The organism is Micromonospora sp. A202, assembly GCF_006715105.1.
GTDB lineage: Bacteria > Actinomycetota > Actinomycetes > Mycobacteriales > Micromonosporaceae > Micromonospora > Micromonospora zamorensis.
Genome location: NZ_VFMP01000001.1, coordinates 6,817,269 through 6,873,431 on the forward strand (window position 1 = coordinate 6,817,269; position 56,163 = coordinate 6,873,431).

At 71.3% G+C, this 56,163-nt stretch carries 56 protein-coding genes (2 of these 56 running past the window's edge); 32 read left to right on the forward strand and 24 right to left on the reverse strand.

Annotated elements, in window-relative coordinates; genetic code table 11:
• Positions 1–1,191, reverse strand: the 5' portion of a protein-coding gene (locus FBZ33_RS31675) for a GTPase (RefSeq protein WP_141912083.1). Its footprint begins 495 nt before the window's first position; 1,191 of the gene's 1,686 nt are visible here — the first part of the coding sequence; it begins with the start codon at positions 1,189–1,191; the stop codon falls past the left edge of the window.
• Complete coding sequence (locus tag FBZ33_RS31680; protein WP_141912085.1) at positions 1,188–3,029, reverse strand: GTPase domain-containing protein; 1,842 nt, start codon at positions 3,027–3,029, stop codon at positions 1,188–1,190. The genes FBZ33_RS31675 and FBZ33_RS31680 overlap by 4 nt, the downstream gene beginning before the upstream one ends.
• A gap of 220 nt (positions 3,030–3,249) precedes the next feature.
• On the opposite strand from FBZ33_RS31680, the gene dnaK reads away from it, so the two are divergent.
• The 5 genes from dnaK (at position 3,250) to FBZ33_RS31705 (ending at position 8,003) form a co-directional block, all read left to right on the forward strand.
• Positions 3,250–5,127, forward strand: coding sequence for a molecular chaperone DnaK (gene dnaK / locus FBZ33_RS31685; protein ID WP_141912087.1), 1,878 nt, complete (start codon positions 3,250–3,252; stop codon positions 5,125–5,127).
• A 49-nt stretch (positions 5,128–5,176) separates the two neighbouring features.
• A complete protein-coding gene (gene grpE / locus FBZ33_RS31690; RefSeq protein ID WP_141912088.1) occupies positions 5,177–5,935 on the forward strand; it encodes a nucleotide exchange factor GrpE in 759 nt (252 codons plus the stop codon).
• Between the two features lie 85 nt (positions 5,936–6,020).
• Positions 6,021–7,202 (forward strand): molecular chaperone DnaJ, encoded by a 1,182-nt coding sequence (gene dnaJ / locus FBZ33_RS31695; protein ID WP_141912090.1) that lies wholly within the window; start codon positions 6,021–6,023, stop codon positions 7,200–7,202.
• Positions 7,203–7,232: 30 nt separating this feature from the next.
• A complete protein-coding gene (locus tag FBZ33_RS31700; RefSeq protein ID WP_088952117.1) occupies positions 7,233–7,673 on the forward strand; it encodes a heat shock protein transcriptional repressor HspR in 441 nt (146 codons plus the stop codon).
• Positions 7,674–7,808: 135 nt separating this feature from the next.
• Positions 7,809–8,003, forward strand: a complete 195-nt coding sequence (locus tag FBZ33_RS31705; RefSeq protein WP_088950903.1) for a hypothetical protein — start codon at positions 7,809–7,811, stop codon at positions 8,001–8,003.
• 297 nt (positions 8,004–8,300) lie between these two features.
• Here FBZ33_RS31705 and FBZ33_RS31710 read toward each other — a convergent pair whose 3' ends face one another.
• The 4 genes from FBZ33_RS31710 to FBZ33_RS31725 form a co-directional block, all read right to left on the reverse strand.
• Positions 8,301–8,732, reverse strand: coding sequence for a hypothetical protein (locus FBZ33_RS31710; protein WP_088950904.1), 432 nt, complete (start codon positions 8,730–8,732; stop codon positions 8,301–8,303).
• 143 nt (positions 8,733–8,875) lie between these two features.
• Entirely contained in the window at positions 8,876–10,081 is a 1,206-nt protein-coding gene (locus FBZ33_RS31715) for a cation:proton antiporter (protein ID WP_099849638.1), read from the reverse strand.
• A gap of 5 nt (positions 10,082–10,086) precedes the next feature.
• The gene (locus FBZ33_RS31720; RefSeq protein WP_030332098.1) at positions 10,087–10,587 is read right to left on the reverse strand and encodes a cation:proton antiporter regulatory subunit; all 501 of its coding nucleotides are present in this window, start codon (positions 10,585–10,587) and stop codon (positions 10,087–10,089) included.
• A 154-nt stretch (positions 10,588–10,741) separates the two neighbouring features.
• Entirely contained in the window at positions 10,742–11,878 is a 1,137-nt protein-coding gene (locus FBZ33_RS31725; protein ID WP_141912091.1) for an epoxide hydrolase family protein, read from the reverse strand.
• A gap of 84 nt (positions 11,879–11,962) precedes the next feature.
• Here FBZ33_RS31725 and FBZ33_RS31730 point away from each other — a divergent pair, with 84 nt between their 5' ends.
• The 14 genes from FBZ33_RS31730 (at position 11,963) to FBZ33_RS31795 (ending at position 23,946) form a co-directional block, all read left to right on the forward strand.
• Positions 11,963–12,607, forward strand: a complete 645-nt coding sequence (locus FBZ33_RS31730; RefSeq protein WP_141912093.1) for a TetR/AcrR family transcriptional regulator — start codon at positions 11,963–11,965, stop codon at positions 12,605–12,607.
• Positions 12,608–12,692: 85 nt separating this feature from the next.
• Positions 12,693–15,284 (forward strand): ATP-dependent chaperone ClpB, encoded by a 2,592-nt coding sequence (gene clpB / locus FBZ33_RS31735; RefSeq protein ID WP_141912094.1) that lies wholly within the window; start codon positions 12,693–12,695, stop codon positions 15,282–15,284.
• A gap of 178 nt (positions 15,285–15,462) precedes the next feature.
• Positions 15,463–16,089, forward strand: coding sequence for a DUF4178 domain-containing protein (locus tag FBZ33_RS31740; RefSeq protein WP_141912096.1), 627 nt, complete (start codon positions 15,463–15,465; stop codon positions 16,087–16,089).
• A 1-nt stretch (position 16,090) separates the two neighbouring features.
• Positions 16,091–16,603: a DUF2617 family protein gene (locus tag FBZ33_RS31745; protein ID WP_141912098.1), complete on the forward strand. Its 513-nt coding sequence runs from the start codon at positions 16,091–16,093 to the stop codon at positions 16,601–16,603.
• On the forward strand, positions 16,600–17,025 hold the full coding sequence (locus FBZ33_RS31750; protein ID WP_088950910.1) for a DUF4247 domain-containing protein: 426 nt from the start codon (positions 16,600–16,602) through the stop codon (positions 17,023–17,025). The genes FBZ33_RS31745 and FBZ33_RS31750 overlap by 4 nt, the downstream gene beginning before the upstream one ends.
• 35 nt (positions 17,026–17,060) lie before the next feature.
• Positions 17,061–17,483 (forward strand): DUF350 domain-containing protein, encoded by a 423-nt coding sequence (locus FBZ33_RS31755; RefSeq protein WP_112586119.1) that lies wholly within the window; start codon positions 17,061–17,063, stop codon positions 17,481–17,483.
• Positions 17,484–17,535: 52 nt separating this feature from the next.
• Positions 17,536–19,128 carry a polyamine aminopropyltransferase gene (locus tag FBZ33_RS31760; RefSeq protein ID WP_141912099.1) on the forward strand — a complete coding sequence of 531 codons (1,593 nt, stop codon included), beginning with the start codon at positions 17,536–17,538 and terminating at the stop codon, positions 19,126–19,128.
• Between the two features lie 121 nt (positions 19,129–19,249).
• The gene (locus FBZ33_RS31765) at positions 19,250–19,621 is read left to right on the forward strand and encodes a hypothetical protein (protein WP_255509085.1); all 372 of its coding nucleotides are present in this window, start codon (positions 19,250–19,252) and stop codon (positions 19,619–19,621) included.
• A gap of 142 nt (positions 19,622–19,763) precedes the next feature.
• Positions 19,764–20,369: a DUF4178 domain-containing protein gene (locus FBZ33_RS31770; protein WP_141912102.1), complete on the forward strand. Its 606-nt coding sequence runs from the start codon at positions 19,764–19,766 to the stop codon at positions 20,367–20,369.
• Between the two features lie 92 nt (positions 20,370–20,461).
• On the forward strand, positions 20,462–21,253 hold the full coding sequence (locus tag FBZ33_RS31775) for a hypothetical protein (RefSeq protein WP_099849656.1): 792 nt from the start codon (positions 20,462–20,464) through the stop codon (positions 21,251–21,253).
• Between the two features lie 72 nt (positions 21,254–21,325).
• Positions 21,326–21,982, forward strand: coding sequence for a hypothetical protein (locus FBZ33_RS31780; protein WP_141912104.1), 657 nt, complete (start codon positions 21,326–21,328; stop codon positions 21,980–21,982).
• 10 nt (positions 21,983–21,992) lie between these two features.
• Positions 21,993–22,802: an SDR family oxidoreductase gene (locus tag FBZ33_RS31785; protein ID WP_141912106.1), complete on the forward strand. Its 810-nt coding sequence runs from the start codon at positions 21,993–21,995 to the stop codon at positions 22,800–22,802.
• A gap of 169 nt (positions 22,803–22,971) precedes the next feature.
• Entirely contained in the window at positions 22,972–23,511 is a 540-nt protein-coding gene (gene pyrE / locus FBZ33_RS31790) for an orotate phosphoribosyltransferase (protein WP_088950918.1), read from the forward strand.
• 57 nt (positions 23,512–23,568) lie between these two features.
• Entirely contained in the window at positions 23,569–23,946 is a 378-nt protein-coding gene (locus FBZ33_RS31795) for a helix-turn-helix transcriptional regulator (protein WP_030332125.1), read from the forward strand.
• Between the two features lie 173 nt (positions 23,947–24,119).
• On the opposite strand, the gene FBZ33_RS31800 is transcribed toward FBZ33_RS31795, so the two are convergent.
• Both FBZ33_RS31800 and FBZ33_RS31805 read right to left on the reverse strand, forming a co-directional pair.
• Complete coding sequence (locus tag FBZ33_RS31800) at positions 24,120–24,941, reverse strand: DedA family protein (RefSeq protein WP_088950919.1); 822 nt, start codon at positions 24,939–24,941, stop codon at positions 24,120–24,122.
• A gap of 130 nt (positions 24,942–25,071) precedes the next feature.
• Complete coding sequence (locus FBZ33_RS31805) at positions 25,072–26,784, reverse strand: LPXTG cell wall anchor domain-containing protein (protein ID WP_255509086.1); 1,713 nt, start codon at positions 26,782–26,784, stop codon at positions 25,072–25,074.
• 26 nt (positions 26,785–26,810) lie between these two features.
• On the opposite strand from FBZ33_RS31805, the gene FBZ33_RS31810 reads away from it, so the two are divergent.
• Both FBZ33_RS31810 and FBZ33_RS31815 read left to right on the forward strand, forming a co-directional pair.
• Positions 26,811–27,290 carry a SigE family RNA polymerase sigma factor gene (locus tag FBZ33_RS31810; RefSeq protein WP_141912108.1) on the forward strand — a complete coding sequence of 160 codons (480 nt, stop codon included), beginning with the start codon at positions 26,811–26,813 and terminating at the stop codon, positions 27,288–27,290.
• A 2-nt stretch (positions 27,291–27,292) separates the two neighbouring features.
• Positions 27,293–28,354: an LCP family protein gene (locus tag FBZ33_RS31815; RefSeq protein WP_141912109.1), complete on the forward strand. Its 1,062-nt coding sequence runs from the start codon at positions 27,293–27,295 to the stop codon at positions 28,352–28,354.
• An 18-nt stretch (positions 28,355–28,372) separates the two neighbouring features.
• Here FBZ33_RS31815 and FBZ33_RS31820 read toward each other — a convergent pair whose 3' ends face one another.
• A complete protein-coding gene (locus tag FBZ33_RS31820; RefSeq protein WP_088950922.1) occupies positions 28,373–28,585 on the reverse strand; it encodes a hypothetical protein in 213 nt (70 codons plus the stop codon).
• A 123-nt stretch (positions 28,586–28,708) separates the two neighbouring features.
• Between FBZ33_RS31820 and FBZ33_RS31825 the strand changes: the two genes are divergently transcribed.
• A complete protein-coding gene (locus tag FBZ33_RS31825; protein WP_088950923.1) occupies positions 28,709–29,092 on the forward strand; it encodes a phage holin family protein in 384 nt (127 codons plus the stop codon).
• A gap of 135 nt (positions 29,093–29,227) precedes the next feature.
• On the forward strand, positions 29,228–30,253 hold the full coding sequence (fbaA, locus tag FBZ33_RS31830; RefSeq protein WP_088950924.1) for a class II fructose-bisphosphate aldolase: 1,026 nt from the start codon (positions 29,228–29,230) through the stop codon (positions 30,251–30,253).
• Positions 30,254–30,305: 52 nt separating this feature from the next.
• Here fbaA and FBZ33_RS31835 read toward each other — a convergent pair whose 3' ends face one another.
• Positions 30,306–31,499 (reverse strand): LOG family protein, encoded by a 1,194-nt coding sequence (locus FBZ33_RS31835; protein WP_185755451.1) that lies wholly within the window; start codon positions 31,497–31,499, stop codon positions 30,306–30,308.
• A gap of 248 nt (positions 31,500–31,747) precedes the next feature.
• Here FBZ33_RS31835 and FBZ33_RS31840 point away from each other — a divergent pair, with 248 nt between their 5' ends.
• Positions 31,748–32,176, forward strand: coding sequence for a DUF3151 domain-containing protein (locus FBZ33_RS31840; protein WP_088950926.1), 429 nt, complete (start codon positions 31,748–31,750; stop codon positions 32,174–32,176).
• Between the two features lie 45 nt (positions 32,177–32,221).
• On the opposite strand, the gene FBZ33_RS31845 is transcribed toward FBZ33_RS31840, so the two are convergent.
• Both FBZ33_RS31845 and FBZ33_RS31850 read right to left on the reverse strand, forming a co-directional pair.
• Entirely contained in the window at positions 32,222–34,492 is a 2,271-nt protein-coding gene (locus tag FBZ33_RS31845) for a chromosome partitioning protein (RefSeq protein WP_141912111.1), read from the reverse strand.
• Between the two features lie 93 nt (positions 34,493–34,585).
• Positions 34,586–35,704, reverse strand: coding sequence for a hypothetical protein (locus tag FBZ33_RS31850; RefSeq protein ID WP_141912113.1), 1,119 nt, complete (start codon positions 35,702–35,704; stop codon positions 34,586–34,588).
• Positions 35,705–35,828: 124 nt separating this feature from the next.
• Between FBZ33_RS31850 and FBZ33_RS31855 the strand changes: the two genes are divergently transcribed.
• The 3 genes from FBZ33_RS31855 to purD all read left to right on the forward strand — a co-directional run bounded on the left by FBZ33_RS31855 (position 35,829) and on the right by purD (position 39,566).
• Positions 35,829–37,118, forward strand: a complete 1,290-nt coding sequence (locus FBZ33_RS31855) for an adenylosuccinate synthase (protein WP_088950929.1) — start codon at positions 35,829–35,831, stop codon at positions 37,116–37,118.
• A gap of 179 nt (positions 37,119–37,297) precedes the next feature.
• Positions 37,298–38,305, forward strand: a complete 1,008-nt coding sequence (locus FBZ33_RS31860; protein ID WP_255509087.1) for a type IV toxin-antitoxin system AbiEi family antitoxin domain-containing protein — start codon at positions 37,298–37,300, stop codon at positions 38,303–38,305.
• A 10-nt stretch (positions 38,306–38,315) separates the two neighbouring features.
• Entirely contained in the window at positions 38,316–39,566 is a 1,251-nt protein-coding gene (gene purD, locus FBZ33_RS31865; protein ID WP_141912115.1) for a phosphoribosylamine--glycine ligase, read from the forward strand.
• Positions 39,567–39,597: 31 nt separating this feature from the next.
• On the opposite strand, the gene FBZ33_RS31870 is transcribed toward purD, so the two are convergent.
• The 3 genes from FBZ33_RS31870 to FBZ33_RS31880 form a co-directional block, all read right to left on the reverse strand.
• Complete coding sequence (locus FBZ33_RS31870; protein WP_141912117.1) at positions 39,598–41,160, reverse strand: AMP-binding protein; 1,563 nt, start codon at positions 41,158–41,160, stop codon at positions 39,598–39,600.
• A gap of 196 nt (positions 41,161–41,356) precedes the next feature.
• A complete protein-coding gene (locus tag FBZ33_RS31875) occupies positions 41,357–42,571 on the reverse strand; it encodes an acyl-CoA dehydrogenase family protein (protein ID WP_088950932.1) in 1,215 nt (404 codons plus the stop codon).
• A 1-nt stretch (position 42,572) separates the two neighbouring features.
• Entirely contained in the window at positions 42,573–43,025 is a 453-nt protein-coding gene (locus tag FBZ33_RS31880; RefSeq protein WP_088950933.1) for an SCP2 sterol-binding domain-containing protein, read from the reverse strand.
• Between the two features lie 70 nt (positions 43,026–43,095).
• Here FBZ33_RS31880 and FBZ33_RS31885 point away from each other — a divergent pair, with 70 nt between their 5' ends.
• Positions 43,096–43,734, forward strand: a complete 639-nt coding sequence (locus FBZ33_RS31885; protein ID WP_088950934.1) for a TetR/AcrR family transcriptional regulator — start codon at positions 43,096–43,098, stop codon at positions 43,732–43,734.
• 4 nt (positions 43,735–43,738) lie between these two features.
• On the opposite strand, the gene FBZ33_RS31890 is transcribed toward FBZ33_RS31885, so the two are convergent.
• Positions 43,739–44,383 (reverse strand): DedA family protein, encoded by a 645-nt coding sequence (locus FBZ33_RS31890; protein ID WP_221629519.1) that lies wholly within the window; start codon positions 44,381–44,383, stop codon positions 43,739–43,741.
• A gap of 170 nt (positions 44,384–44,553) precedes the next feature.
• On the opposite strand from FBZ33_RS31890, the gene FBZ33_RS31895 reads away from it, so the two are divergent.
• Positions 44,554–45,705, forward strand: coding sequence for a sensor histidine kinase (locus tag FBZ33_RS31895; RefSeq protein WP_141912120.1), 1,152 nt, complete (start codon positions 44,554–44,556; stop codon positions 45,703–45,705).
• Complete coding sequence (locus FBZ33_RS31900) at positions 45,702–46,343, forward strand: response regulator transcription factor (protein ID WP_141912122.1); 642 nt, start codon at positions 45,702–45,704, stop codon at positions 46,341–46,343. The genes FBZ33_RS31895 and FBZ33_RS31900 overlap by 4 nt, the downstream gene beginning before the upstream one ends.
• A 12-nt stretch (positions 46,344–46,355) precedes the next feature.
• On the opposite strand, the gene FBZ33_RS31905 is transcribed toward FBZ33_RS31900, so the two are convergent.
• Together FBZ33_RS31905 and FBZ33_RS31910 are read right to left on the reverse strand one after the other, a co-directional pair.
• Positions 46,356–46,976, reverse strand: coding sequence for a DedA family protein (locus FBZ33_RS31905; protein ID WP_141912123.1), 621 nt, complete (start codon positions 46,974–46,976; stop codon positions 46,356–46,358).
• A 185-nt stretch (positions 46,977–47,161) separates the two neighbouring features.
• Positions 47,162–48,091 (reverse strand): SMP-30/gluconolactonase/LRE family protein, encoded by a 930-nt coding sequence (locus FBZ33_RS31910; RefSeq protein ID WP_141912125.1) that lies wholly within the window; start codon positions 48,089–48,091, stop codon positions 47,162–47,164.
• 102 nt (positions 48,092–48,193) lie between these two features.
• Between FBZ33_RS31910 and FBZ33_RS31915 the strand changes: the two genes are divergently transcribed.
• Positions 48,194–48,688, forward strand: a complete 495-nt coding sequence (locus tag FBZ33_RS31915; protein ID WP_141912126.1) for an Lrp/AsnC family transcriptional regulator — start codon at positions 48,194–48,196, stop codon at positions 48,686–48,688.
• An 11-nt stretch (positions 48,689–48,699) separates the two neighbouring features.
• On the opposite strand, the gene FBZ33_RS31920 is transcribed toward FBZ33_RS31915, so the two are convergent.
• The 6 genes from FBZ33_RS31920 to FBZ33_RS31945 form a co-directional block, all read right to left on the reverse strand.
• Positions 48,700–49,959: an adenylosuccinate synthetase gene (locus tag FBZ33_RS31920; RefSeq protein ID WP_141912128.1), complete on the reverse strand. Its 1,260-nt coding sequence runs from the start codon at positions 49,957–49,959 to the stop codon at positions 48,700–48,702.
• Complete coding sequence (locus FBZ33_RS31925; RefSeq protein WP_141912130.1) at positions 49,956–50,915, reverse strand: hypothetical protein; 960 nt, start codon at positions 50,913–50,915, stop codon at positions 49,956–49,958. Before FBZ33_RS31925 ends, FBZ33_RS31920 begins: the two co-directional genes overlap by 4 nt.
• 9 nt (positions 50,916–50,924) lie before the next feature.
• The gene (locus FBZ33_RS31930) at positions 50,925–51,896 is read right to left on the reverse strand and encodes a serine/threonine protein kinase (protein ID WP_141912131.1); all 972 of its coding nucleotides are present in this window, start codon (positions 51,894–51,896) and stop codon (positions 50,925–50,927) included.
• The gene (locus tag FBZ33_RS31935; protein ID WP_141912133.1) at positions 51,893–52,645 is read right to left on the reverse strand and encodes an NUDIX domain-containing protein; all 753 of its coding nucleotides are present in this window, start codon (positions 52,643–52,645) and stop codon (positions 51,893–51,895) included. The genes FBZ33_RS31930 and FBZ33_RS31935 overlap by 4 nt, the downstream gene beginning before the upstream one ends.
• Before the next feature lie 80 nt (positions 52,646–52,725).
• Positions 52,726–53,601, reverse strand: coding sequence for a MaoC/PaaZ C-terminal domain-containing protein (locus tag FBZ33_RS31940; RefSeq protein ID WP_141913060.1), 876 nt, complete (start codon positions 53,599–53,601; stop codon positions 52,726–52,728).
• Between the two features lie 80 nt (positions 53,602–53,681).
• Positions 53,682–55,046, reverse strand: a complete 1,365-nt coding sequence (locus FBZ33_RS31945) for a 3-oxoacyl-ACP reductase (RefSeq protein WP_141912135.1) — start codon at positions 55,044–55,046, stop codon at positions 53,682–53,684.
• A gap of 55 nt (positions 55,047–55,101) precedes the next feature.
• Here FBZ33_RS31945 and FBZ33_RS31950 point away from each other — a divergent pair, with 55 nt between their 5' ends.
• Positions 55,102–56,163, forward strand: partial view of an acetyl-CoA C-acetyltransferase gene (locus tag FBZ33_RS31950; RefSeq protein WP_141912136.1) — the 5' portion only. 231 nt of this gene lie beyond the right edge of the window; the window shows 1,062 of its 1,293 coding nt (coding positions 1–1,062); its start codon is at positions 55,102–55,104; its stop codon lies off the right edge, out of view.

Below are 56,163 nucleotides of genomic sequence, written 5' to 3' on the forward strand. Positions count from 1 at the left end.
GGCCCGGTCGGCCACCGCGCGGATCGCCAGACCCAGGGCGGAGCGTTGGGCGGCCGTCGGATCCGGCACGGAGGTGGCCGCGACCAGGCTCTCCGCCGCGTCGGCCCCCGCGTCGGCCGGGCCGGGCAGGTGCAGCCGGCGCAGCGGGTCGGGTCGCAACCGGCGCCAGCCCCGGACCAGGGGCCAGCCGGTGGCCGCGACGGCCCGGTGCCGGTACGCCTGCTGCACCGCCTCGGTCACCGCGGGCACGCCGGCAGCTCCGGCCAGCGCCCGGTTCAAGCCGTAGACTGTCGAGTCGTCCGGCCCACCCGCTGGTCTGGCCGAGCCGACCAGCTCGTCCAGCCCGGCGACGACCGTGTCGACGTCACCGGCGAGCCGACGCAGCGCGGCCTGCCGCTCGGCGACGGTCCGCTCCAGGGCACCGCGCAGCCCGACCATCCCGGCCGGGTCGATGGCGGTGGTGGACAGCAGGGGCACACCGGTCAGCCCGTCCGTGTCGAGCAGTCGGCGCAGGTCGTCCAGGACCCGGGGCACCTCCGCCGGGGGCAGCCGGTCGGCCTGGTTGAGCACGACCAGTGTGACGTCGCGGTGCCGGTGGAACTCGCGCAGGTAGCTGTCGTGGATGACCCGGTCGGCGTACTTCTGTGGGTCGACCACCCAGACCACCTGGTCGACCAGGCCGAGCAGTCGGTCCACCTCAAGCCGGTGGGACCGCTGGACCGAGTCGAAGTCGGGCAGGTCGAGCAGGATCAGCCCGTGCAGCGCCGTCTCGTCGTCCGCGTCCAGGGCGCTCTCCCGGACGAAACGGTGTCGGGGCAGCACGCCGATCCAGTCGAGCAGCCGGTTGGCGCCCTCCAGTGGGCCCCACACGCAGGCGTGGGTGACGCCGGTGGTCGGCCGACGGACGCCGACCGGCGACAGCTCCAGCTGGGCCAGCGCGTTGAAGAGGCTGGACTTGCCGCTGCCCGTAGCGCCGGCCAGGGCGACCACTGTGTGGTCCCGGGAGAGCGCGAGTCGGGTGCCGGCCCGCTCGACCAGGGTGTGCGCGGGCACCAGCTCCGCGTCCGGCAGCAGGCCGTCGACCGCGGTCAGGAACCGGCGTACCGCGTCCAGTCGGGCGATCAGCACGTCGGCGTCGACCCGCTGGTCTCCGCGGAACGCCTCGCGTACCCGGCCGGTGATGTTCGTCACCGGAAACCCTCCTCGTCGGCGGCCGGCTGAGTGTTGCCGGCGGCGGACAGACCGCTGCGGTGCCGGGCCAGCTCGACCCGGCCCGCAGCCCGGCGCAGGCCGTCGCCGGCGTCCGCGGCGGGGCGGGCGTCCGCGGTGCGGCTCAGGAACCGGTCGGCCTCCGCGTCGAGCAGCGTCCGCACCCGCTTCAGCAGGTCGGTGCGGGCCTTGGCGGCGAGGGTACGCACCGCCTGGTCGCCGAAGATCGCCTGGAGTACGGCCTGCGCGGCGACGGTGGTGCCGGCCCCGGTGGCCAGCTCCAGCCCGGTCGGGATGAACGCGGTGGAGGCGAACACGGCGATCATCACGGCCAGCCCGGTGGCGTTGACGGCGTACGCGGCGGTGCGGGCCACGAACCGCTTGTCCCCGCCCTCGACCCGGACCAGCTCCAGCACCCCGCGCTGCCAGTCCCGGACCATCCGTTCGGCGCGTTCGGGCAGGTCGGCGCTTGGGTGGGCGAGCGCCGGTTCGAGCAGGTCGGCGCCCGCAGGGTGTGCCTTCCACCCGGTGTACGCGGATTCTGCGGCCTCCGAGGCCACCCCGCGCAGCAGCGTCACCAGCTGCGACTCGATGGCGTTGCGGAGTTCGACGGAGGGCGCCGGCCGGCCGGTGACGGCGGCCACCACCCGGTCCCGCAGGCGGCCGATCCGTGCCTCCAGGGTGCGGAACAGCTCGCCGGTGCCGACGAACTCCTGCCAGCGGGCGAGCACCTCGCCCCGGAGCAACCGACCGTCCTGGAGCCCCTGCTCGACGGTGCGCTCGGCGCCCCGGTACGCGGCCCGGACCCGTTCGTCCAGCCCGTCGGCGGCGGCGAGCTGCTCGTCGGCGGCGTCGGCCAGCTCCTCGACGGCGGGGTGCAGGGCGGCCAGCGCCCCGTCCAGCGTCTGACGGACCACCGCCGCCCGGGCGTCCGCGTCGCCGGCCAGCCGGGCGAACCAGTCGGCCAGCGATGCGGTGACCCCCTCGGGCAGCAACCCCTGCCCGTCGACCCAGGTCTCCGGGAGCACGAACAGCGGCGCCCGGCCGAGGTCCTGTTCGGCGAGCATCTCGCTCAGGTGCGCGGCGATCTCCTCGGTGGCCTCGGCGGGCACCCGGTCCAGCACCATGGCGATCACCGCGCCTCGCGACCGAGCGCTGCGCAGCAGCTCCCAGGGCACCGCGTCGGCGTACCGAGCGGCGGTGGTGACGAAGAGCCAGAGATCGGCGGCGGCGAGCAGTTGGGTGGCGAGCGCCCGGTTGGCGTCGACCACCGAGTCGATGTCGGGCGCGTCGAGGAAGGCCAGCCCGGCGGGCAGGGCCGGCGCGGTGACGAGGTGCAGTGCGCGCGGATCTTCGCTCGGCTCGGTGGTGCGGGTCAGCCCAGGCAGCAGGTCCCCCTGCCGGAACCAGGCCGCGTCGGACGGGTTGCAGACCAGCACCGGCGAGCGGGTGGTCGGCCGGAGCACGCCGGCGGCGCTGACCCGGGCCTTGACCAGGCTGTTGACCAGGGTCGACTTGCCTGCGCCCGTGGAGCCGCCGACCACCACGAGCAGTGGGGCGTCCAGCCGGGCGAGCCGGGGCAGCAGATAGTCGTCGAGCTGGTCGGTGAGGGCGGTGGCGTTGTGCCGGGCGGACCCGGCGGTGGGCAGCGCGAGGGGATACCGGGTCGCACCGATCGCCTCCCGGAGGCCCGACAGTGCGCCGGGGAAGCTGTCGTCCCCGGTGGTGGCGGGCGGCTCCTCCGCGGCGTCCGGCGGGCCGGTGCGGGATGCGACGGCGGGCGCGCCGGAACGGGTGGCGGAATCGCCGTGCGTCGTCACCGCTAAAGCGTGCCCGACCGATGCAAGAGAAGACAACCGGACGGTAATAACGGGTGGGTTGCGTCGGGTTGACTCAACTCAACTTGACGATTCGCCAACGCGTGGCACTATTGAGTCAAGTTCACTCAACTTGTGGTGGGGCCCGCTGCGGGCGGTGCTCGCCAGGCAGCCGCGGGCAGTGCCCGTCACCTGCACAACCTTACGAAGCGAGGAAGCGAACATGGCACGTGCGGTCGGTATCGACCTCGGCACGACGAACTCCTGCGTCAGCGTTCTCGAGGGCGGTGAGCCCACCGTCATCGCCAACGCTGAGGGATCGCGGACGACTCCGTCGATCGTCGCGTTCGCCCGCAACGGCGAGGTGCTCGTCGGCGAGGTCGCCAAGCGTCAGGCAGTGACCAACCCGGATCGGACGATCCGGTCGGTCAAGCGCGAGGTCGGCACGAACTGGTCCGTCGACATCGACGGCAAGAAGTACACCCCGCAGGAGATCTCGGCCCGGACGCTGATGAAGCTCAAGCGGGACGCCGAGGCGTACCTGGGTGAGCAGATCACCGACGCGGTGATCACCGTTCCGGCCTACTTCAACGACAGCCAGCGCCAGGCCACCAAGGAGGCCGGTGAGATCGCCGGCTTCAACGTGCTGCGGATCGTCAACGAGCCGACCGCGGCCGCCCTGGCGTACGGGCTGGACAAGGGTTCCAAGGAGCAGACCGTCCTGGTCTTCGACCTCGGCGGCGGCACGTTCGACGTGTCGCTGCTGGAACTGGCCGAGGGTGTCGTGGAGGTCAAGTCGACCAGCGGTGACAACCAGCTCGGCGGCGACGACTGGGACCAGCGGATCATCGACCACCTGGTCAAGACGTTCCGTGGTGAGCACGGCATCGACCTCGGTCAGGACAAGATGGCCCTCCAGCGCCTCCGTGAGGCTGCCGAGAAGGCCAAGATCGAGCTGTCCGCCGCCACCACCACCAACATCAACCTGCCGTACATCACCGCCGGCGCGGCCGGCCCGCTGCACCTCGACGTGACGCTGAGCCGCGCCGAGTTCCAGCGGATGACGCAGGACCTGCTGGACCGTTGCAAGGGCCCGTTCGAGCAGGCCGTGAAGGACGCCGGGATCAAGATCTCCGACGTCGAGCACGTCATCCTGGTCGGCGGTTCGACCCGGATGCCCGCCGTGACCGACCTGGTCAAGCAGCTCACCGGTCGCGACCCCAACAAGGGTGTCAACCCGGACGAGGTCGTCGCCGTCGGCGCCGCCCTCCAGGCCGGTGTGCTCAAGGGTGAGGTCAAGGACGTCCTGCTGCTCGACGTGACCCCGCTGAGCCTGGGCATCGAGACCAAGGGCGGCATCTTCACCAAGCTGATCGAGCGCAACACCACCATCCCGACCAAGCGCTCCGAGGTCTTCACCACGGCGGACGACAACCAGCCGTCGGTGCTGATCCAGGTCTTCCAGGGTGAGCGTGAGATCGCGGCCTACAACAAGAAGCTCGGCACCTTCGAGCTGACCGGCCTCCCGCCGGCGCCGCGCGGCGTGCCGCAGATCGAGGTCGCCTTCGACATCGACGCCAACGGCATCGTCAACGTGCACGCCAAGGACCTGGGCACCGGCAAGGAACAGAAGATGACGATCACCGGCGGCTCCTCGCTGCCGAAGGACGACATCGAGCGGATGCGCCGGGACGCCGAGGAGCACGCGGAGGAGGACAAGCGCCGCCGCGACGACGCCGAGACCCGCAACGTGGCCGAGGCGCTCCAGTGGCAGACCGAGAAGTTCCTCGCCGAGAGCGGCGACAAGCTGCCCACCGAAAACCGGGAGCAGCTCAACGAGGCGCTCGGCGAGCTGCGTGGCGCCCTCGGCGGCCAGGACATCGAGAAGATCAAGTCCGCGCACGAGCGGCTGGCGCAGGTCTCCCAGCAGGCCGGTTCGCTGCTTTACTCGCAGCAGGCCGAGCAGGGCCAGCAGCCGGGTGGCGAGCCCGGCCCGGGTGCGACCGGCGCGGCCGGTGCGACCGGTGCGACCGGCCCGCAGGCCGGTGGGGCCGACGACGTGGTTGACGCGGAGATCGTGGACGAGGACGGCAAGAAGTGACCACCGGCCTCGGACGCGTATCCACGGCGAAGGGGGATGAGGTAGCCGCATGACGCAGAAGCCACGAGCCGCCGACCCGGCCGACGCCGGGTCGACGCCGGGTGGCTCCGCGCCCACGGAGCCGACCACCGGCGACAAGGAGCGGGTCGTCATCCGCAACAACCGCAAGCTCATCGACACATCGGAGCCTGAGGGCACCGCCGCCGACGCCGAGACCGGCGTACCGGCCGAGGGCCTGGTCGAGGACGCCGAGGTGGTGGTCGACGAGATCGAGGTCGAGGTCAACGCCACCGACGGTCCGGAACCATCCGGCCCGGCGGTGGTGGACGCCCCGGCGCAGCCGGTCGACGGCGGCGGCACGGGCACCTCGCTCGGCGCCGAGCTGGAGGCGCTCCGGGCCGAGCTGGACGAGCGCACCAGGGATCTGCAGCGGGTGTCGGCGGAGTACGCCAACTACCGCAAGCGAGTCGACCGGGACCGCAGCCTGGTGCAGGAGCAGGCGACCGGCTCGGTTCTGGCTGCGCTGTTGCCGATCCTGGATGACCTGGACCGGGCCCGGGAACACGGCGACCTGGTCGGGCCGTTCGGCACGGTGGCGGAACAGCTCACCACCGCGTTGGGCAAGTTCGGCCTGAACGCCTTCGGCGAGCAGGGCGACCCGTTCGACCCGACCCGGCACGAGGCGGTCGCGCACCAGACCTCGGCCGACGTCAGCGAGCCGACCTGCGTCCAGGTCATGCGGCGCGGCTACCAGCTCGGTGAGCGGCTGCTGCGCCCCGCGCTGGTCGCGGTCGCGGATCCGGAATAGTGCGAGACAGTGACCGAGCCGTCCCGCCCACCGCACAGCGGTGGGCGGGACGGCCGGGCCGCGAGGGTCGAGAGGGGGTGGACCGGTGAGTTCGAAGGACTGGATCGAGAAGGACTTCTACGCCGTGCTCGGCGTGGACAAGGCCGCCTCCGCGGATGACATCAAGAAGGCGTACCGCAAGGTGGCCCGGGAGTCGCACCCGGACCACAACCCGGGCGACCCGAAGGCCGAGGAGCGGTTCAAGGCCGCGTCCGAGGCCTACAACGTCCTGTCGGACACGGGTCGCCGTCGCGAGTACGACGAGATGCGCTCGCTGTTCGGCTCGGGGGCGTTCCGGCGCAGCGCCCGGGGCGGAGGCCAGCCGGGCGGCATGCCGTTCGACGTCTCCGACATGTTCGGCGGCGGTGGAGGCGGCGACCGTCGCTTCGGCGGCGCAGGCTTCCAGGACCTGTTCAGTTCGATCTTCACCGGTGGCCAGGCCGGTGGGCAGGCCGCGCCGCGCGGTCCGGCCCGTGGTCGGGACGTCGAGACCGAGGTGGCACTGGACTTCGGTGACGCCGTACGCGGGGTGACGCTGCCCCTGACGCTGCGCGCCCCCGGAGTTTGCGAGACCTGCCACGGCAACGGGGCCAAGCCCGGCACCCAGCCGCGTACCTGCACGGTCTGCCACGGCGCTGGGGTGACCACCCGCGACCAGGGTGCGTTCAGCTTCTCCGAGCCGTGCCGCAACTGCCAGGGCGTCGGCACCGTGGTCGAGGAGAAGTGCCCGGAGTGCCAGGGCAGCGGCGGGGTCACCAAGACCCGCACCATGAACGTGCGGTTCCCGGCCGGGGTGGCCGACGGTCAGCGCATCCGGCTGGCCGGGCGCGGTGAGCCAGGCGAGCGCGGGGGCCCCGCTGGTGACCTCTTCGTGCAGGTCAAGGTTCGACCGGACGAGCTGTTCGGGCGTACCGGCGACGACCTGACGCTGTCCGTGCCGGTCACCTTCGCGGAGGCCGTGCTCGGCACGGACCTGCGGGTGCCCACGCTCGACGGCGCGGTGACCCTGCGGGTTCCGCCGGGGACGCCGAGCGGACGGGTGCTGCGGGCCCGCGGCAAGGGTGTGGTCCGCCGCGACGGGCAGGCCGGTGACCTGCTGGTCACGTTGGACGTGGTGGTCCCGGCCCGACTGTCGGACGAGGCGCGCACTGCACTGGAGGCGTTCGCCGAGCAGAGCCCGCCGGCGGCCCGGGAACATCTCGACGCTCGGGTGCGTCGGGTCAGTTAGTCCGATGGAGTGGACGCGGAGGTGAGCGGCATGTCGGGCGAGTTCCTCGGTTCGGGTGACCCTGCCTACGAGGCCAAGGTTCTGATGATCTCGGTTGCAGCCCGGATGGCGGGGATGCACCCACAGACCCTGCGCCAGTACGACCGGCTGGGGCTGGTGCAGCCCGGCCGGGCCGCTGGTGGCGGACGTCGGTACAGCGTGCGCGACGTGGTGCTGCTGCGCGAGGTCCAGCGGCTCAGTCAGGACGACGGGATCAACCTGGCCGGCGTCAAGCGGATCATCGGACTGGAGCGGCTGCTGGAGCAGGCGCAGCAGCGGGTGGCCCGGCTGGAGGCGGAGCTGGACGCCGCGTACCGCCGGGTGGCCGAGCTGGAGTCGCTGGCACGCTTCCCGGGTCGGGACCTGGTGCCGACCAACCGCACGTCCACCGCGCTGGTCGTCTGGCGACCCCGCCGCATGCCCGATCGCTGACCAACCGCTCACCCGGCGCTGTCTTTCGGCCCGGACCGTACCGGATTTCCCGGCGCGGTCCGGGCCGCTTCGGTTAGCCTGTCGATACGGTCCAATCGGCTTAATACGGACCTACCGGCATGGCGAGGGGGAGCGATGGCGGAGCCGGCGAAGAAGGTTGCCCAGCAGGCGGAAGACCGGTTGGAAGAACTGGCCGAGACCGTCCGCAAGAAGTTCGACAAGGTGACCGAGGGAACCTACCGGGACCGGGTCGTCGGAGGGCGGTTCGCCGGCCGGGACGACCACGGCGGCGAGAAGGACCGAGCCGAGACGGAACGGCAGCAGGACTGACCGGTGACCGACGTGCGGGCCGGGACCCACGGGGGGTCCCGGCCCGTTCGTCGTCGCTGAGTGCGGGCCGGGACGCGGTGACGCCAGGGCGGGGGGTCCCGGCCCGTTCGTCGTCGCTGAGTGCGGGCCGGGACGCGGTGACGCCAGGGCGGGGGTCCCGGCCCGTTCGCGTCGTCGAGTGCGGGCCGGGACGCAGGCGATGCCAGGGCGGGGGTCCCGGCCCGTTCGTCGTCGCTGAGTGCGGGCCGGGACGCGGTGACGCCAGGGCGGGGGTCCCGGCCTGTTCGCGTCGCTACCTCAGCCGAGGCGGCGGTTCTCGCGGACCAGGCCGCCCTCGCACCAGTCCCGGTAGACGAAGAGATCCGGTCGGGCCAGCAGCACCCGGCCGTTGTGCGCCCAGATCTTCATCAGCTCGTCGCCCTCACGCTCGGCCTGTTCGACGAGCTTGCGGAAGCGACGCTTCGGGTGGGCGCGGAAGTTCGTCCGGATGCCGTCGGCCGCGTAGATGTAGAGGCAGTGCAACGCGAACCGCCGCGCCGGGCAGGACGGGTCCATCGCCAGCTCGAAGAGCGTCAAAACCAGTCGATCGCCGGAGACCAGCAGGTCCCAGTCGGGTGGCATCGAAGCCAACGGCACAGAATCAGGCTGGTACGCCCAAGCTCGCAACTCCGCCGGACTCGGGTCGACGGGGTTGGCGAAGCCGTGGAACGTCGATTCCTGCACGCTCACCGGCCAACCTTCCGCTCTCGCCCGCGTTTGGCTGCGCTGCCTGCGGACCCTGGCTGCTGGGGCGAAACGGTAACCTGCCGTCGAGTGCTGCGGTAGTCCCCGTGGGGAGCAATTCAGCAACCGTTGGGGTCGGGGCTGCGCGGTCAGTCGTGGATCGGGACCGGCGCCGCCCGCTGGGCCGCCGCGCGGGTGCGCAGCCACCGCTTGAACCACGGGAAGTCCGGCAGCCGGGCGAGGATCGGCCCGGTCACCACGGTGATCAGGACGTACGTCGCGGCCAGCGCCGCCAACTGCGGCTCGACGCTCCCGGCGGCCACCGCGAGCCCGGCGATGACGATGGAGAACTCACCTCGGGGTACGAGTGCGAGGCCGGCCCGCCATCGGCCGGGTTCCGCGATGCCCACCCGACGCGCCGCGAGGTAGCCGGTGAGCGTCTTCGTCGCCATGGTGACCACGGCCAACGCGAGCGCCGGCAACAGCACCGGCGGGATGTCCCGTGGGTCGGTGACCAGGCCGAAGAAGACGAAGAACACAGCGGCGAACAGGTCCCGCAGGGGGGAGAGCAACTCGGTCGCGTGGTGCGCCACCGGGCCGGAGAGCGCGATGCCGACGAGGAACGCGCCGACCGCCGCCGACACCTGCAGCTTCGCCGCGAGCCCGGCGATCAGCAGGGTCAGACCGAGTACGCCGAGCAGCAGCGCCTCCGGGTCCTTCGCGGACAGGGCGGACGAGATGAGGTGGCCGTACCGGATGGCGACCACCAGCACCAGCAGCACCGTGCCCACCGCGACGGCGAGTGCGATGCCGCCGCCGAGCAGACCGGTGCCCGCCAGTACGGCGGTGACAAGCGGCAGGTAGAGCGCCATCGCCAGGTCCTCGATCACCAGGACCGAGAGGATCACCGGGGTTTCCCGGTTACCGAGTCGTCCCAGGTCGGCGAGGACCTTGGCGATCACGCCGGAGGAGGAGACCCAGGTGATGCCGCCGAGCACCAGGGCGGCCACCCAGTCCCAGCCGAGCAGCAGGGCGAACGCCGCGCCGGGCAGCGCGTTGAAGACGCCGTCTATCAGCCCGGCGGGGGCCGCCGATCGGAGGTTGCCGACCAGCTCGTTGGCCGAATATTCCAGGCCGAGCATCACCAGCAGCAGGATGACGCCGATCTCGGCGCCGACCGCGAAGAACTCCTCGCTGGCGGCGAGTGGAAGCAGCCCGCCGTGCCCGAACGCCAGCCCGGCGAACAGGTAGAGAGGGATGGGGGACAGGCCTACCCGGCGGCTGAGCCGACCGAGGACGCCAAGCAGCAGCAGCAGCGCGCCGACTTCGACGAGCAGAGTGGTGGAATCGTGCATCCGCCTCAGCCGTCCGGGTCACTGTCGGCGAGGATGGCGGACACGCCGTCGAGACCCCGTCGGGTCCCGACAACGACCACCACGTCGCCGGCCGCGAAGCGGAAGGAGGGAAGTGGCGAGACGATGACTTCGCCTTCGCGAAGCACCGCCACGATGGAGGCGCTCGTGCGGGTACGCGCCTTGGTGTCGCCGAGCTTCCGGTTGACGTACGGCGACCCGGCCGTGATGGCGATCTGCTCGGTGAGCAGACCGGCCGCCTGCTCACGCAGCCCGGAGAGTTGACCGAGCATCAGCGACGCGCCGAGGATGTCGGCCAGGGCCTCAGCCTCGTCGTCGGTCAGCGGAATGTCCGACTGGCAGGCGTCGGGATCGTCGGGGTCGTAGAGAACGAGATCACGGCGGCCATTGCGGTGGGAGACGACGCCCAAGCGGCGTCCTGACTCCGTCACCAGATCGTGGCGTACCCCGATCCCGGGTAAGGCGGTCTGCTCGACACGTACTCGCACCCACCAAGGCTACCGCTTCGTGAACAGAACGCAGATCTTGGAAGCCCTCGGCCCTCCGACCAGCCCCGACGCGTCCAACAGGGCCGAGGGCGGGGCGGGACGTGGCGGTGCCCGCCCCCGGTGGAGCGGGCGCGGGCACCGGAGTTCGTCGTCGTCAGCGGAGGCTGGCGAAGAACTCGCGGATGTCGGCGACCAGAACCTCGGTGGCCTGGTGGGCGGCGTAGTGACCGCCGACGTCACCGCGGCCGTCGACGTCGTTGTCGTACGCGGTCCACCGGGCGATGTTCGCGTGGTCCCGATCGGCGAAGCGGCGGATGGACTGGAAGTCGCCGGGGAACATGGCCAGCGCGGTCGGAGCGGTGGTCGGTCCGGTCGGTGACTCCTCGGCGTGCGCGTCCTCCCAGTAGAACCGGATCGCCGACGCGGCCGTGCCGGTGAACCAGTAGAGCGCCACGTTGGCCAGGATGAAGTCCGCCTCCAGGCTCTCGTCGAAGAGCTGCGCGTTCCAGGCGAGCAGCCCGACCGGGGAGTCGGCCAGCGCGAACGCCAGGGTCTGTGGCTGCTGGCTGTGCACCTGGTTGAAGGAGAATTTGTTCTCGTAGAACCACTGGAGGTGCTGGAGCGCCGCCTGATCTGCCTCGGACAGCCCGGCGAACTCGGCCGGGTCGCCGGAGGGGAACGAGAAGAGCTGGGTGACGTGGACGCCGAGCACGTGGTCCCGGTCGATCCGGCCCAACTCCGGCGCGACCATCGAGCCGGCGTCGTTGCCGACCGCGCCGTAGCTGGCGTACCCCAGGCGGTTCATCAGCTCGGCCCAGGCGCGGGCCGTGCGGTGCCGGTTCCACCCGGCGCTGCGGGTCGGGCCGGAGAGGCCGAAGCCGGGCAGCGATGGGATGACCACGTGGAAGGCCGGCGCGTCCGGGTCGGTCGGCTCGGTGAGCGGGGCGATCACGTCGAGGTATTCCAGCACCGAGCCTGGCCAGCCGTGGGTGAGCACCAGCGGGGTGGCGTCCGGCCGGGTCGACCGGACGTGCAGGAAGTGGATCTGCTCGCCGTCGATCTCGGTGACGAACTGCGGGTGGGCGTTCAGGTGGGCCTCGACGGCGCGCCAGTCGAAGCCGTCCCGCCACCGCTCGGCGAGGGCGCGGACCCGGTCGCTGCTCATCCCGTACGAGTCGCCGGTGCCGGGCAGGTCGGCGGGCCAGATGGTGCGGCCCAGCCGGTCGGCCAGGTCGTCGAGGGCGGTCTGCGGGATCTCGACGCGGAACGGGCGGATCGCGGTGCCGGTCATCTGAAGCTCCTTCGGAACGGAATGTTTCGTTCTGCAATCAGAGTAGCAGACCGGAATGATCCGTTCCACTGGTAGTCTGGGGTCATGCCGAATCCCCCCGGAAAGACGCTGGCCGGCCGCCGCGCCCAGGCCGCCCGCAACGACGAGGTCATCCTCGAAGCCGCCCGCGCGGTCTTCCTGGACGACCCGAAGGCGCCGATCGCCGCCGTCGCCGAACGTGCGGGGGTCGGCATCAGTGCCCTCTACCGGAGGTACGCGGGCAAGGAGGACCTGCTGCGCCAGCTCTGCCACGACGGGTTGCGCCGGTACGTCGCCGCGGCCGAGGCCGCCCTCGCCGAGCCGGACGACTGGACCGCGTTCAGCGCCTTCCTGACCCAGGTGGTCGACGCCGACGTGCACTCGCTCACCGTCCACCTGGCAGGCATGTTCACTCCGACCGAGGAGATGGGTCGGGACGCGACGCGCGCCAACGAGTTGGCCACCGCCCTGTTCGAGCGGGCCCGCGCCAGCGGGCGGCTGCGGCCGGACGCGGTCGTGCAGGATCTGGGGTTGCTGCTGGAGGCGTGCGCCGCGGTGCGCGTACCCGATTCGGAACGCACCGGGCAGTTGCGCCGACGCCAGCTCGCGGTGCTGCTGGCGGGTCTGTCCATCGGGCCAGCTACAGACCCGCTCCCCGGACCGGCACCCGCGGCAGGAGAGTTCGACTGGCGGTGGCGTCGCCGGGAGTGATGGGCATCACGCGCTAAGGTTGAGCGGAATACGCTCAACTCTGGTTGTGTCCAACTCAGTGGACAACGCCGATCCGGGGGAGCCCATGAACACCGAAAAACTCACCACCAAGAGCCGCGAGACCATCACGGGCGCCGTCGCGCTGGCCAACCAGCGTGGCCACGCCACAGTGGAGCCCTGGCACCTGCTGCTGGCACTGCTGGACACCGACGGCTCGACCGCCACCGGTCTGCTGCGCGCCGTCGGGGCCGACCCGACCGAGCTGCGCCGGGCCGCCCAGCGCGCGGTCGACGGCCTTCCCGCCGCTCGCGGCTCCAGCATCGCCGAGCCGACCCTGGCTCGGGAGTTCGTCAACGCCATCGGCGCCGCCGAGCAGATCGCCCGACCGTTGGGCGACGAATACACCTCCACCGAGCACCTGCTCGCCGGCCTGGCCCGGGTGGGCGGCGCGGTGTCCGGTGCGCTGAAGACGGCCGGTGCCACCGAGGACGCCCTGGTCGCGGCCTTCCCGACCGTGCGGGGTGGCGACCGACGGGTCACCACCGCCGACCCGGAGCAGACCTATCAGGCCCTGACCAAGTACGGCGTCGACCTCACCGCCAGCGCCCGGGACGGCAAGATCGACCCGGTCATCGGCCGTGACTCCGAGATCCGCCGGGTCATCCAGGTGCTCTCCCGGCGTACGAAGAACAACCCGGTGCTGATCGGTGAGCCCGGCGTCGGCAAGACCGCGATCGTCGAGGGGCTGGCCCAGCGGATCGTCACCGGTGACGTGCCCGAGTCGCTGCGCGACAAGAAGCTGATCTCGCTCGACCTTGGCGCGATGGTCGCCGGTGCGCAGTACCGGGGGCAGTTCGAGGAGCGGCTCAAGTCCGTCCTGGAGGAGATCAAGAACTCCAACGGGCAGGTCATCACCTTCCTCGACGAGCTGCACACCGTCGTCGGCGCCGGCAAGGGCGAGGGCTCGATGGACGCCGGCAACATGCTCAAGCCGATGCTGGCCCGTGGTGAGCTGCGGATGGTGGGCGCCACCACGCTGGACGAGTACCGCGAGCACGTCGAGAAGGACCCGGCTCTGGAGCGCCGTTTCCAGCCGGTGCTGGTCGGCGAGCCGACGATCGAGGACACCATCGGCATCCTGCGGGGGCTCAAGGAGCGCTACGAGGTGCACCACGGCGTACGGATCACCGACGCCGCGCTGGTCGCCGCCGCGACACTGTCGGACCGCTACATCACCGACCGGTTCCTGCCGGACAAGGCGATCGACCTGGTCGACGAGTCCGCGTCCCGGCTCCGGATGGAGATCGACTCCCGGCCGGTCGAGGTGGACGAGATCGAGCGGGCGGTCCGCCGGTTGGAGATCGAGGAGATGGCGCTGGCCAAGGAGCCGGACGCCGCCTCCGCCGAGCGGCTGGAGCGGCTGCGCAAGGAGCTGGCCGACAAGCGCGAGCAGCTCACGGTGCTCTCCGAGCGCTGGCAGACGGAGAAGAGCCACATCACCAAGCTCTCCACCGCGAAGGAGGAGCTGGAGCGCCTCGGCGGTGAGGCCGAGCGGGCCGAGCGCGACGGCGAGCTGGAGCGCGCCGCCGAGCTGCGCTACGGCCGCATCCCCGCCCTCAAGGTCGAGCTGAAGCAGGCCGCGGAGGAGCTGGCCCAGCTCCAGGCCGACGGCGCCATGCTCAAGGAGGAGGTCGGCGCGGACGACATCGCCGCGGTGGTCGCCTCCTGGACCGGCATCCCCGCCGGCCGCCTGCTCGAAGGCGAGACGGCCAAGCTGCTGCGGATGGAGGAGTCTCTGGGCGGCCGGGTGGTCGGCCAGGCCGAGGCGGTCGGCGCGGTCTCCGACGCGGTACGCCGTGCACGGGCCGGAATCGCCGACCCGGATCGCCCGACCGGCAGCTTCCTCTTCCTCGGCCCCACGGGTGTCGGCAAGACGGAGCTGGCCAAGGCCCTCGCCGAGTTCCTCTTCGACGACGAGCGGGCGATGGTCCGCATCGACATGAGCGAGTACGGCGAGAAGCACTCGGTCGCCCGCCTGGTGGGCGCCCCGCCCGGCTACGTCGGCTACACCGAGGGCGGCCAGCTCACCGAGGCGGTGCGCCGCCGGCCGTACTCGGTGATCCTGCTGGACGAGGTGGAGAAGGCCCACCCGGACGTCTTCGACGTGCTGCTCCAGGTGCTCGACGACGGTCGGCTCACCGACGGCCAGGGCCGCACTGTGGACTTCCGCAACGCCATCCTGGTCCTCACGTCCAACCTCGGGTCGTCGGTGATCAGCGACCTGACCCTGGCCGAGGAACAGCGCCGGGAGGGTGTCCTCGCCGTGGTGCGGTCGCACTTCAAGCCGGAGTTCCTCAACCGGCTGGACGACATCGTGGTCTTCGCCTCGCTGCTGGGTGACGATCTGCGTTCGATCGTCGACATCCAGTTGGACCGGATGCGGCGGCGGTTGGCCGACCGCAGGCTTGGCCTGGAGATCACCGATGCCGCTCGGGACTGGCTCGCCGAGCACGGCTACGACCCGATCTACGGCGCTCGCCCGCTGCGCCGCCTGATCCAGACGGCAATCGGCGACCAGCTTGCCAAGGCGCTCCTGTCCGGCCAGATCCGCGACGGCGAAACGGTGAAGGTGGACCGCGCCACCGAAACCAACACCCTCTCCGTAACCGCCGCCTGATCCGTCGCACCCGGGCCGATCCCGCCTCCGCAGGCGGGGTCGGCCCGACACGTTCTCCGCCCCCACCGACACTTCACCGGGACGCTGCGTAGCTACCGCATCACCAGAGAATGATTTGTTTCCCCAGGTGCGCGGGGTTGTTACCGTTCCCGCCGACGCACTTGGGGAGGTGGTCGGCATGAATGGTCCTGTGGCGTACCTGGTAACGACGCTGGGGTGTCTGATCGGAGTCGCCGGGGTCGTGGTGGCGGTGGTGGCGGTACGCAAGGGCCGTAAGGCCGCCCGGCCGGCGGCACCCGCCGACCCGTTCCGGGACACCGACAGCGACGCGCTCCGCGGCGACCCGCGCAGGCTCAAGCCCGGCGACATCGTCGAGATCCGCCGGGTGTCGTACGCGGTCCGGGGCTCGGTGCATCTGAATGAGGGTGGCTGGAGCTGGGCCGAGCACCTGCTGGACACCGTCGAGGGCGACAAGCGCTGGCTCTCCGTGGAGGAGGACCCGGACCTGGAGCTGGTGCTCTGGACCGCCGAGCCGGCCGCCACGATCACCCCGGGTGCATCCACCCTCGACTTTGCCGGCCGCCGCTACGCCTTGGAGGAGTCCGGTCAGGCCCGCTTCACGGCCACCGGCAGCACCGGCCTCGACCCCAGTGGCACCCTTCGATACCACGACTACCGGGCCCAGGGTGGCGAACGGCTTTCCTTCGAGGCGTACGGCCAGGCCGGCTGGGAGGTCGCCCGGGGCGAGCAGTTGCACCGCACCGACGTGATGGTGTACCCGCAGGCCGGACCGGAGGCCAGCTGACGTGTTGGTGAGCCTCCACACCCCGTACGTCGACACCTGCGCCGCCGACTTGAGCCTGGCACTCGGTGGGCCGGAGCGGCCCGCGTTGCACGTCCACGACCTCACGCTGCCCGGGGAGGTCCGGCTGCGGCTGCGCCTGCTCGGCGCGTCCCACCAGGTCGTACTGGCGGAACCCGGTAATGCGGCCGGACTCACCGAGACGGTCGCCTGCCTGCCTGGTCGGCCGCCGCACCTGCCCGGCGCCCTGCATGACGAGGCGGGCGGCTACCGCTTCACCGCCAGCGTGCTGCGCCCCGCCGACGGCGAGTTGCACACACGGATCGCCGGGCTCCGCGCCGACCTGGCCGACGACCCGTACGCCCTGGTCGGAGTCTTTCCCGGTGACCCGGACGCGGTCACCGCGCTGGCCGTACGCACCGACCTGCCGGACGGGTCGGTCGGCTGGCGTACCTGGCACGCGTACCCCCAGACCAATGAGCTGGTCCTGACCGAGACGGTGGTGGCACTGCGATGACGTACCGACGCTGGTTCGTGGTGGGCGCGGCGGTGGCCGTGGTCGGCGTGCTGGTCGCGGCCTTCGCGCTCGTCAACGGCACCTTCTCCCCGCGCGCCTACGTGCAGGACAGGTACTCGCGAGCGGCCAGCCGGGACATCGGCCGGCAAGCAACCGCGTACACCTCGTCCAAGTCACCGACCACTGTCGCCAAGGAACTGACCGACGCGTGGAAGCCGTCCGACCGGTACGCCGACAGCAGCGGCGTCTACCTGCGCTACGACGACGACTCGGTGGTGATCCTGCCGATCGCCGCCGGCTCGGTGATCCTGCTCGAGGACATGGACACCGCTCACCCCCGCTACCACTCGACCGTCGGGTCGTACTGGGGCTGGGGACGCGGCAGCAGCGTTCGGGGCGGCGGCCCCGGCACCGGCAAGTAACCCGACACCCGACCCCTTTCACCTGGAGCCCCTCCGTGCAGAACCTCGTCACCGATCTGCTGGCCACCCTCGCCTTCGGCGCGGTCGGCGTCGTCCTCATGGGCGTCGGCTACGCGCTGGTCGACCTGACCACCCCCGGCAAGCTCCACGAACTGATCTGGACCGAGCGCAACCGCAACGCGGCGCTGCTGCTCGCGTCCAACCTGCTCGGCGTCGGCACCATCGTGGTCGCGGCGATCGTCGCCAGCGACGACGACTTCGCCCTGGGGCTGGTCGGCGCGGCGGCGTACGGGATCGTCGGCCTGGTCATCATGGCCGCCGCGTTCCTGCTGCTCGACGCGGTGACCCCCGGCCGGCTCGGCGAGCTGCTGGTCGACCCGGAGCCGCACCCCGCCGTGTGGGTGTCGGCCGTGGTGCACGTGGCCACCGGCGCGATCATCGCCGCCGCGATCCTCTGATGGCCGGGGGTCCGCGACCGGGCGGTGCCGGCCGGCCGTACCCGGGGCGGTCATGAGCACCGGAGCACCGCCGGTGGTCGACAGCGGCACCGAGGCCCGACCGCACTGGCGGCTGGCCCGCGCGGCGGTGCTGCTCGCGGTCTTCGTCTGCGCCGCCTGCGGGCTGGTCTACGAGCTGGCCCTGGTCGCGCTCGGCAGCTACCTGATCGGCGACACCGTCGGGCAGGCGTCGATCGTGCTCGGCGTGATGGTCTTCGCGATGGGGGTCGGCGCGCTGGTCGCGAAGCCGTTGCAGCCCCGGGCCGCCGCCGCGTTCGCGGTGATCGAACTGACCCTGGCCCTGCTCGGTGGTCTGTCCGTGCTCGGCCTCTACGCCGCCTTCGCCTGGCTCGACCTGTACGGCCCGGCGCTGGTCGGCACCGCCTTCGTGCTGGGCCTGCTGATCGGCGCGGAGATTCCACTGCTGATGGTGATGCTGCAGCGCATCCGCGAGCAGGCCGCCGGCAGTGCGGTGGCCGACCTGTTCGCCGCCGACTACGTCGGCGCGCTGCTCGGCGGGCTCGCCTTCCCGTTCCTGTTGATCCCCGTCTTCGGCCAGCTCAAGGGTGCCCTGGTGGTCGGCGCGGTGAACGCGGTGGCCGGTCTCGCCCTGGTCTGCACGGTGTTCCGGCGGGAGCTGAGCCGCCGGGCCCGGCTCGTCCTCGGCGCCGGCTCTGTCGTGGTCGCGCTCTGCCTGGGGTACGCCTGGGTGACCGCCGCCGACTTCGAGGTGACCGCCCGGCAGCAGCTCTACCGGGACCCCGTGGTGTACGCCGAACGCTCCCGTTACCAGGAGATCGTGCTGACCCGGTCGGTGCGGGAGGTTGGCCACGCCGACACCGACCTGCGGTTGTTCCTCAACGGTGATCTCCAGTTCAGCTCGGTCGACGAGTACCGCTACCACGAGGCGCTGGTGCATCCGGCGATGCGCGGCCCGCGCGGTGACGTCCTGGTTCTCGGTGCTGGCGACGGCCTCGCCGTCCGGGAGATCCTGCGGTACCCGGACGTCCGCCGGGTGACAGTGGTCGACCTCGACCCGGCGGTGGTGGCCCTGGCCAGCACCGTGCCGCAGCTGCGGGCGCTCAACGGCGGCTCGCTCGACGACCCCCGCGTACGGGTGCTGAACACTGACGCGTTCGGCTGGCTGCGTACCGCCGCCGAGCGCTTCGACGTGGTGGTCGCCGACCTGCCCGACCCGGACGAGACGGCCACCGCCAAGCTCTACACCGTCGAGTTCTACGCGTTGATCAGGTCGGTGCTCGCCGAGCAGGGACGGCTGGTGGTGCAGTCCGGCTCGCCATACTTCGCGCCCCGCTCATACTGGTCGATCGACGCATCGGTGCGGGAAGCCGGCTTCGCCACCGTGCCGTACCACGTCGACGTGCCGTCCTTCGGCGACTGGGGGTTCCTGCTGGCCACGGCGGGAACCGTCCCGCCGGTGCTGGAACTGCCGGCCGACGCGCTCCGGCTGCGTTTCCTCGACCCGGGCGTGCTGCGGGCGGCGGCGGTCTTTCCCGCCGACCGCGCTCGCCTGAACGTGCCCCCCAGCACCCTCCTCCAACCGAGGGTCCTCGACTACGCCCGCACGGAGTGGCGCGGCTACTGACCCCATCATCTGGCGCCTGAACACGGTGGCTGTGTCAGGAGAGAGTCCGCTCATGGCGCAAACCTCTTGACTAACGGGATGGAGTGGGTGCGAACGGGGAAAGGGTGGAGGCATGTTTGGGATGCGCAAGGCTTGGGAGCGCGAATTGGGCGCGGCCGTCGACGAGTTGGTGGCGGCTGACACGCTCGCCTTCGGTGGGGTGGGAATCGCGGGCAAGCTGTTGCCGGTGACCGAGGCGTACCACCGGGTCGAGGCCGCCATCGACGACCACCCCGAGGAGGTACGCCGGCAGCTCGACCGCGTGCTCGCCGACGGCACACCCGCCGGCCGGGCGTACGCGGCGACGCTGCTGGAGCGGATCGACCCGGCGGCGGCCCGAGCGGCCTGGACGTCGCTGCGCGACGACCCGAGCGAGTTCACCACCTTCGTCGGCTGCGTGATGGACCGCGAAACCATCGGGAACTACGCCACCCAGCGCCTCGCTGCGGCGTGAGTCATCCGCCATCCACAGCGCGAGGTGCACACCCGGCGACACCACGGGTGCCGTCGGTAGCTGAGCTGTCCGTCACGGTACGGGTCCGGATCGTGCCTGCGGTTGTTACCGTCTGCGCCGACGTACCTGGGGAGGTGGTCGGGTGAGCGGGTCAGCGGTGTACCTGGTGGTGGCCCTTGCCGTACTCGTGGCGGTCGTGGTTGTGATCATCGTGCGGGCCCGGCTGCGAGCCGCGGCCCCGCCCGACGGCACGCTGCCACCCGGCCGTGCGGCGGGGACGCCGGACGACGGACCGCTCCGCCTGACCCTGGGCGACCGGGTGCGGATCCAGGACCGGGAGTACGTGGTGAGTGGCACGGTCCGCCTGGTCGAGGGGGACTGGAGCTGGGTGCAGCACCTGCTCGACGACGACTCCGGCACCCGTCACCGGCTCTCCGTGGAGGACGGCCCGGAACTGGAGCTGGTGCTCTGGACGGCCGAGCCGGGCGCGACAGTCACCCCGGGGGCCCCGACCATCGACCTCGGCGGCCGACGGTACACGTGGGCCGAGACAGGGCAGGCCCGCTACACCGCCACCGCTGAGACCGGGCTGCCGTCGGCCGGGACGATGCGCTATCACGACTACCAGTCGGGTGGCGCCGCGCGGCTCTCCTTCGAGGCGTACGGCGAAGAGGGTTGGCGGGTCGCCCGAGGTGACCTGCTCGACCCCGCCGACCTGACGATCCGTCCCACGTCCGAGGAGCACTGAGCCGAACCGGGCGGGACGCGCGGGGTCGACACGGCATGCCGAACTGGCTTGTTGTCGATACGGTGTGGGCGCGATCTTAGGGAAGGAGAATCGTGGTCGATTCCCAGAGCACGCCGGCCCGTCAGCGGCCATCCATTGTGTCAATTTCCAGCTACCTGCTCTTCCTGTTCCTGGCGTGCCAGGTGATCAGTCTGATCATCACGCTCAGCACCATCGGTAAGACGCGCGACGCCCTTCGTGACGCGTACGCGGGCAGCAACGTCGAGAACGCCGATCAGGTGGGTGACGTCTTCTACGCCATCGGCCTCGGCAGCGCCATTCTGGTGCTGTTGCTCGCGGTCGTGCTGGGCGTTCTGGCCCTCTTCAACAACCAGGGCCGCAACGGTGCCCGGATCACCACCTGGATCGTCGGCGGCATCATGGTCTGCTGCGTGGGTGGTGGCCTGCTCAGCAACGCGGCCGGTGGTTTCACCGCCGGTGGAGAGACCGGCGCCAACGGGCCGAGCAGCGAAGAGGTCCAGCGCCGGTTGGAGGAGGCCCTGCCCTCCTGGGCCACCGCGGTGAGCCTGCTGCTCGGCGTGATCAGCCTGATCTCGCTGCTCGCGGCGCTGATCCTGCTGGCGATGCCGAAGGCGAACGCGTTCTTCCGCAAGCCGACCGCGGCGTGGGAGCCGCCGACCCCGGGCGCCAGTTACCCGCAGGCCCCGGGTCAGCCCGGTTACCCGCAGGCCCCGGGTCAGCCCGGTTACCCGCAGTCGTCCGGTGAGCCGGGCTACCCGCAGTCGAGTGGGGAGCCGAGCTACCCGCCGCCGCCGGGCACGAACCGGCCGGACGACACGCCGCCCGCGGATCGTCCGGGGTCAACCCCGCCGTCGACGAGTTGATCGACAGATAAGCACGACGCCGACGATCCCTCCGAGTAGGTTGCAACCCGACGCCTACCGGAGGGATTCGTCGTGTCGTACCCGGAATCGGCACCGGCCCGCCGGCCCGCCGTCGTCCTGATGGCTGCGGGCGTGCTGCTGGTGATGGCGGTCGCCGCGCTCGCGTACGCCGTGGTCGACCTGGTGGTGCTGGGCGGGACGGTCGACGCGTTCCGCACCGCCGCCCGGGACACCTCGGCCAGCCCGGAGCAGATCGACGACGTGGTGACCCTGCTCCGCGCGTCCGCGGTGCTGTCTGCGGTGGTGGCCGCCCTCTCCGCGCCGGTGCTCGCCGGCCTGGCCCTGGGGCTGCTGGCCGGTCGCAACGGCGTGCGGGTTGCCACCTGGGTGGTCAGTGGGCTTGGCCTGCTCGCCGGCTGTTGCAGCGTGGCGGTGCTGATCGGCGAACGAGCCGCACCACTGCAACTCGGCACCGGTGAGCAGGCTGTCGCCGAGTTGCTGGGGCTGATCGGCGACGCGTACCCGTCGTGGTGGATTCCGCTCAACGCCGGGCTTTCCGTCGCGCAGGGCCTCGGTTACCTTGTAGTAGCTACGCTGCTGGCCCTGCCGGCGGCGAACGCCTGGTTCGGTCGCCACCGCTCGACCGCGCCGACCGTCCCATCCGCACCACCGGCGTTTCCGCACGCCCCGCACCAGCCGCCGCCCGCACCCCCGTACCCGCCCAGGTGAGGACCACCCCGTGACGCTCGACCCCACGACTGCCGAGCGCCGGGCCCTGATCACCGGGGCCACCGCAGGCATCGGCGCGGCGTTCACCCGGCGGCTGGCCGCCGACGGCTGGCATCTGGTGCTGGTCGCCCGTGACGCGGCCCGGCTGACCGAGCTGGCCACCGAGTTGGATTCCACCTACGGCCGCCCCGTGGAGACGATCCCGGCGGATCTGTCCACCGACGACGGCTGCGCGGTCGTGGAGCGGCGAATCGCCGACGGCAGCCCCGTGCACCTGCTCGTCAACAACGCCGGCATCAGCCTCAACAAACCGTTCCTGCGCTCCACGGCAGAGGACGAGGCGCGGCTGTTGCGGCTCAACGTGCACGCGGTCATGCGGCTGACCCTGGCGGCGTTGCGACCGATGACCGAACGGCGGAATGGGGCAGTGATAAATGTCTCTTCGGTCGCCGGTTTCGGCACGGCGATGCCCGGCTCGACCTACTCGGCCAGCAAGGCGTGGGTCACCAACTTCAGCGAGTCCGTAGGCCTTTCGGCGCGCCCGTTCGGCGTCCGAGTGATGGCCCTCTGCCCCGGCTACACCCGCACCGAGTTCCACGAACGGGCCGGCATCAACATGTCCAAGACGCCCGAGTGGCTGTGGCTCCGCGCCGAGGATGTGGTCGACGAAGCCCTGCGTGACCTGCGCAAAGGCAAGATGGTCAGCGTCCCGGCATGGAAGTACAAGATGGTCGTCGCCGGTATGCGGCACGCCCCCCGCCGACTACTCCAGGCCGTCGCGCGGGACACCCGCGGCCGGATCGGTCGCGACGAGCACTGAGCCTCGACCGGCCCACCAGGCCCAGTAGGTCGTTGGGGCGGTGCTGGCGCGCCGCTATCGGGCCAGTTGCTGAGCGTAGTCGAACATCGCCAACCATCGGTCCCCCGCCGGGCTGATCAGGGTGGACCCCACACGCGGCGTTCAGACTTGCGCAGTAACCTCTATCGCCATGGGGGACCACGACGACCTGCGTAAATTCATTACCGACCTGGCTGTGGTCCACGGACGGGTCGTGCTCTCCTCGGGGCGCGAGGCAGACTGGTACGTGGATCTGCGGCGCGTCACGCTCCATCACCAGGCCGCTCCTCTGGTCGGCCGGGTGTTGCTCGACCTCACCGCCGACTGGGAGTACGACGCCGTCGGCGGCCTCACTCTGGGCGCGGATCCTGTCGCGCTCTCGATGCTGCATGCCGCCGCTCCGACCGGTCGGGCCCTGGACGCCTTTGTGGTGCGCAAGGCGGGCAAGGCCCACGGTCTGCAACGGCGGATCGAAGGACCGGAGGTGGCCGGCCGTCGGGTGTTGGCGGTGGAGGATACGTCCACGACAGGCGGAAGTGTGTTGACCGCTGTCGAGGCACTTCGTGAGGCCGGGGCGGAAGTTGTAGGCGTGGCGGTTATTGTTGATCGAGGCGCCGGCGACGCGGTGCGAGCCGCCGGATTGCCATACCGGGCGGCCTATACGTTGGCTGACCTCGGCCTTGTGGCGTAAAAGTTTGCCGATTCGGATCTGCTGATATGCAGGCGGATCGATGCTGCTGGTGGAAGGATGGAATACGTGGGAACTGCGTTGGCCGAAATGACTATGCCTCAGATCTCGCCGCTTAACGGCGAGCCGATCGAACGTGCCGATGCCGAGCGTCTTGCCGGGGTCCTCAAGGCCCTTGCTGATCCTGCTCGGTTGCGGCTGCTCAGCCTGATCCAGTCGGCCCCCGAGGGCGAGGCGTGCGTCTGTGACCTGACGGCGCCGCTCGGCCTCTCTCAGCCGACGGTCAGTCATCACCTGCGCATCCTCACCGAGGCTGGCTTGCTGCAGCGGGAGAAGCGCGGTGTCTGGGCGTACTACAGCCTGGTCCCGAGTGCGATCGCGACGATCGCCGACCTGCTGACCCCGCCGCGTAAGCGGGCCACCAAGAAGGCCCGCTGACGTAGGCACTGCACGCCGTCCCGCGCCGGGACGGCGTCCGGTGGCGAGCCAGGGGTGGCGCCATCGGTGAGTAACACCTGCTCGTCCCCGGCCGCACCGCCGGAGGCCGGGTCCGACATGCCGACGGCCGACCCCCGCACCAGGGGGCCGGCCGTCGTCGTCGTACCGGGACGTCAGCGGTCCTGGCCGTGCTCCGGGCGATGGCGGCCGTGCTGGTGTCCGTCGTGGTCGAACGCCTCGCGGGCTGCCTCCACCGCGCCGGCGGCGCTGGCCGCGGCAATTACCGCAACCGCCTCGCCACGCTTGCGGGCGCGCCGGTCGCGGAGGAACTCGAAGAAGATCGGCAGCACCGAGATCACGATGATCAGGGCCACCACCGGCAGGATGTAGTGGTCGATCTTGTCGCCGATGGCCTGGTAGATCTGCTCGGCCAGCAGGTAGCCGATCAGCAGGATGCCGTCCACCCAGAGCACCGCACCGACGATGTTCCAGAGCAGGAACTGCCGGGCCGGCATGCCGAGTGCACCCGCGACCGGGTTGAGGAACGTCCGGACGATCGGGATGAAGCGCGCCAGCACCACGGCCTTCGCCGGGCCGAACTTCTGGAAGTAGTACTCGGCCTTCTCGACGTACTCCTTCTTGAAGAGTCGGGAGTTCGGCCGCTCGAACATCGGCCGGCCGTACCGGGCGCCGAGCCAGTGCCCCAACTGGGCGCCGACGATCGCGCAGATCGGCCCACCGATCAGCAGGCCGGCCAGCGAGAGCCGCGTGCCGTCGCCGAAGATCGCGTCCGCCACCGGCGACGAGGCCACGCCGGCGAGGAACAGCAGCGAGTCGCCGGGGAAGAAGAAGCCCACCAGCAGGCCGGTCTCGGCGAAGAGGATCACCCACACGCCGATCAGCCCGAAGGTCTGCAACAGCTCCTTGGGGTCGAGCGGGTTCAGGGCGACGCTCTCCACGAGAGCGCGGGTCTGCTCAGCTGTGTCCACGGCCACAAAGGGTACCGAAGCCCAAGGTTCCTGCCGCGCCGGACCGGCCCGCACCACCCGCCCGCGTGGCGGGGGCCCCAACGACGACGCCCCGCCGACCGTGGTGGTCGACGGGGCACCGGTGGTGCGGGGTGGGTCAGGCGACGAAGCGGGTCCGGCGGCGCTTGGCCACCAGGTAGCCGCCGACGCCCGCGGCGAGCAGCAGCGCGCCGAGGCCGGCGATCAGCCCGGTGGACTGACCGGTGATCGGCAGCGAGCCGCCGTCATCGCCGCCGCCCTGGCCGCCGTCTCCGCCGCCGTTCACCAGGATCTGCGCGGTGTCGTTGGCCGGGTTCAAGTCCTTGATCTCGGTCTCCTCGTGCCCGGTGCGCAGCTTGACCTCACCGGCCTGGCCGCCGGCTTGGTCGATCCGCAGCTGGAACTCGTAGTCGACCTTCTCGCCCTTCTTGATCGAGCCAAGCACGAAGCACTGGTAGACCCGCCCGCCAGGCTTGCCCGACTCCCACCCGTCGTCCTCGGCGTCGAAGCAGTCTTCCGGAGCGCGGACGGCGGTTACGCCCTTCGGCAGCGTGACGGTGGTGCCGACCCAGGGCGACTCGCTGCCAGCCGTGTTGACGGCCGCCGGCCCGTTGTTGACGTAGCCGACCGTGAGCGCGACGGTGGCGCCGACGTCGCCGGTCACCTTCGCGCCGCGCGCTGCCACATCGGCCCGCTGGTTCCCGGTCACCTGAAGGTCGACCCAGGTCGAGTTGTCCAACGGATTGACGTCGGTCTGCCCGGAGCGCAGGTTCATGACCGGCTCGAGCTTCAGCTCACCCTCGGTCCCGTTCGGCCCGATCTTGGCCGGGAGTTCGGCCTCGGACCTGTACTCGTCCCAGTCGGCAGGCGTGAACCAGATGGAGAACCCGCCGAAGGTGTTCGGTGCCCAGCTGTCGGTGGGCACGGTGAACCCAAAGCTGTCGTCGAGGCGGAAGCTGTCGTTCCTGCCGATGGTCGTGTCGAAGCGGCAGGCGAACGCGAAGTCGTGCAGCGGGCCTTCGGTGTACTCGCAGTTCTCGTAGCGCTTCGACGGCTGAAAACCGTCCGCGCCGACGACGTAGAGAACCGCGTCCTTCGCCGGCACCTCGCCCCGGTTCGTCACCTGGAACGGGGCCATCAGTGTGGCACCGGGCGCGCCCTTAAGCTCCAGGGACTCGTTGGTGGTGAGGTCGACGCCCTCGCCGATTTCCACTGTCGAGTTGTAGGAGACGGATCCGGACTTGCCGTCCGGCGTGACCGTGAAACTCAGCTCGCCCTTCTGATCGGGCTTGGCGCCGGCCTTTGCGCCAACGACGAGGGAGACGAGGTTCAGGTACGAGCCGTCGTCGTCCTGGTCCTCGACCTTGCACGTCAGGATCGCACCGGACTCGGTGCAGTTCTCTCCGCTGCTCTCGACGCTGGCGAAATCGTCGATCTTGCTCCGGTCCACCTTGATCGTGTAGTCGTAGGGCTGCCGCTCCGTGGTGAGCGAGAAGAGGGTGACCCACTTCCCGGTGCCGCCGGGCGCGACGATCACGTTGTTGGCGTACAGGTCGAGATTCTCTGCCGGTGCGGCGAAGGCTGCCGGTGCGGCGGAGGCGGGGGTGGCGGAGGCGGCGACGAGCGCGCCTGCGACGCCCAGCCCGGCGAGCCAGCGCCGGGTGGAGTGCTTGAGCATGGGGTTCCCTCGTGTCGGGGGACGAAAGGTGGAGCCAGCGGATCTTAAGGAATTGCTAAGGCTGACTGCAGTCCCCAAAGCCGCCCGCTGAGCAAGACGAACCAAAAGGTTGATCAGAGTCACCGCAATGATCGGTCGGTCCGCTCCCGTCATCTATGGCAGGAGACCCGGGAGGTGCAGTGACGTACGAGGAGTTCGCGGACACGCGGCTGGCCCCGCTACTGCGGTACGCGGTGATGCTGACCGGCGATCCGCACCAGGCCCAGGATCTGGTTCAGGAAACCATGGTCCGGGTCCAGCTCAACTGGCGTCGGGTCGTCCGGGCGGACTCACCCGAGCGATACGTGCGCCGGATGCTCACCAACCAGTACGTCGACTGGCGGCGCGGCTCCTGGGTACGCCGGGTGCTGCTGCGCGGAGAGCCCGACGCGACGGTGCCGGTGACCACCGACCACGCCCAGTCCGCCGTGGACCGGGACCAGATCTGGTCCTGGCTGTCCCGGCTACCGCGTCGGCAGCGGGCCGCCCTGGTGCTGCGCTACTACGAAGACCTGCCCGACGCCGAGATCGCCGACATCCTCGGCTGTGCCGTCGGCACCGTACGTTCGTCCATCTCCCGGGCCCTCGCTACGCTCCGGGCCGAGTACGTGGAGGCGTGAACATGATTGAGGACGACCTGCGTGCCGCCTTCGCCCGGCACGAGCCACTGACACCACCGACGAGCCCGCTGCGGGTTGCGATCGACCGGCTGGCGACGCGTCGGCGGCAGCTTCGCCGACGCTGGCAGGCTGGCGGAACGGCCTTGGCCGTGCTCGGCGTACTGGGCATCGGGGTGCCTCTGTTCACCCCGGAGCGCGCCGGGCCGCCGCAGGCCGACCTGATCGGCGCGACGGCACGGCCGGTGGCGACGGGCGCGGTGAACGTTCTGCTGGTCGGCATCGACAACCGGGGGTCCGCCCCGCCGTTGGCCGACTCGGTGCTGCTGCTGCACATCCCGGCCGACCGCAGCCGCCCGTACCTGGTCTCACTGCCCCGCGACCTGCAGGTGCCGATCCCCGGCCACGGCACCGACAGGCTGAACGCGACGTTTCCGTTCGGTGCGGGCCACTCTCCACCGGATCTGACCAAGGGGTACGAGCTGACCCGGCAGACGGTGGCGAAGCTGACCGGCGTCCGCATCGACACCGGCGTGGTGTTGACGTACTCGACTCTGCGCACGCTGACCAACGAGGTTGGCGGTGTGCCGGTCTGCCTGCCCGAGCGGGTGCAGTCGGTCCACACCCGGCGGGTCTTCCCGGCCGCGTGCCAACGCCTCGACGGTGCCGCCGCCGTCGACCTGCTCCGCCAGCGGTACGGGCTGCCCGACGGCAGCCAGGGCCGGGACCGCAACGCCCGGATCTTCGCGGCCGGGCTGGTCCGTTCGGCCTCCGACCAGGGTGTGCTCACGAATCCGGTACGACTCGCCAAGCTGTTGGGCGCCGTCGGCCCGGACCTCGCCGTGTCACCGGGGCAGGCCACCATGCTGGACCTGATGCGGCTCGTCCCGACGCTGCGATCGGTGGACCCGGTCGGGCTCAGTCTGCCGGTTGGCGAGCCCGCCGGGCCCAGTCGCCTCGTGCAGGCCGACCCGAAGCTCGCCCCGGAGTTCCTGACCGCACTGCGCGAGGATCGGCTCGGCGACTGGGTGGCCCGTCACCCCGAACAGGTCAACCCCGCCCGGTGATGGCGACCTGCCGCGAGGTCAGCGGTAGTCGTCCTCGTCACCGGTGACCACCCGGGCCTGCTCCATCGCGTCCCAGTCGTCGACCTCGAGGCCGCGCTGGGGCTCGCCGTCGGCGTCGGCGGGACCGACCACCGTGGCCTGCTCGACCGCGTCGGCCGAATCGGCCTCGGGGTCGCGCTCGTCCGGGGCGAGGTGGTCGCCGGGAATGAAGTCCTCGTCGGGCTGACCCATCGTCCCTCCCGGGGTCTCGGGGCACGGTTCCCACCCACCGTACGGGTTGCGTCGACGCCGCGCCCGGAAGCGGAGTAGGCGGAATCAGCCCTCGACGACGCGACCCGATGCCAGGATGGTGCCGTGGGCTTCCTCATTCGACTGGCGATCACCGCGGTCGCTCTGTGGATAACCACCCTGATCGTGCCCGGTGTCGACGTGCACGGTCGCTCGGGTGGCAACACCGCGCTCACCCTGATCGTGGTGGCGCTGATCTTCGGCGTGATCAACGCCGTGCTGAAGCCGCTGATCAAGGTCGTCGGCTGCGTGTTCTACCTGCTGACCCTGGGCCTGTTCGCGCTCGTGGTCAACGCCCTGCTGTTCCTGCTCACCGACCGGATCGCCCGCGGGCTCGACCTGCCGTTCCAGGTGGACGGTTTCTGGGCCGCGTTCTGGGGAGCCATCGTGATGACAGTGGTCACCTGGCTGATCAGCGTCATCGTGCCGGACAACCTGGACCGCCGGTGAACAGCTGACACCCGGGTCGGTTGTTCCGGCGCACCTCACCTACGGGATACTGCCGGGCGGAGGACAGCGCGGTCCGGCGCACAAATGAACAACAGCGGCCAGCACGGCCGAGAGTGGTAAGTAAGGAGCGTCAACATGCCCATCGCTTCCCCCGAGGCTTACGCGGAGATGCTGGACCGCGCCAAGGCTGGCCGGTACGCGTACCCCGCGATCAACGTGACCTCCTCCCAGACGCTGAACGCGGCGCTCAAGGGCTTCGCCGACGCGGAGAGCGACGGCATCATCCAGGTCTCCACCGGTGGCGCCGAATACCTCTCCGGCCCGTCGATCAAGGACATGGTCACCGGCGCGGTGGCGTTCGCCGCGTACGCGCACGAGGTCGCCAAGAAGTACTCGGTGAACATCGCCCTGCACACCGACCACTGCCCGAAGGACAAGCTGGACGGGTTCGTGCGTCCGCTGATGGGCATCTCGCAGGAGCGGGTGAAGCGCGGCGAGGAGCCGCTGTACCAGTCGCACATGTGGGACGGTTCGGCCGTGCCGGTTGCGGAGAACCTGGAGATCGCCGCCCAGCTCCTCGACGAGGCCGCCAAGGCCAAGATCGTCCTTGAGATCGAGGTCGGTGTCGTCGGTGGCGAGGAGGATGGCGTCGAGAACGCCATCAACGACAAGCTCTACACCACCACCGATGACGGCCTGGCCATGGTCGAGGCGCTCGGCCTGGGCGAGAAGGGCCGCTACATGGCGGCGCTGACCTTCGGCAACGTGCACGGCGTCTACAAGCCGGGCAACGTCAAGTTGCGTCCGGAGATCCTCAAGCAGATCCAGGACGCCGTCGGCGCCAAGTACGGCAAGGACAAGCCGCTCAGCCTGGTCTTCCACGGCGGCTCGGGGTCCCTGCTGAGCGAGATCCGTGAGGCCCTGGACTACGGCGTGGTGAAGATGAACATCGACACCGACACCCAGTACGCCTTCACCCGGCCCGTCGTGGACCACATGCTGCGCAACTACGACGGTGTGCTGAAGATCGACGGCGAGGTCGGCAACAAGAAGCAGTACGACCCGCGTGCCTGGGGCAAGGCCGCCGAGGCTGGCCTGGCCGCCCGGGTCGTCGAGGCGTGCGAGCACCTTCGCTCCACCGGCACCACGATGACCAAGTAACGACGTACCACCGCCGGCCGGCTCCCCCTCGCGGGGAGCCGGCCGGCGTCGTTCAGGCGGTGAGCAGGCGAACGGCCTCGCGTACGTCGTCGGTGAGGTGGATCGTCGCCGACAGGTCACCGAACGGGGACGCGGCCAGCAGCGGACGCAACAGCGCCTCCACCGGCAACTCCACTGTCCAGTACGCGCGGTCCAGGAAGATGTACGCGCCGCTGGCCCCGTCGGTGCCGTAATAGGTCTTGGTGGCCGCCTGGAACACCTCCTGCACCGTGCCCGCCCGCCCCGGCGCGAAGACGATGCCGCCCCGGGCGAGTCGCAGGATGGTGTCCTCCCGGATCGCGTTGGAGAAGTACTTGGCGATCCGCCCGGCGAACAGGTTCGCCGGCTCGTGCCCGTACAGCCAGGTCGGGATGGCCAGCCCACCGGCTCGCGCCCAGCCCAGGTCGTCGCCACGCTGACGGGGAACGCTGGCGTACCGCTGCCGGACCGTCAACGCGGTGGCCGTGTACAGGTGGTGGTCGGTGAAGTCCGGTGCGGTGGCCAGCAGGTCGATCGCCGCCGTCACGTCGGTCGCCGGCCGGTCCGCCAGGTAGGCGCCGAGGTTCGCCGCCTCCATCACCCCGGGACCGCCGCCGGTCACCACCAGGCGGTCGGCCCGCGCCAGCTCCCAACCCAGCACTGCCGCCATCCGGTACGCGGGACTGCCGCGCCGCACCGCGTGCCCACCCATGATGCCCACCACCGACTGCGGCCCGTGCCCGGCCAGCCAGGCCCGGGTGGCGTCGGTCAACGCGTTGTCCACGCCGTGGTCGTGCAGCCGCTGACCCAGCGCCTCCTTGACGTCCGGCAGCGCGCCGCCGTGCGCCCGGTAGTGGTCGTACACCCGGGTGTCGTACATCCCGGTGAACCCACCCTCGGCGAACCCCTCGGCCAGTTCCTCCGGGGTGTAGAGGTGTGTCGGCTGGGTCGGGTACGGCAGCCCCGAGAACGGCGGCACCACGTTGGCGCCGCGTCGGACCAGGTCGGCGCCGACGTCCCGGGACGCGAAGCGGCAGCCCACGAAGAGGGTGCCGGCGACGTCGACGCCGGTCAGGTCGGGCACCGGTGCGAGGTCGAGACGCAGGCCCTGCACGGTCAGCCCGCTCAGTTGGCCGGCGGCCAGTTGGCGGTCGAACTCGTCCCGGGTCTGGATCTCGCCCGCGTGCAGGTGCGGCTCGATGACGTCCGCAGGAGGTGGGGTCGGCACCCGGCCATCCTGCCCCCGCGGCGGGTGCGGCCAAACCTCGGGCCCGGGGTGAAACGACAGGAGCCCGGTGGTCGTGGCCACCGGGCTCCTGCGTTACCGGTTCCTGGGGAGGCTCCGGACCATTAGTTGTAGTGGAAAACACCTGGCAGCGGCATAGGCCGCAGGCGTGACCAACTCCTCAGCCGTTCAGCGGAACGTGTCGGCCGACCCGCTCGCGTGTCGCCCTGTCCAGCGGGTTGAATGGGGCGATGCAGAACCTTTTGCCAGAGCCACCGGCCACCCGCCTGCCCGCGAACAACGAGGCCGACGCCGCCCTGGCTGCCGCCGAGGAGGCCGGCACCGATGAGGCGTTCGCCAGCGTGGCGGCCGGCTTTCCCACCTACAGCGCGGCCTGGGCGGAGCTCGCGGCCCGGTCCTTCGCGCAGGGCCAGGTCGTGACCGCGTACGCCTACGCGCGCACCGGCTACCACCGGGGCCTCGACCAGCTGCGCCGCAGCGGGTGGAAGGGGCACGGCCCGGTGCCGTGGTCGAACGAGCCCAACCGGGGCTTCCTCCGCTGCCTCTACGTGCTGTCCCGAGCTGCGGACGAGATCGGCGAGGCCGACGAGGCAGCCCGCTGCGCCCAGTTCCTGCGTGACTGCGACCCGGCGGCGGCGGACGCGCTCGCGAGCAACTGACCCCGATCCGACGGCCGGCCCGATGTCGGGCCGGCCGTCGGAGGCTCACAGCCCTTCGGCAACCGCGGCGGCGATCTTGAGCCAGGCGTCCCGGGTGGCCGAGGAGAGCCCGCCGTACCGGATCGGCTCACCCGTGTCGATGAGCCGCTCGTACGGGGCCAGCAGCACCGCCCGGGTGCGGGCCGCGAAGTGCTCCTGGATGGCCGGCAGGTCGATCTCCTTGCGCGACGGCGGCATCGACACCACAGTCACCGCCTGGCGGACCAGCCGTTGCCGGCCGCTCTGCTCCAGATGGTCGAGCATCCGGGCGGCCGTCTCCGCCGAGTCGTTACGGGCCGACATGGTGACCACCAACTGGTCGGTGGCGTCCATCGAGGCCTGCCAGTTCTGCGCCCGTACGTTGTTGCCGGTGTCCACGAAGATCAGTTTGTAGAATCGGCTGACCACCTCGCGGATCTCGGCGAACGCGGCCGCGGTCAACATCTCGCCGCCCGTGGCCGACTCGTCCGAGGCCAGGACGTCGAACATCCCCTCGCCCTGCGAGCGAACGTACTGCGACAGGTCGCCGACCCGTCCGTGCGCGCCCTGGAACTGCCCGAGGTCACGCAGCATGTCCCGCACAGTGCGGGAGTGGAAGTCCTGCTGGGCGCGCATCCCCAGGGTGCCCTGGGTCTCGTTGTTGTCCCACGCCAGCACGTAGCCACCGCGCTTCTGACCGAACGTCATCGCGAGCAGCAGGATGGCCACCGTCTTACCGGCACCGCCCTTCGGGTTGACCACGGTCACCTGCCGCAACCCGCCGAAGTTGCGGCGCACCATCTCGATGTCCCGCTTGAGCTCCTGCTCGTGCCGCCCGGGAGAGAGCCGGAGCAGCCCCATCTTGTTGACCACCGCGCGTACGCCCATGGTCGCCACCGGGTCGGCGGGCCGGACCTGTCGACGCTTGCTGAAGTCCTCGGCGGTCGGCACCGCCGTGGACTCCGGCGTCCAGCTCGCGTCCGGGTATCCGGTGGTCGGCACCTGGGCCACCCCCTCGGCCTCCTGGTAAGGCTGACCAGGAGGTACGCCGGGCGGGCCCTGCTGCCACGGCGGGGGGTACCAGCCAGGGGACGGCGGGAACGGCCCAGGCGGTGCGGCCTGCTGGGGAACCTGCGGCGGCAGGTTGCTGAACTGCGTCAGGTCGGGCGGAGGCGGGATCGGCGTCGGGCCGGCCTGACCGGGAATCGCCGGGTTGAACGCCTGGCCGGCCTGGCCAGACTGACCGGCCTGCCCGGGGCCGGCCTGCGGGACGCCGGAGTGCGGCTGCGGCGGGGCTGGGATCGGGGGCGTCGCGGTGGCGCCCTCGTCGTGGGTCGGTGCGGCTGCGCCGGCCGGCCGTTGCGGCGGATACGCCCACGGCGACTCGCTGGCCGGCCGTGCCGCTCCACCAGCGGGCCCGTCCTCGCCGGTCCCGCCAGCCTGCGGCGCTGGTCCGGCCGTCGCGGACTCCGGTGTCGGAGGAGCTGCCGGGGCGGGGCCCGCGGCAGTGGGCTCTGCCGCAGTGGTGCGGCCGGTGGGCTCTGCCGCAGTGGTGCGGCCGGTGGGCTCTGGCACGGTGGCGCGGCCGGTGGGCGGGGCACCTGCGGTGGGGTTGTCCAGGGTGAACGGCAGGTCCAGGTCGACACCGCCCGGGTTGACCGGCGGGGCGGGGACGGCGGCCGTACCGCGGTCACCTGGCTGCGCCTGCGTCGCGCCGGCTGCGGTGCTCGCCCTCTCGGGTCGGCTGTCCGTCGGCCCGAAGGCGGTGTTCGGTGCCGGAGGAACCCCGGTGCCGCCCGGGACGCCGTTGCTCGCCGGAGCGTTGCCCGCTGGCGGCGTGCCCATCGCTGGCGGCGTGCCCATCGCTGGCGGCGTGCCCATCGCCGGTGGACCGGGCGGCGTCGCCGCGGCGGTCGGAGCGGCCGCTGGTGGCCAACTCGGCTGCGGCGGCCCCCAGCCCGACCCTCCGCCGGCCGGGCCGCCAGCGCCCCAACCCCCGGGCGCCGGAACGGCACCGCTCAGCGACGGGTAGTCGGACGGCGAGGGTGGCGGCAGCGGGGCAGCGCCCGGCTGTCCGGGGACCGGCGGCCGGTTGATCGGCGGGGCCGCCACCGGCGGCGTAACCGGCCCGGGGGCGGCCGACGACGGCGCGCCCCGCTGCTCGGCGACCGCCGCCCAGGGCGGTACGACGGTCCCCGCGCCCCGGTCGGTCGGATCCGGTGGCCAGAGTGGTTCGATGTCCCGCTCTGGCACCGGCTGCTGGCCGTGCACCTGCGCCCGGTCGGCGTTCTCGTCCATTAGGGCCCTCCCCAGTCCTCCTGCGAGGATAGGCGCATCCGCCCATGAGGGGCGGGCGGCGCAGCCGAGGTCGGCCGCTCCGCGCCGTCGACGTCAGATCGACCAGACCGCCCAGGCGCCCGGCTCGACCCACCAGGAGCGCTTCCGGGTCAGCTCGCCCTCGACACCATCGTCGAGGTACGGCACCTTCCCCTCCCTGGGCAGCACCGAAACCGCCCGGCCACGGGCCCGCCGGACTTCGAGGCGTACCCGTTTGCGGCCGAATGCCGAGCGGACGACCACCGGCACGGCAACCGCGACCTCGACCTGGCCGTCGGCCGGGTCCGGTGCGGTCAGCAGCGTGACGTCGTCGAGCGTCGCGTAGCCGCCGGCGTTGGCGACCGCGCAGGCCAGCAGCGGCTCGTCACCGTCGGTGAGGATGGCGTCGTCGACCTCCACCCGAGCCCGCCAGTGCAGCGGCCGCCCGGCGTCGTCGGCGGCACCGAGCAACGCACCGTCCAGCGTCACCGAACCACCGTCGTTGCGCAGCAGGTCCAGTCGGCGCGGCGTGCCGTCCAACACCGCGGCGGCCACCACCGCCGGGTCACGGGGCAGCCCGAGCTGCGCGGCCAGGTCGCGGTGGGTGCCGCCACGGGCAGGGTCGAGCGGGAGTACGCCCACCGGCGGCAGGTCGGGCAGAGTCCGGTTGCCGGGCAGATCCGCGGGGCGCTTGCTCGGCGCCGGGGCGTACCGCCGGACCAGCCGGCGCAGCACGGCGCGCAACTGCCCGTCGTTGGCCGTCGCGACGACCAGCCGGGTCTTGCCGTCCGGGTCCGGCCAGGTGAGCCCGTCCGGGCGTGCCGGACCGTCGAGCCGCGCCAGCACCGCGTCGATCTCCGCGTCCGAGCGGGCGGTGACCATCTCCACCCGGGCGCCTCGGGCGTTCAGCGCGTCGGCACAAGCCAGCACCGGCACCCGTGGCCGCTCGGTGGCGCACCGCTCGGTGTCACCGCCGGCCTCAGCCCGGGGTGCCTGACTGGCGTCGGCCTGGTTGGTGTCGGTCTGGCCGGTCTCGGTCTGGCTCGTCGAGCTGGTGTCGGTCTGGCCGTTGTCGGTCTGGCTCGTCGAGTCGGTGGCGGTCTCGGCCGCACCGCCGCAGCAGGCCCCGCCGCTGCCACAGCCCCCGGGAGCGTCCCGCTCCGAACCGAGGGTGAGCAGCACCACGTCGTACACGGAAGGAGCCTCCTGCCTCTCGACGCGACCCCTGCCGGCCGCGCCGTCATTACTTGTTAACCTGACACCCCGGGCTCGCCAACCGGTCGCCACCTGGCACCCGAGCCTTCTGGAGGCGGAAAAGATGCCAGCGATCGTGCTCCTCGGCGCTCAGTGGGGCGACGAGGGCAAGGGCAAGGTTACCGACCTGCTGGGTGAGCGGGTCGACTACGTCGTGCGCTACTCCGGCGGCAACAACGCCGGCCACACGGTGATCACCCCGGACGGCCAGAAGTACGCGCTGCACCTGATGCCGTCCGGAGCGCTCTCGCCGAACGCGATGATCGTCATCGGCAACGGTGTGGTGGTCGACCCGAAGGTGCTGCTCGCCGAGATCGACGGCCTGGCCGAGCGCGGCGTCGACGTGTCCCGACTGCGGATCTCCGGTGACGCGCACCTGATCATGCCGCACCACAGGGCGCTGGACCGGGTGATCGAGCGCTACCTCGGCTCGTCCCGGATCGGCACCACCGGCCGGGGCATCGGCCCGGCGTACGGCGACAAGGTCGCCCGGATCGGCATCCGCCTGCAGGACCTGCTCGACCCGGGCATCCTGCGCAAGAAGCTGGAACTCGCGCTGCGCGAGAAGAACCAGATCCTGTTCAAGGTCTACAACCGCAAGGCGATCGACCTTGAGGCGACCGTCGAGGAGTACCTGGCGTACGCGGAGCGGCTCAAGCCGTACATCGCGGAGACCCGGGCGATGCTCTGGGACGCGCTGGACCGGGACGAGACGGTCCTGCTGGAGGGTGCCCAGGCCACCATGCTCGACATGGACCACGGCACGTACCCCTTCGTGACCTCGTCGAACCCGACCGCCGGTGGTGCCTGCGTGGGTGCCGGCATCCCGCCGACCGCGATCAGCAAGGTCATCGCGGTGAGCAAGGCGTACACCACCCGGGTCGGCGCGGGGCCGTTCCCGACCGAGTTGTTCGACGCCAACGGTGACCACCTGCGCAAGATCGGCGCGGAGTACGGCACGACCACCGGGCGGGAGCGCCGGTGCGGGTGGTTCGACGCGGTCGTCGCCCGGTACGCCTGCCGCCTTAACGGTGTCACCGACCTGGTCATCACCAAGCTGGACGTGCTCACCGGCATGCCCAAGGTGCCGATCTGCGTCGGCTACGAGATCAACGGCGTCCGGGTCGACGACATGCCGATGAGCCAGACGGACTTCCACCACGCCAAGCCCGTCTACGAGGAGCTCGACGGCTGGTGGGAAGACATCACCAAGGCGCGGACGGCCGCCGACCTTCCGGAGAATGCCCGCCGCTACATCGCCCGGGTAGAGGAACTCTGCAACGCCAAGGTGAGCGTCGTAGGCGTAGGCCCAGGCCGAGACGAAAACGTGGTCCTCCACCCCCTCCTCCCCTAACCCCGGACCTGTTTCGCACCCCACCTCATCTCACTCCCTCGTTGATCATGAGGTTGACGGAGTGTTCGATCTACGAACGCCCCGTCAACCTCATGATCAACGGCAGGGCTGGCGGGTGTTGTCCACAGGGTTGTCCACAGGGGTGGTGGGGTGGCTGGTGAACGGTCAGCGTGGTCGTCGTGGATCGCACAGACCTCGTACGCGTCATCGCCAGCGGCCAGGATGGCCTGATCACTCGGGCGCAGGCGTTGCGTGCCGGATTCAGTCGACACGACATCGACCATCTGGTGACCGTCGGGCGGTGGCGACCACTCGCACGAGCGGTCTATCTGGTCCGCAGCCGGTCCATCGAATCGCCCGCCCGTCAGTGTCGTGTCCGCGCCGCTGTGCTCTCGTTGGGCCCGCAGGCTCACGCGGTGTTCGGCACAGCGGCTGAGCTGCACGGCATTGCCGGTCTGCCGCGTAGCGACGAGATCCACGTGGCGCTGCCGGGCAGGGCGGCCAAGAGGGCGCGGGTGTCGGACCCCGCGATCGTGCTGCACCAGCTCGAACACCCTCCGGGGAAGGTGGTGCAGGTGAACGGGATCGCGGCTACTGTGCCACGGCTGACCGTCGCAGAGATCATCCTGCGAGAGCGCCGTTATGCCGCGGTCTCCGTGCTCGATTCCGCGCTCAATCGGGGATTGATCAGGACCGAATGCCTGGAGGTCATCGCAGCGTTGATCAGGGGCCGGCGCGGCGCGATCGCGGCACGCGGTTATCTGGCTGAGGCGGACGGTCGGGCTCAGTCGCCGCTGGAGACGCGTACCCGGCTCCGCTGCGTTGACGGTCGGGTGCCTCCGGATGCCCTTCAATTGGAGGTGCGCGACGACGACGGATACCTGCTCGGCGTTGGTGACCTGGGCTGGCGCGGACCGCAGGTGATCGCCGAGGCCGACGGCCGAGACGTGCACGGCACCGTAGAGGCCGCTTCGCCGACCGCCGCCCCCAGAATCGCCTGGTCAACGCCGGCTGGACCGTCTTGCGTTTCACCTGGCAAGACACCCTCCGCCCCGACTACATCCCCTGGACGGTCCGCCAGGCACTCGTCGCCGCCCGTTCTCGTTGATCATGAGGTTGACGGGTCAGTGGATCACCAAAAGGCCCGCCAACCTCATGATCAACACCACTGGTGGTGGGGACAGTAGGATCTCGGTCGTGCGGGTTCTTTTGGTTGGTGGTGGTGGGCGGGAGCATGCGCTCGCCCTCGGGTTGGTGGCGGATCCGGCTGTTTCCGCGGTTGTTGCCGCGCCTGGTAATCCCGGGATCGCCTCGGTGGCTGAGCTGCGGACGGTGAACGCTTCCGATCCGGACGCCGTGGCGGCGCTGGCCGTGGAGACTGCCGCTGACCTGGTGGTGATCGGGCCGGAGGCGCCGCTGGTCGCCGGGGTTGCCGATGCTGTCCGCGCCAAGGGGATCGCCGTTTTCGGTCCATCCGGTGCTGCCGCGCAGCTGGAGGGCTCCAAGGGGTTCGCCAAGGACGTGATGACCGCTGCCGGCGTACCAACCGCTCGGGCGTACGTCTGCACGGACGAGGAAAGCACCGCTCGGGCGCTGGACGAGTTCGGTGCCCCGTACGTGGTGAAGGACGACGGACTCGCCGCAGGCAAGGGCGTCGTGGTGACCGACGACCGGTCCGCCGCGCTGGCCCACGCGAACGAGTGTGGACGGGTCGTGGTCGAGGAGTTCCTCGACGGCCCGGAGGTCAGCCTCTTCGTGGTGACCGACGGTGAGGCGGCGCTGCCGCTGCTGCCGGCTCAGGACTTCAAGCGCCTCGGCGACGGGGACACGGGGCCGAACACCGGTGGCATGGGGGCGTACGCGCCGCTGGCCTGGGCACCTCCCGGCCTGGTCGACGACGTCATGCGCGACGTGGTCCACCCGACGCTCGCGGAGATGCGCCGCCGGGGCACCCCGTTCGCTGGTCTGCTCTACGTCGGGCTCGCGATCACCGCCGCCGGCCCCCGGGTGATCGAGTTCAACGCGCGCTTCGGTGACCCCGAGACCCAGGTGGTGCTCGCGTTGCTGGAGACCCCGCTGGGCGGGCTGCTGCACGCGTCGGCCACCGGCACGCTGGCCGAGCATCCGCCGCTGCGATGGCGGGACGGCAGCGCTGTCACCGTGGTGCTCGCCTCCGCTGGCTATCCGGCCGCGCCGCGTACCGGCGACGTCATCACCGGCGCGGACCGGCCGGGCATCATCCACGCGGGCACCGCCCGCCGGGCCAGCGACGGCGCGTTGCTCTCCGCCGGCGGCAGGGTCCTCTGCGGTACGGCCACCGGCTCCGACCTGGCCGCCGCGCGGGACGCCGCGTACGCGCTGGTGGACGGGGTGGAGTTGGCCGGCTCGCAGCACCGCACCGACATCGCCGCCGCCGCCATCGACGGCCGGATCACGATTCCGGGCTGAGCAGCCGCCGGGCCGACGGCTGGGCGGCACCTCAGCCGAAGTAGCGGCGCAGTTCGCGGGTGAGCACCTTGCCGGTGGCGTTTCGGGGCAGGTATTTCACGAAGATCACGTCCCGGGGGACGCTGAAGCGCGCGAGATAGCGCCGGACGTACTCGCGTACCGCATCGGGATCGAGCGTCTCGTCGGGGTGCAGGGCGAGGAACGCGGACAGGCGCTGGCCGTACTCGGGGTCGGGTACGCCGATCACGGCCACTTCGCGGACCTGCGGCAGTTGGGCGAGCAGATCTTCCACTTCGGAGGGAAAGACGTTCTCACCACCGGAGACGATCATGTCGTCGGCCCGTCCGTCGACGAAGAGCAGCCCGTCGGCGTTGAGCCGGCCGAGGTCGCCGGTGTCGAGCAGACCGTCGCGGGTTTCCCGGCTGGTGCCGGAGGTGTAGCCCTCGAAGAGCATCTCGTTGCCGACGAAGATCCGCCCGACCCGTCCGGTCGGCACCGGCTGGCCGTCGTCGTCGAGCATTTCCAGCCGGGTGCCGTGCGGTGGCCGACCGGCGGTGGTGGGTGCCTGGCGCAGGTCCTGCGGGCCGGCGATGGACGCCCAGGAGACCTCGGTGGAGCCGTAGAGGTTGTACAGGACGTCGCCATAGGCATCCATGAACTTCGGTGCCAGCCCGCCGGGCAGGGCGGAGCCGCTGACCGCGACGACCTTGAGCGGGGGGCGCGGGTCCGGCGGGGGCACCTCCATCAGTCGCTGCACCATCACGGGTACGGCGAACAGCGCGTCGCAGCGGTTGGCGGTCAGGGCGGCGAGTGTCGCGGCCGGGTCGAAGCGTCGGTGCAGCACGATGGTGGCTCGCAGGGCCAGGCAGACCTGGAGGGCGGCGAATCCCCAGGTGTGGAAGATCGGTGCGGCGATCATCACCCGGGTCCTGGTGTGCAGCGGGATGCGGCCGATGATGGACACCAGCGGGCCGAAGCCTTTGGGCGTGCGACGACGGGCGCCCTTGGGCGTACCGGTGGTGCCGGATGTGAGCACGATGATCCGGCCGTCCCGCTCCGGCGGGCGCAGGTCGCCCGGCAGCGCGCCGGCCACCAGCTCCTCGCGGGCGCGTTCGTCGAGCCGGGGCAGCTCGGCGGGGAGTCCGAGGACCCGCTCGGCGAACTCGTCGTCGTGCACCAGCAGTCGCAGCTGTTGCTCCTCGGCGATGGTGCCGAGCTGGGCCGCGGAGAGCCCGGTGTTGACCAGCACCGCGTCGACGCCGAGCAGGGTGGCGGCGACGATCGTCTCGATCAGCCCGTGGTGGTTGCGGCAGAGCACGCCGATCCGGTCGCCGGTCTGCACGCCGTGCCCGGCCCTCATCGACCTGGCCATCCGTTCGGCCCGGTCGAGCAGGTCGTGGTAGGTCAGCTCGACGCCGTCCTCGTCGATGACCGCCGTCCGGCCGGGATCCCGGGCGGCCGCCTGGCGCAATTCGCCAGCCAGGCTCCACCCCCAGGTACGCAGGGCGTTGAGTTGCGCGGCGACTCGGACCGGGTTGCCGGGGGTGAGCAGTCCGCGACGGGTCAGGGTGGCGACGGTGAACGGCAGGTCCATGCCGCAGACCTCCTAGGGGTGGTGCGCGGACGGGGCAGTGGCCTGCCCGTCCATCAGGGCTTCTTCCTTGATCATGCACTGGGGGCGGCTGAAGGCCCAGTTGGCGTCGGCGCGGGGTGACGAAGACGGCACAGATCGTGGAGTCCGGGCCACCGTCGGCCCGACCCCCCTTGAGGAGGCGCCGGGCCGACGGCGGTCAGCGGATCTGCATCCCGGAGATCGCCCGGGAGATCACCAGTCGTTGGATTTCCGAGGTGCCCTCGAAGATGGTGTAGATCTTGGCGTCCCGGTACCAGCGCTCGACCGGGTGGTCGCGCAGGAAGCCGGCCCCGCCGAGCAACTGCACCGCCTTCTCGGTGACCGACACCGCCACCTCGCCGGCCTTGAGTTTGGACATCGAGCCCTCGCCCGCGGTGAACGGGCGGTTGTTGCGGCCCATCCACGAGGCGCGCCAGACCAGCAGCCGTGCCGCGTCGATTTCCATCCGCATGTCGGCCAGCGCGAACGCGACCGCCTGGTTCTCGATGATGGGCCGTCCGAACTGGACCCGGTCCTTGGCGTAGTCCAGGGCGTACTCGTAGGCGGCCCGGGCCACGCCGAGCGCTTGCGCGCCGACCGTGGGTCGGGACAGCTCGAACGTGCGCATCGCGGCCTGTCCGCTGGCCCGCTGCCCGGAGCGGGCCCGGTCGAGGCGTTCCAGCAGGGCGTCCCGCCCACCGAGCAGGCAGCGGCCGGGCACGCGTACGTCGTCGAGGAAGACGTCGGCGGTGTGTGACGCGCGGAGGCCGAGTTTGCGCAGCTTGCGGGTGGCGGCCAGGCCGGGGGTGCCCGGCGGTACGACGAACGCCGCTTGGCCTCGGGAGCCGAGGGTGGGGTCGACGGAGGCGGTGACCACGTGCACGCCGGCGATCCCACCGTTGGTGGCGTACGCCTTCTGGCCGTTGAGCACCCACTCGTCGGTGGCCTCGTCGTAGACGGCCCGGGTGCGCATCGCGCCGACGTCGGAGCCGGCCTCGGGTTCGCTGGTGCAGAACGCGGCGACTGCCGGTGAGTCGACGTCGCCGAAGCACTGTGGCACCCACTCGACCATCTGGTCAGGGGTGCCGGCGCCGTAGATGGCGGCGACGGCGAGTGAGGTGCCGAAGATGGAGAGGCCGATGCCGGCGTCACCCCAGAAGAGTTCCTCGCTGGCGATCGGCAGGGAGAGCCCGGTCGGGTCGGCCCAGCAGGTGGCGAGGAACTCGAAGCCGTAGAGGCCGACCTTGGCGGCTTCCTGGATCACCGGCCACGGAGTGTCCTCGCGCTCGTCCCACTCGGCGGCGGCCGGGCGCACGACCTCGGCGGCGAAGCCGTGCACCCAGTCGCGTAGATCCCGCTGTTCCTCATTCAGGTCAAGCGAGAACTCAGCCATGTCAGGCCTTGGGGATGTCGAACAGGTTGGCGATGTTGGCGGCGAGGCCGAGGTCGCCCTTTGCCTTCAGCTTGCCGGTCATGAACATCATCACCGGGTTGGCGCCACCGGAGACGATCTTCAGGAACTCGACCGGGCCCATGGTGAGGCTCAGCTTCGGGTCGTGCTGCGGGGTCTCGTTCACGACGCACGCGCCGTCGGCGATGACCACCTCGTAGGTGTCGCTGCCGCCGTCGGGGCGACCGGTGATGACCCAGTGGATGACCGCGTTGGTCGAGCCGGCCCGGTCCGCGCGGAACAGCGACGGCATCCGGCCGAACACCTCGCCCAGGACCTTGTCGCGCATGTCACCGGACATCACCTGAGCGATCTTGTCGTCCGGGGTGGACTTGACCAGCTGGGCGAACTCCTTGGGGCCAACGTTGGCGAAGGTGGCCGGGTCGAAGTCAGTCATCAGGTGTGTGCCTTCCGGAAGATTTGGCTACTCGTGCGTAACCCTACGCACGAGTAGGTATGCTCGCAAGGTGTCCACCGTCCCCGCCTTCAAGCGCCTGCCACGCGCCGTCCGCGAGCAGCAGATGCTCGACGCGGCCGTGAAGGTCTTCTCCCGTCGCGGCTTCCACGCCGCCAGCATGGACGAGATCGCGGAGGACGCCGGCATCTCCAAGCCCATGGTGTACGCGTACCTCGGCACCAAGGAGGAGCTCTTCGTCGCCTGCCTGCACCGGGAGGGCACCCGGATGATGCAGGCCATCGCGGGAGCCGCCGCCCCCGACCTGCCGGCCGACGAGCGGCTCTGGCGTGGGTTGAGGGCGTTCTTCGGCTTCGTGGGCGCGTACCGGGACGGCTGGGCGGTGCTCTACCGGCAGGCCCGGGGCGAGCAGCCGTTCGCCGGGGAGCTGGCCGCGATGCGGGCCCGGCTCGTCGAGGTGGTCGCCGGAATGCTCGACCACGCGCTGCGAGCCGAGGGCCGTGAGATCACCGCCGTCGACCTGGAAGTCGTCGCGTACGCCCTGGTCGGCGCGACCGAGTCGCTGGCCGACTGGCTCGCGGACCACCCGGACGCCGACCCGGAGAAGACGGCCACCCGGATGATGAACGTGGCCTGGCTCGGCGCCGCCCAGCTCCTGCACGGAGCGACCTGGCGCCCACCGGTCGACTGACCGGTCACCGCACCGGGGTCCGACCCAGCGGCGCGGTCACCGGTGCCGGCCGCGCGGACCGGCGGCGGTTGCGCAGCCATCGGACCACCTCGACGATCAGCGTCACCGTCAGTGCGAGGCCCAGGCCGAGCACGAGTCCGCGCAACGGGTCCTGTTCGAAGGCCAGCCCGCCCACGTAGCCGACCAGCGCCGAGTAGAGCCCCCACGAGCCGGCGGCTAGCGCGTCGAAGGCGAGAAAGCGTCGGCGGGGATAGTGCACCGCCCCCATGGTGAGGGTGACAGCGGTCCGGCCGCCCGGCACATAGCGGGCCACGGTGAGGATCAACCCGCCGCGCGTCGCGATTCCCCGCCGGGCCCAGTCGATGGCGGCCCGGCGTCGACCGTCGGGCGGCAGCCGGTCGAGCAGCCGCGCGCCACCGCCCCGCCCGATGGCGTACGAGACGTGGTCACCCACCAGCGCTCCGGCGGCAGCCACCAGGATCACGGCCGGCAGGTACGGCGCGCCGGAGGCTGCGAAGACTCCAGCGGTGATCACCGCCGTCTCGCTCGGCACCACCGGGAAGAAGCCGTCGAGCACCGCGATCGCGAAGATCGCCAGGTACACCCAGGGCGAGGACATCGTCTCGTGCAGCAGGTCGAGTAGATCCATGGTCCTGATGCTGGTGTGGGCGGCGGCTCCCGCCATCGGCCAGTGGTCAGACGGGCACCACTACTTAGGTCGCATCCGGCCCCGACGGCGGCTAGGGGTCATCCCTCACCCCACCCCGGTCTGGCGGCGCGGAACGGCTCGATCCGTCCGCTGAGCCCTAAGCTCGCTGCGTGGCCTCCAGCGCCGTCGCCGTCCGGCGGGCCGTCCAGCGGTACGCCTCCGTGCTGCTCGCCGTCACCGTCGCGGCAGCCGTCTGGGCCAGCTCGACCGGTGATCTCGGCGTCCGTTCGCCGCTGCCGGGCGTCGTCGCGCTGTTCATCGCGGTGGCCTCGGGTTGGGCCGCCGGCACGATCCGCACGCGCCGTTGGCCGTTGTTCCTGGCTGCGGCGGTGGGCTGGCTGGTGCTCGCGGCCGCGGCGGCCGGGGTGGTCGCCTCGTACCAGGCGGGTCTGCGACTGCGTGGTCGAGGGCTCGCCAGTTTCCTCGCCGCCGCGACCCTGGTGCTCGCCGGTGGGGTGCTGGTCGGGCTGGAAGTGGGCGGCACACGCCGGATCACCACCGCCAGCACCGGCAACGTGCTGCTTCTCGCCGCCTGTCTGGTCGTACTCCCGTTGGTCTTCGGCCTCTGGGTGCGGGCGCGCCGGGACACCCTCGCCGCACTCCGGGATCGGGCCGAGCGACTGGAACGCGAGCAGGAGGCCCGCGCCGACCGGGCCCGTGCCGAGGAACGGACCAGGATCGCCCGAGAGATGCACGACGTGGTGGCGCACCGGGTCTCGTTGATGGTCGTGCACGCCGGGGCGCTGGAGGTGACCGCCGGGGACCCGACGACCGTCGAGGCCGCCGCGCTGATCCGGACTACCGGTCGGCAGGCGCTCACCGACCTGCGCGAGGTGCTGGGCGTGCTGCGACAGGCCGGCCCGACCGTGGTGCCGGAGCGCGGAATCGACGCGCTGGACGAGCTGATCGGGGAGTCCCGCGCCGCCGGGCTGCGGGTGTCCCGGCGCGACGAGGGCGTGCCGACGGCACTACCGGCGACCCTGGGGCGTACCGCGTACCGGGTGGTCCGGGAGGCGTTGACGAACGTGCGCAAGCACGCCGCGGACGCCGAGACGATCGTCGGCCTGCACTACCTGCCGGACGGGCTGGAGGTGATGGTCCGCAACGGTCCGTCCGAGGGCGGGGCGGCGCTGCCCGGCGCCGGCCAGGGGTTGCTCGGGCTGCGCGAGCGGGTCGAGCTGCTCGGCGGCCGACTGGAGGCCAGGCCCGTGGACGGCGGCTTTCTGGTCCGGGCCCTGATCCCGTTGGCGGGTGCGACGTGATCCGGGTGGTGGTGGTCGACGACGAGCAACTGGTCCGTGCCGGTCTGCGGCTGATCCTGGAGGCGGCGGAGGACATCACTGTCGTCGGTGAGGCGGCGGACGGTGCCGGCGCGCTGGAGCAGGCCCACCGGTTACGCCCCGACGTGGTGCTGCTCGACGTGCGGATGCCGGGCGTTGACGGGCTGACCGTCGCGCCCGAGGTGGTCTCCGCCGGACCGAAGGTGATCATGTTGACCACCTTCGACCTCGACGAGTACGTGCACCGGGCGCTGCGGGCCGGAGCGGTGGGATTCCTGCTCAAGGACACTCCGCCCCGCGAGCTGGCCGCCGCCGTCCGTACGGTGGCCGCCGGGAACGCGATGCTCGCCCCGACGGTGACCCGACGCCTGATCAGCTCGTTCGCCGAGCGTGGTCCGGCCCGTCGGGACGCGGCCCGGCAGCGGCTCGCCCCGCTCACCGCGCGCGAGCTGGAGATCGTCCGGGAGGTGGCGCGCGGGCTCGGCAACGCGGAGATCGCCCGACGGTTGACGATGAGCGAGGCCACCGTGAAGGCACACGTCAGTCGGGCGCTGGCGAAACTCCAGGCGGGCAACCGGGTGCAGCTGGCCATCCTGGTGCACGACGCTGACCTGCTGTGACGGGTGCGGCCGTCAACGTCGGGCGGCGGCGCGACGGTGTGCTCGGCGGCGTAGCCACCGGAGCCCCTCCAGCCCGAACGTGACGAGCACCGAGAGCCCCACCCCGACCAGCACGCCCTTCACCGGGTCACGTTCGAACGCCAGCCCGCCGAAGTAGCCGAGCAGCCCGCAGTACAGCGCCCAGGTGATCGTCGCGATGCTGTCGTAGAGCAGGAATGACCGGCGGGGATAGCCCACCGCCCCCATGGTGAGGGTGACGGCGGTCCGCCCGCCCGGCACGTACCGGGAGGTGGTCAGGATGATCCCGCCGCGTCGGTCCACCGCCCGACGGGCCCACTCGGAGCTGGCCCGTCGCCGGCTGCCGTCAGGCAGCCGGGCCAGCCGGTGCGCGCCGCCACCCCGACCGATGGCGTACGAGATGTGGTCGCCGACCAGCGCGCCCGCAGCGGCGCTGACGATCACCAGGGTCAGGCTGGGGTGCCCGCCGCTTGCCGAGAGCACCCCGGCGGTGATCACTGCTGCCTCGCCCGGCACCGCGGGGAAGAACGCGTCGATCGCGGTGAGCCCGAAGATCACCAGGTAGACCCACGGCGACGTGACCGTCCCACGGAGAAGGTCGAGCAGGGCGTCCATGCCCCCATGCTCGGCGGCTCAACGACGGTCGGTGGCGCTTCGCCGACATTGCGCCGACCGGTCAGCCAAGCGCCGCCTCAGTTCCCTTCGTCAACCGGTACTGCCGTGGGCTGCTGGTGGTCGACGCTTGTGAGGTCGCCGCCGCCGTTGTGATCGGGCGGGCGTTTCGGGGAGCGTCGCGTTGCTCATCGCTTCTCGCCAGTAGCCTCGGGGTAGTGGGCGCCGTTGAAGGTGACTCGCAGCCCGTACACCGAGGCGCCGGCGGTGATGAACAGGTGGTTGCGCTTCGGGCCACCGAACGTGAGATTGGCTACCGGTTCGGGCAGCAGCAGCTTGCCGATGAGGGTGCCGTCCGGGTCGAAGCAGTGCACGCCGTCCCAGGCCGCGACCCACACTCGCCCAGCGTCGTCGAGACGGATGCCGTCGAAGCGGCCGAAGTCACACTCAGCGAAGATCTTCCCGTGGTCGAGGGTGCCGTCGGCCATGACGTCGAAGACGCGGACGTGACTGGGGTCCTGCCGAGTGTCCACGATGTAGAGCTGCTGCTCGTCGGCGGAGAACGCCAGGCCGTTGGGGCGGCAGAAGTCAGTCGCCACGATGCGCAGATCGCCCGTGGCAGGGTCCAGGCGGAACACGTAACAGGCGCCGCCGAACTCGCTGTCGCCCTTGTTGCCCTCGTAGTCACCCTGGATGCCGTAACTCGGGTCGGTGAACCAGATCGTCCCATCGGCGCGGACGACCACGTCGTTGGGACTGTTGAGCCGCTTGCCATCGAAGCGGTCGGCGAGCACGGTGATCGTGCCGTCGTGCTCGGTACGGGTGACCCGCCGGTTGCCTTGCTCGCACGTGACAAGCCGGCCCTGGCGGTCCACCGTGTTGCCATTGGTGTAGCCCGAGCCGTGGCGGTAGACGCCGACGGCACCGGTGATCTCGTCCCAGCGCAGCAGCCGGTCATTGGGGATGTCGCTCCACACCAGGTAGCGGCCAGCCGGAAAATACGCTGGCCCTTCGGTCTTACGTGCGCCGGTGTGCAGCCGTTCGACCACGAAGTCGCCGTCGCAGTTGCGGAACCGCTCGTCCAGCAGGTGGAACTCAGCGGGAACAGTGTCGACCATCCGTGCCTCCCAATGTCGGATCATCGTTCGGCAGAAGCATATGAAAGCTAAACCTGGTATGGTCAACACGTTAAGAGCCAAATATCATTCGAGGATACGCGAGTGGTGGACGACATCGACCGGGCGCTGTTGGCGCACCTGCAGCACGACGCCACCCAGTCCTACGCGGCGCTGGGCAAGGCGGTCGGCCTGTCCGCCGGCTCGGCCCATGACCGGGTGCGCAAGCTGCGCGAGCGCGGCGTGATCCGCCGGACCACGGTCGATGTCGATCCGGCCGCCGTGGACCGCGGCGTCTCGGCCTTCGTTATGGTCAACGCCACCTCGTGGATGGGGGACGCCCCTACCCGTGACGTGCTCGCGGCCATACCCGAGATCCAGGAAGCGCACATCATCGCTGGCGCGGCATCACTGTTGGTGAAGATCCGTACCGCGACCACCAAGGACCTGCAAGCGGCGCTGCGCCGCATCTTCGGTATCGACGGGGTGACCGGCACCCAGGCCATCGTCGTGCTGGAGACGTTCTTCGAACGTCCGGTGAGCGTGCTCGACCAGGACAGTGAACCGCATCAGGCGGATGTCGACGCGCCACCACGGTAGGACCGCAGGAGTCAGGCCGCGCCCACCAGGGCGGGCGGGGCGAGCAGCGGACCGTGCGGGGTCTTGTCGTCGGCGGTGGGGCCGTGCGAGGTCAGCACCACCGGCGCGCCCAGCTCCGCGGACACCGCCTCCGCCCAGTCCGCCGGCGGGTCGTCGTAGAGCGGGCGGGAGCGCAGCAGGCGGGCGGTGAGCGCGGCCTGCCGGTCCAGGTCACCGGGTGGGCCCGGGGTGAGCCGGTCGGTGGTGTCGTAGCGGCGGCAGATCCGCAGCTCGGGGCCGGCGAGGTCGAGGTGGGTCAGGGCCAGGCCGTCGATCCCACCGGCCACGGCGAGGGCGTACCGGTGGGCGACCGCGTCGAAGTGGCCGAACCGGAACCGGCCCTGCCACGGGTTCGTCGGGTTGTGTGGATCGGCAAGCGGCAGGGTCGGATCCTCGGTCACCAGCGGGCCCGCCCCGTGCCGGGTGGTGACCAGCCGGAGCACCCCGATCCGGGTCGCGCGGGGCTGGCCCGCCTCGGCGAGCAGACTGTCGGCGTTGGCGAACGTGGTGGTGCTCCACGTCGTGTACGGGTGGAAGCCGTGCCACTCGTCGAGCAGCACCCCCTGCGCGCCCTCGAAGACGCAGATCCCCGCGCGTAGTGCCCCGGTGAGCCAGCTCCCGTCGACGATCGCGACCCGCCCGGCGAACCCGGTGAACGCGGGCAGGCAGTCCTCGACCGGTGGCGCGTCCAGTGGGCCGAGCTCTGCGGTCAGCCGCTCCCGCAGGGCGGTCAACCGGCGACGCAGCAGCGTCGGGCTGCGGCAGTCCGCGACCCGGGGCGCGTCGTCCGGGTGGGCGAGACCGTACGCGACGGTCTCGCCCACCCCCAGCCCGCAGGAGCCGTGCCGGTCGGCTCCCCGGGCGATCTCCCGGGCCTGGTTGGCGGCCCGGTGGTACGGGGTGGCGAGCAGTGCGTCCCCGTCGACGGTGAGTCGGTCGAGCGCGTCGGTCACCCCGACCGTGGCGAGATGGTCGGCCTCGGCGGCCAGCGCCAGCGGATCCACCACGACGTGCCGCGACAGGTGCGTACGGACACCGGGATGGAACGTGCCGGCGCCGAACTGCGCGAACGTGTGGTGCCGCCCGTCGCGCAGCACGACGTTGTGCGCCGCCTGCGCGCCCCCGTTGAAACGGACCACCGTGTGCACGGGCCGGGTGGCGCAGAGCCAGTCCACCACCGTGCCCTTGCCGGCGTCCCCGTAGCCGAGGTCAACCACCGCCACGTGCCTCACAGCCGGGTCACCCCACCGGTGGTGTCGGTGAACGCGGGCAGCGTCGACACCTCGGCCCGCCGTCCCCGGCCGAGGCGGGCCAGTGCCTTCGAGACGGTGCCGGTGGCGCTGGAACCGGCGTGGTCCAGGTGGCGCAGGCCCTCGTCCAGGTCGATGGCCTGCTCGCCGAGGCCAATGGTGAGCGCGATGGTCTCGCAGACGGCGTCGAGGTCGTCGAGCACCACGGCGTTCTGCCCGAGCAGGCCCCGCCAGAAGTCGAGCACCTTGGCGTTGCCGGCGTAGTGGCTGCCGGCGGGGAGCAGGAAGTAGGTGTCCCAGCGGCGGGTCAGCTCGTCGAAGATCTGCCGCAGCGGCACGTCCTCGGTCAGGTCGTCGCCCATCAGGCGGGCCACCTCCCGGGCCTTCACCTGGGGGTACGCCAGCTCGTCGCCGATGATGAACAGGTAGCCGCGCCGGCCGCGCTTCTCCCAGTTGTCGGTGGCGGTGTGCCGGGCCATGAAGTACATGGCCAGCTCGTACGACTCGCTCATCTGCCCGCCGCCCCCGCCTTCGAGGACGATCCGGCCGAGGTCGTCGTCCATCCGGTTGTCCGACTCGAACTGGCCCACCTGCAACGGCACCCGGTCGCAGGTGGCGTCGCCGATCGCGCCGAACATGATCTGCGGGTCGCTGGCGTACCCCTGCCGTTGCAGCAGCCCGAGCAGCTGCGGCAGCTTGGTCTGCAGGACACGCGGCACCTTGAGCATCGAGCCGGTCACGTCGAAGAGCACGGCGACCGGCGTCGACCGGGGGTGCTCGTCGGAGTCGCGGCTCTCGCGCATCCCGTCGCGGGGGTCGAGCGCGGTGTGCACGGTGCGCGCCCCGCTGTCGCTGTAGGAGAAGGCGCTCTTGCCGGTGGACCGGCGGTAGCGGTCGGCGGCGTCGTACACGTCGGTGGACCAGATTCCGCTGCCCATGACAGCTCCTTAGGGGGTGAGGGTGAAGGGTCGGAAGGTGCGTGGCCCGTAGAGCCGGTCCAGCACCTGGTCGAATTCGCGCAGCAGGCGCCAGGCGTCGTCGGGCCGGTCGGCGAGGAAGCGGTGCCGGCAGTCCTGGGCGAAGTCGAGCAGCTCGCGGGGCGCGTGGCGGTTGAACAGCGAGGTCATGCAGCGGGTGGCCATCCAGATGTCGGTGCCCGGTCCGCACTGCCGCTTCTGGAAAACCTCGGGCGGATACCAGTCCTCCTGGCCGGGCACCATCGCCGGGATCGTGCCGCCGATCGGTGCGGAGAAGCACCAGTCGATGAGCACCACGCCGTGGGCCTCCGGCTCGATCAGCACGTGTCGCGGCAGGACCGCGCCGTGCACGATGCCGGCGCTGTGGGCCAGGCCGAGCGCCACCAGCAGCCGCCGCCACATCCAGGCCACGTCCCGGGCGTCCAACCCGTCGGGGTACGCGCGCCGTACCTCGCCGAGGTCGTGCAGGCCGGGCGCGGTGGCGAGCACGTTGATCCGCCGTTCGGCGCCGGTCGCGGCGTCGCGGTGCGGGAACTCGTCGACGAGCCGGGGCACGTACGGCAGGTAGCGCGGGTCGCCGCGCTCGGCGATGGTGTGCAGGGCGTGTGCCTCACGGGCCATCAGGTCGTTGTCGGTGGGCCGCCGGGGGAGCTTGAGCAGCCGGTCGGCGCCGACGTCGTAGAGGTCGGCCAGGTCACCCGAGTGGGCCGGCGCGCGGAGCCGGTAGTCGCCGAGAACGGTGACCTGCCGGGCCTGCCACCGGGTGGTGACGTGGATGAACGCGTCGACTGCCTCGGCGCGTACCGCCGGGTCGGCCGGCAGGCGGTCGGGGTGCAGGGCCGCGACCAGCTCGCGGTAACGCCGGGCCGGCTGGTCCGTGCCGAACAGGTCGGCGTCGGTGCGGGCCGCCGTGACCAGGTCGATGGCCGCCGCCGTCCTCATCGCACCGTCTCCTCGCGGGCGGGGCGCAGCAGAGCCGGGTGCAGCAGTCGGGCGTCGCCGGCGCGGTAGAGCCGGGCGCGGGGGCCGCCGCGGGCGCCACCGCGCTCGGTGCTGGCGCCGGTGCTCTCCACGAAGCCCGGCACGGAGAGCACCTTGCGGTGGAAGTTGCCGGCGTGCAGCGGGTGACCCCAGACCGTCTCGTAGACGGCGCGCAGCTCGCTGATCGTGAACTCGGCGGCGAGGAAGCGTGTGGCGAGCGGCGTGTATTCCAGCTTGGACCGGGCCCGTTCCAGCGCGTCGTCGATGATCCGGCCGTGGTCGAAGGCGAGCTGCCGGCTGGTCAGCGCGGTCACCGGCAGCCAGATCGCCTCGTCGGCGTCGGTGCCGGCGGCCGGGTCCGGCAGGTCGGGGGCGAACGCGAGGTGGGCGATCGAGACGACCCGCATCCGCGGGTCGCGGTCGGGCGCGCCGTAGCTGCCCAACTGCTCCAGGTGTACGCGGCGCAGCCCCTCGCCGCCGAGCCCGGTCTCCTCGGCCAGCTCGCGTCGGGCGCCAGCGGTCAGGTCTTCGTCGGGGTGGACGAACCCACCGGGCAGCGCCCAGTGCCCCTCGAAGGGTGCCTGGCCGCGCCGGATCAGCAGCAGGTGCAGCGCGTCGTCGCGGATGGTCAGCGCCACCACGTCGACGGTCACCGCGACCGACGGATAGGCCCGGGGGTCGTACGCGGCCAGGAACTCCTGCTCGTTCATCGCGTCTCTCTCATTCTGAGAACATCTCGCTGTGAGAACAACCTAGCGCATGCGAGCGCCCCTGCCAAGAGGGGTGCCCATCAGCGCACCAGACCCGCCAGGTGCGGTCGGCCGCGCGAGTCGTGCAGGGCGAACCCGCCGTCCGGCAGGAGAGCGAAGCTCACGGTGCTCGGAAGCGGGACGGGAAGCTTGAAGGCGACCTCGACGGTGTAGGCGTCCGGCAGCCGGTTCTCCAGTGCGGCCAGGCAGCGCGCCTTGCTCCACATGCCGTGCGCGATCGGCCGGTGGAAGCCGAAGAGCCGCGCCCCGAGCCGGGACGTGTGGATCGGGTTGTGGTCCCCGGACACCCGCGCGTACTCCGTGCCGACCCGGGGCTCCACCCGCCAGCGGGACGTGCCGGCCGGCGGCTCGGTGCGTCCACTCCGGTCGCCCCCGCCAGGCTTGCGCTCCCGACCCAGGTACGTCGAGACACCCTCCCAGACCTTCTCGCCGGCGACCGAGCCGACCAGCACCACGTCCGCCTGCCGCCCCCGGTCGTGCGGGCGCAGGTTCTCCGCGTACGTCGTGAAGTCGAGGGTCTCGTCGGCGGTGATCGGGCGGTGCACGGTGATCCGGTTGCCGATGTGCACCAGACCGATCAGTGGAAAGGGAAAGTCCGGCGCGGTCATCAGCCGCAGGGTCAGCGGGAAGCCCATGACGTGCGGAAACGTGCCCGGCAGACGATCGGTGAGCCGGAACCCGCAGACCCGGTCGTAGGCGGCCAGGTGCGCCCGGTCGACGCTCACCCCGCCCACTGCCAACTCGACGCCCGGCACGCCGGGGCCGCGCCGCCCGCCGCCCAGGCCGGGCAGCGCGCCGAGCAACGCCCGACGGTAGAGCGCTCCGGCCGCCGGCATCCGAGGCAGTTCGACCCGGTCGCGGCCGGCGGGCTCCGGCCGGAGTGCCGAGGCCCGCATCTCCGCCGACAGTGTCTCCGTCGGGCCGTCGATCAGCTCGTGCAGGGAGAGGTCGTCGTCCGGCTGCCTCCGAGTGCCCATCACGCCCCCAGCAGGCTCTGGCCGCAGACCCGGACCACGTTTCCGCTGACCGCACCGCTGGCCGGCCAGGCCAACCAGCCGATCGTCTCCGCCACGTCCACCGGAAGCCCGCCCTGGGCCAGGCTGTTCATCCGCCGGCCCGCCTCGCGGACCACCAGCGGGATACGCGCGGTCAGCCGGGTCTCGATGAAGCCCGGGGCCACCGCGTTGACGCTGATCCCCCGCTCCCGCAGAGCCGGGGCGAGCGAGTCGACCAGGCCGATCACGCCGGCCTTGCTGGTGGCGTAGTTGGTCTGCCCCCGGTTGCCGGCGATCCCCGCGATCGACGAGACCGAGACGATGCGCCCGCCGGTCGGGATGAGCCCCCGCTCCAACAGCACGTCGTTGATGCGCTCCTGGCTGGAGAGGTTGACGTCGATGACCTGGTCCCACCGGTCGGCGTCCATCCGGCCGAGCGTCTTGTCCCGGGTGATGCCGGCGTTGTGCACCACCACGTCGACCCGGCCGTGTCGGCCGGCCAGGTGATCGGCGAGCCGGGTCGGAGCGTCCGGTGCGGTCAGGTCGAGTTGCACCGCCGTACCGCCGATGTCGTTCGCCACCGCGGCCAGCGCGTCACCGGCGGCCGGGATGTCCAGTGCCACCACCTGTGCGCCGTCGCGGGCGAGCACCCGGGCCAGCGCCGCGCCGATGCCCCGGGCGGCGCCGGTGACCAGCACGACCTGCCCGTCCAGTGGGCGGTCCCAGTCGGCCGGGGCGGTCGCCTCGCCGGCGCCGACCCGGATCACCTGACCCGAGACGTACGCGGACCGCCCGGACAGCAGGAACCGGAGCGTCGACTCGAGGCTGGTGAGAACGCCGTTCTCAGCGCGGGTCACGTAGACGAGTTGGGCGGTCGTGCCCCGGCCGAACTCCTTGCCGATGCTGCGCACCAGACCTTCCAGGGCGCGCTGGGCGGTCGCCTCGCGGGGCGTCGGGCACTCCTGCGGTGGTGTGCCCAGCACGATCACCCGGCCGCCGGGCAGCACGGCCCGGGCCTGTGGGTGGAAGAAGTCGTAGAGCTGGCGCAGCTCGGTCGAATCGGTGATCCCGGTGGCGTCGAAGAGCAGTGCGCCGTACCGCCGCGGGTTGTCGCCGGGGGCGGTGTCGGCGGCCGGGTCGGCCAGCTCGACCCCGGCGGCGGTCAGGATCCTGCCGACCGGCTCGGCGAGCCGGCCGCCGGTGGCCGCGCCGAGCAGGGCCGGCCCGGGCAGCAGCGGGTCGCCGGGAGAGTGCCGGCGCAGTCGGGGCGGGTCGGGCAGCCCGAGGCGCTTGACCAGCGTGCGGCCGGCAGTCGATTGGACGAAGCTCGCGTACCTGTCGGTCATGGGCGTAGCCTACTGGCGAGTAGGGTTCGAGCAACACATGTCGAGGAGGCGGATCGTGCAGAGCATTCGGCGGGTCGCGGTCATCGGGGGCAACCGCATCCCCTTTGCCCGTTCCAACTCGCGCTACGCGGACGCGTCGAACGCCGACCTGCTCGGCGCAGCGCTGGACGGCCTGATCGCCCGGTACGGGCTGGCCGGGCAGCGCGTCGGTGAGGTGGTGACCGGCGCGGTGCTCAAGCACTCCCGCGACTTCAACCTCACCCGCGAGGTGGTCCTCGGCTCCCGGCTCGACCCGCACACCCCGGCGTACGACATCCAGCAGGCCTGCGGCACCGGCCTGGAGGCGGCGATCCTCGTCGCCAACAAGATCGCCCTCGGTCAACTCGACGTGGGCATCGCCGGCGGTGTCGACACCACCTCCGACGCGCCGCTCGCGGTCAACGAGGAGATGCGCCGCACGCTGCTCAAGCTCAACTCGGCCCGCACGCTGGGCGAACGGCTCAAGGTCGCGGCGAAGCTGCGCCCACTCCAGCCGTTCAAGCCGGAGATCCCGCGCAACGCCGAACCCCGCACCGGCCTGTCCATGGGCGACCACGCCGCCCGCACCGCGGTGCGCTGGCAGATCGACAGGCGATCCCAGGACGAGCTGGCCCTGCGTTCGCACCAGCGGCTCGCCGCCGCGTACGACAGGGGTTTCTTCGACGACCTGATGACGCCGTACCTGGGGCTGACCCGCGACGCGAACCTGCGCCCGGACACCAGCGTGGAGAAGCTCGGCTCGCTCAAGCCGGTCTTCGGCACCCGCGGCCCGGACGCCGAGCAGGCCACCATGACCGCCGGCAACTCGTCGCCGCTCACCGACGGCGCATCCACAGTGCTGCTCGCCAGTGAGGAGTGGGCGGCCGCGCACAACCTGCCGGTGCTGGCCTGGTTCAGCTGGTCGGAGACGGCCGCTGTGGACTTCGTGCACGGCGACGAGGGGCTGTTGATGGCCCCCGCGTACGCGGTGCCCCGGATGCTGGCCCGCGCCGGGCTGACGTTGCAGGATTTCGACTACTACGAGATCCACGAGGCGTTCGCGTCCCAGGTGCTGGCCACCCTCGCCGCCTGGGAGTCG

Bases quoted from the DNA above. Each gene is read 5' to 3' on its own strand.
- dnaK (WP_141912087.1), top strand. From the start codon at position 3,250: ATGGCACGTGCGGTCGGTATCGACCTCGGCACGACGAACTCCTGCGTC.
- grpE (WP_141912088.1), top strand. From the start codon at position 5,177: ATGACGCAGAAGCCACGAGCCGCCGACCCGGCCGACGCCGGGTCGACG.
- FBZ33_RS31700 (WP_088952117.1), top strand. From the start codon at position 7,233: ATGTCGGGCGAGTTCCTCGGTTCGGGTGACCCTGCCTACGAGGCCAAG.
- FBZ33_RS31705 (WP_088950903.1), top strand. From the start codon at position 7,809: ATGGCGGAGCCGGCGAAGAAGGTTGCCCAGCAGGCGGAAGACCGGTTG.
- FBZ33_RS31715 (WP_099849638.1), bottom strand. From the start codon at position 10,081: ATGCACGATTCCACCACTCTGCTCGTCGAAGTCGGCGCGCTGCTGCTG.
- FBZ33_RS31725 (WP_141912091.1), bottom strand. From the start codon at position 11,878: ATGACCGGCACCGCGATCCGCCCGTTCCGCGTCGAGATCCCGCAGACC.
- FBZ33_RS31730 (WP_141912093.1), top strand. From the start codon at position 11,963: ATGCCGAATCCCCCCGGAAAGACGCTGGCCGGCCGCCGCGCCCAGGCC.
- clpB (WP_141912094.1), top strand. From the start codon at position 12,693: ATGAACACCGAAAAACTCACCACCAAGAGCCGCGAGACCATCACGGGC.
- FBZ33_RS31740 (WP_141912096.1), top strand. From the start codon at position 15,463: ATGAATGGTCCTGTGGCGTACCTGGTAACGACGCTGGGGTGTCTGATC.
- FBZ33_RS31750 (WP_088950910.1), top strand. From the start codon at position 16,600: ATGACGTACCGACGCTGGTTCGTGGTGGGCGCGGCGGTGGCCGTGGTC.
- FBZ33_RS31760 (WP_141912099.1), top strand. From the start codon at position 17,536: ATGAGCACCGGAGCACCGCCGGTGGTCGACAGCGGCACCGAGGCCCGA.
- FBZ33_RS31765 (WP_255509085.1), top strand. From the start codon at position 19,250: ATGCGCAAGGCTTGGGAGCGCGAATTGGGCGCGGCCGTCGACGAGTTG.
- pyrE (WP_088950918.1), top strand. From the start codon at position 22,972: ATGGGGGACCACGACGACCTGCGTAAATTCATTACCGACCTGGCTGTG.
- FBZ33_RS31795 (WP_030332125.1), top strand. From the start codon at position 23,569: ATGGAATACGTGGGAACTGCGTTGGCCGAAATGACTATGCCTCAGATC.
- FBZ33_RS31805 (WP_255509086.1), bottom strand. From the start codon at position 26,784: ATGACGGGAGCGGACCGACCGATCATTGCGGTGACTCTGATCAACCTT.
- FBZ33_RS31815 (WP_141912109.1), top strand. From the start codon at position 27,293: ATGATTGAGGACGACCTGCGTGCCGCCTTCGCCCGGCACGAGCCACTG.
- FBZ33_RS31820 (WP_088950922.1), bottom strand. From the start codon at position 28,585: ATGGGTCAGCCCGACGAGGACTTCATTCCCGGCGACCACCTCGCCCCG.
- fbaA (WP_088950924.1), top strand. From the start codon at position 29,228: ATGCCCATCGCTTCCCCCGAGGCTTACGCGGAGATGCTGGACCGCGCC.
- FBZ33_RS31840 (WP_088950926.1), top strand. From the start codon at position 31,748: ATGCAGAACCTTTTGCCAGAGCCACCGGCCACCCGCCTGCCCGCGAAC.
- FBZ33_RS31845 (WP_141912111.1), bottom strand. From the start codon at position 34,492: ATGGACGAGAACGCCGACCGGGCGCAGGTGCACGGCCAGCAGCCGGTG.
- FBZ33_RS31855 (WP_088950929.1), top strand. From the start codon at position 35,829: ATGCCAGCGATCGTGCTCCTCGGCGCTCAGTGGGGCGACGAGGGCAAG.
- FBZ33_RS31870 (WP_141912117.1), bottom strand. From the start codon at position 41,160: ATGGACCTGCCGTTCACCGTCGCCACCCTGACCCGTCGCGGACTGCTC.
- FBZ33_RS31875 (WP_088950932.1), bottom strand. From the start codon at position 42,571: ATGGCTGAGTTCTCGCTTGACCTGAATGAGGAACAGCGGGATCTACGC.
- FBZ33_RS31880 (WP_088950933.1), bottom strand. From the start codon at position 43,025: ATGACTGACTTCGACCCGGCCACCTTCGCCAACGTTGGCCCCAAGGAG.
- FBZ33_RS31890 (WP_221629519.1), bottom strand. From the start codon at position 44,383: ATGGATCTACTCGACCTGCTGCACGAGACGATGTCCTCGCCCTGGGTG.
- FBZ33_RS31905 (WP_141912123.1), bottom strand. From the start codon at position 46,976: ATGGACGCCCTGCTCGACCTTCTCCGTGGGACGGTCACGTCGCCGTGG.
- FBZ33_RS31910 (WP_141912125.1), bottom strand. From the start codon at position 48,091: ATGGTCGACACTGTTCCCGCTGAGTTCCACCTGCTGGACGAGCGGTTC.
- FBZ33_RS31925 (WP_141912130.1), bottom strand. From the start codon at position 50,915: ATGGGCAGCGGAATCTGGTCCACCGACGTGTACGACGCCGCCGACCGC.
- FBZ33_RS31930 (WP_141912131.1), bottom strand. From the start codon at position 51,896: ATGAGGACGGCGGCGGCCATCGACCTGGTCACGGCGGCCCGCACCGAC.
- FBZ33_RS31935 (WP_141912133.1), bottom strand. From the start codon at position 52,645: ATGAACGAGCAGGAGTTCCTGGCCGCGTACGACCCCCGGGCCTATCCG.
- FBZ33_RS31940 (WP_141913060.1), bottom strand. From the start codon at position 53,601: ATGCGGGCCTCGGCACTCCGGCCGGAGCCCGCCGGCCGCGACCGGGTC.
- FBZ33_RS31945 (WP_141912135.1), bottom strand. From the start codon at position 55,046: ATGACCGACAGGTACGCGAGCTTCGTCCAATCGACTGCCGGCCGCACG.